Source organism: Actinoplanes lobatus (assembly GCF_014205215.1).
Taxonomy (GTDB): Bacteria; Actinomycetota; Actinomycetes; order Mycobacteriales; family Micromonosporaceae; genus Actinoplanes; species Actinoplanes lobatus.
Map to the genome: position 1 here is coordinate 5,070,925 of NZ_JACHNC010000001.1, position 56,998 is coordinate 5,127,922.

Here is a 56,998-nt window from a genome sequence, read left to right on the forward strand (position 1 = left end):
ACTACGGCGCCCAGTACGGCGGCTCCACCACCGCCATCCTGATCAACCTGCCCGGTGAGTCGTCGGCCGCGGTCACCGCCCTCGACGGCCACGAGATGGCCCGCCAGGGCCGCGCCGGACCGGCCCTCGCGGCCGCCGCGATCGGCTCCTTCGTGGCCGGCACGGTCGCCACCGTCATCCTGGCCGTCGCCGCCCCGCCGCTGGCCGCCGTCGCCCTCGAATTCGGCCCGGCCGACTACTTCGCGCTCGTCCTCTTCGGCCTCATCGTGTCGATCACCCTGGCCCGCGGCTCGCCACTGAAAGCCCTCGCGATGATCGCGCTCGGCATCCTGCTCGGCACGGTCGGCCAGGACATCTACACCGGTACGCCGAGATTCGTCCTCGGTCAGCGCGAACTCTACGGCGGCATCGACTTCGTGTCCGTCGCCGTCGGCATGTTCGGCATCGCCGAGATCCTGCGCAACCTGGAGAACGAACGCGACCGCCCCGCACTCCTCGGCCAGGTCACCCATCTGTGGCCCACCCGGGAGGACCGCCGCCGCATCGTCGGCCCGATCCTGCGCGGCACCGCCCTCGGCGCCGCCCTCGGGGTGCTGCCCGGCGGCGGCCACGTGCTGTCGTCGTTCACGTCGTACGCCGTCGAGAAGCGCGTCTCGAAACGGCGGGCCGAATTCGGTCACGGCGCCATCGAGGGCGTGGCCGGCCCCGAGTCGGCCAACAACGCCGCCGCACAGACCTCGTTCATCCCCCTGCTCACCCTGGGACTGCCCGCCCACCCGGTGATGGCGCTGATGGTCGGCGCGTTCATCGTGCACGGCATCACCCCCGGCCCCAACGTGATCAACGACGAGCCGGAGCTGGTCTGGGGCCTGATCGCGTCCATGTGGATCGGCAACGTGCTGCTCGTCCTGCTGAACCTGCCGCTGATCGGCATGTGGGTGCGGCTGCTGCGCATCCCGTACCAGGTGCTCTTCCCGATGATCGTGCTGTTCGCCGTGATCGGCACCTACTCGCTGGGCTTCAACTCCTACGACGTCTACGCGATCGCCTTCTTCGGCCTGCTCGGCTACGTCCTGATCAAATGCGGCTGCGAACCGGCCCCACTGCTGCTCGGCTTCGTCCTCGGCCCGCTGCTGGAGGAGAACCTGCGCCGTGCCCTGATCATCTCCCGCGGCGACCCCACCGTCTTCCTGTCCCGCCCGATCTCGGCCGGTCTCCTGCTCCTGACCGTCGCGGCCCTGATCGTGGTCGCCCTGCCCGCCATCCGCCGCAGCCGCGAAACCGTGTTCACCGAGGAGGACTGACCGCCTCACCGTGAAGCACGGTTGATGATCCACCCGCCGGGAGGTGCGGAGAAGACTTTCGATACAGTCGCCTCCCAGGTGAGGGAAAGGCTGATCGAGGAACATGGCTGAGGACGGGACGGGCTCCGAGCCTTCGGAAGAGGCCGGCGCGGCCACCCCGGAGCCGATGCGGGCCGACACCGAGCCGGACGGCCCCTCGGCCAGTGACACCGACAAGACCGAGCACGCGCCCCTCGCCCAGTGGGCGAGCCGGGCCGGCGGGCGCGCCCAGCCGGCGGCCGGATCGGCGGAGCTCCAGGCGCCGACCGACCCGTGGCCGGAACCGATCCAGGGCCTGGGAGCACCGGCTGACCAGGCGGCGGTCGATCACCTGGAGACACTCAGTTACATTCCGCCGCCGGCCCTGCCCGCGACCCTGGCCGCCGCCCCGGAGAGGCTCTCCGCCCGCGGTCTGATCGCCATCCTGGCGGTCACCGCGTTCGTCCTCCTGGTCGCCGCGGCCGGACTCGTCGGGGCGGTGCTGGCGGAGACCGGGAAGCGCCGGGACACGCCCGCCGCCTCCCGGTCGTCCGCGTCCGGCGCCGCGACCCGGGTGTCCTCCCCGGCCGACGGCACCGGGCCCACCCCGTCGACCGCCGTCACGGACGCCCTGGAGGAGCCGATCCCGGCCGGGCCGTTGGCGCAGGGCGTCCCGCCGGCGAGCGTCTTCGACATGGACGAGATCTGCAGGGGCGAGACCTACTGGCCGATGCTCCCGAAGCGGACCGGCAAGGCGCCGCACCCGACGCTCGTCTACGGCGACACGGGCGACCAGGGCCGGCTGCCGTACACGATGTTCAACACCTGGTTCCTGAAGTCGAAGGACAAGGAAACCGCCTGGTCCTACGACAAGCCCCCGACGACGATCCAGCTGGTCGCCTGCGTGGACCGGGTGGCGACCGGCGCCAAGGTCCGCACCTGCACCGACCCCGAGCGCTACGAGGGGACCGGGGTGCTGCATCGCGCCACCTACCGCGTGCACCTCCACGAGACGGCCACCGGCAAGAAGCTGTTCGACAAGAAGATGGAGGCGAAGGACACCTCCTGCCCCCAGGTGGCCCGCCTCGAGCCGGACAAGAAGCTCTACATGGAGCTCGGCGAGCCCGCCCTGGTCGCGGCCCTGGGCAAATTCGTCGAGAATTAGCGCCGGTCAGATCCGGCCGCCCCGGCGGGACTGCCCGCGAGCAGCAGCCCGAGCAGCGCCCCGGCCACGCAGAGAACGGCCGTGGCCAGGAAGATCTCGCGGTACTCGGTCTGCAGGGCGGCCTTGACCGCCGCCTCGTAGACGGCGAGCCGGGCCTGGTACTCGGCCGGGTCGACGCCGAACGGCAGCGGGGTGTCGAGTGTCGCGGTCAACGTCTGGAAGCGGTGCAGCCCCCACGCGGTCAGCGTGGCGACACCGAGCAGCATGCCGACCATCCGGGCCACGACCGCGGCCGCGGAGGCCACACCGTGCCGGTCCGGCGGAGTGACACGCAGCACGGCCGCGGCGAGCGGCGCGATCACCAGGCCGAGACCGAACCCCGCGACGACGAGGTCGGTGTCCAGGCGGGGCAGGACGCCGGCGTAGCGCACGGCGAGCACATCGGTCGGCCAGTGCGCGATCAGCGCGTACCCGAAAGCCGCCGTGAGCAGCCCGGTCAGGGTGACCAGCCGCTCGCCCAGGCGGGCGAGCAGCACGCCGCCGAGCAGGGCCCCGACGGGCAGGGCGACCAGGAACCGGGTGAGCAGCAGCGTGCCGCCGAACGCGTCCCTGCCGAGCAGCGTCTGCGCGATCAACTGGACGTCGACGAGGGTCACCATCAGGGCGGCGCCGGTGCAGAAACTCGCGCCGAGCGCGGCGAGAAAAGGCGCCATGCGCACGCCCGCGGGATCGAACAGCTTCGTTCGGGTCCGGCTCTCCCACCAGACGAAGATCAGGAGTACGGCCACCGCCGCGCCGATCGCGACGGGACCCCAGTCCGGCAGCACCGAGTTCCGCGGATCCGGGTTGTAGAGCCCGGCGACGAGCAGGGCCAGCCCGGCGGCGAGCAGGATGCCGCCGACCACGTCGACGGCGGGGCGTTCCCGGCCGGCGGCGCTCTCGCGGGGCAGCGCGATCAGCACCGCGACGATGGCCATGATCGCCAGCGGGATGTTGATCCAGAAGATGCCCCGCCAGCCGATCAGCGCCGCGACCGCGCCACCGTAGATCGGGCCGAGCACACTGCCCAGCTCCTGCGCGGCGCCGACCGTGCCGAGAGCGACCGCGCGACGCCGCTGCTCCGTCCACAGGTCACCGGCGAGGGCCATCGTCACCGGCAGCAGCGCGCCACCGGCCAGCCCCTGTAGCACCCGGCCGGTCACCAGCCAGTACAGCGACTCGCCGGACCCGGCGGTGACCGCCGAGCCCACCGCGAATCCGGCCAGGCACGCGACGATGACCGCGCGGCGGCCGAACCGGTCGGAGAACGAGCCGAGCAGCGGCATCCCGGCCACGTACCCGAGCAGGTAGCCGGTGACGATCGGGGTGGCGCGTTCCAGCCGGTTGAGCGGGATGTGCAGGTCGCCGAGGATGTCGGTGAGGACGGTGACCACGACGTACGCGTCGAGGGCCCCCAACAGCACGGCGGCGCCACCGACGCCGATCGCCAGCCGCCGCCGCGCCACCGGCACGGTGGCCGTGGCGTCAGGGTGCACTGATCACCGCCGGCACGTCGTACTCCTCGAACGTCACCGTGACCGACCCGCCCGGCAGCGTGAAGGCTGCCTTGAGCAGGCGCTTGTCGGCGTCGGCGATCCACAGTTTCGTCGGGATGGTGCCGGTGAGGCCGGGGATGAGCCCGGCCAGCCCGGTGCCGGTCGTGTTGGCCGCGACCCGCCAGGCGTCCTTGCCGCCGACCGCCTCGGCGGCCTCGGTCTCGGGGCTGGTCACGGATTCGAGCATCGTGACGACGCCGCGCTCGGGGTCGAGGATGGCCGACGGGTCGTAGACGGTGGCCGCCAGGGTGAGCGGCAGCGTCTGGTAGCCGCCGGTCGGCCCCTTCAGGTAGAGCTTGTCGCCGACGATCACGAACTCCAGCTCGACGGTCGAGCCGGACTGCTCGATCTGCGCCGTGCCCTTCGCGTTGCCCTCCCTGGTCAGGGTGCCCTCGGCCCGTCGCAGGCTGAGCCCGGCGATCTCACCGTCGGCGACGATCAGGAAGCGCGTGGTCTTGACCTCGCGCATCGCCGCCGCGCACTCGTCCACCAGTGTGGCGCCGTTCGGCAGGCTGTCCACGTCCTCCTTCTTGTCGCGAGTGCACGCGACCAGCGAGGACATGACGACGACCAGGGCAAGCAGGGCACGGAGTCGGACCATAGAGCGAATGCTAGACCGCTCGGCGATCCCTGTCGCTCGTCCGCACACACCGTGGCGGCCGTTGATCACAGCCCGTCCCGCCAGACGCCGTCACCGTCCCGGACCAGACCGGAGGCCAGGAGCCGGTGCAGGGCCCGGCGCGCCTCCGCCGCTGGGACGCCGGCCCGTGCCGCGATGGTGTCCTCGAGCGCCGCGCCCAGTACGACAGCCGCGTGGACCCGGCGGCACACCGGATCGGTCAGCACCGCGCCCTCCGAGGTGAGCACGGGCGGCCGTACCCTCTCGTCCTCTCCCAGCGCGGCCAGTTCGCTTCCGAAGGACGCTCCTCTGTCCCGTTCCCAGCCGGCCAGCTTACGCAGCAGGGTCAGTCCCGCCTGGCGGAACTTGTGCGGTTCGGCGAGCGTCAGCATCTCGAAACCGGACCCAGGGCCGGTCTGCCGGCGGAGGGCCTGAATCAGCGGTGTCGGCACTGTCCGCAGAACCGGCCGGGAATGGCTCGCGCTCCGCACCACGGCGGCCGAGACCGGTTCGTGTACGGCCACCAGCCCGCCTGGGCGCAACCGGGGCCACAGCGCGGTGAGGAAGCGGGCGTCGTCGGCTTGACCACCGGCGTCCAGCCAGACGAGGTCGAAGGGGCCGTGCGCGTCCAGCGCCGCGGCGTCGATGGTGAAGAAGTCCTGTTCCAGGAACTCCAGGAGGTGGGCGAGCCCCAGTTTCGCCGCGGCGGCCACCACGTCGGCGGCGGTCGTCCCCGCTACCGACAGATCGTCGACGACGAGCAGCCGTGGCTCGTACCGGGCGGACAGCGCTCCCGGATGCAGCACGGCGGCCCGGGCCTCGTCGGTCTCCTCACCCGCCACGATCCGGCGGTCGCGTTCGGTGGCATCCACCGCGTCGGCGAGGCCGGAGAGCAGATGCAGGGTGGTGGAGCCGGCGCCCACCTCGAGAATCCGTTCGGGGCGGGTCATCCGTACCAGGCCGGCCAGCAGCGGCCCGGTGTTCTCGGTGCCCATCCCGGGATGGGTGAGGTCGGCGAGGAACGTGTTCAGGTCCGCGGTCATGCGGTGACCAGCCGGAGGATGCCCTGCCGGGCCAGGTCGTCGACCGCGGACCGGATCTTCGGCGGGAGCCCGGCCAGGGGAAGGCCGTCGCCGCGCCCGGCGGCGCTCCAGAGGGCCAGCAGGGCCGGTGTGGCCCGGACCGAGGTGCCGACGGCGGCATTGATCAGGGTCTCCGGTGCGGCGACTGTCCAGTTCTCCTGGATCGCGTGCGCACCCTCGCCGACGGTCGCCGCCGGGCTCACCTCGATGATTCCCAGGCGGAGAAGACCGACGAGACCGGTCGTGCCGTCCCCACTCCAGCCGGCGGCGACCTCCTGTGCCGTGCCGCCCGCCCGTATCGCCTCCGCGACCGGCGTCGGCACCTCCACCAGCACCGGTCCGGACGCCCGGAAGAGGGCGGTCACCCGGTCCGGTTGGTCCAGCCCTCGTAGGAACGGCGGGCCTTCCGGGTGGACGGTGACGCCGGAACCGAGCCGTATCCGCCGCCGTGGGCCGAGAGCCCGGGGCCAGACGTCGCGGTCCAGAACGGGGCCCGGACGTACCGCCACGAGCCGGACCTCGGCTTCCGTGGTCGGCTCACCCCAGGCGTACTCCCACGCCATCGGCACGGTGGCGCCGGTGTGTGCGCAGAACCGGGGCTGCACCGCGTCCACCCTCACTCGGCGGCCACCTCGGCGGGTTCCGCCACCGGAGCGTCGGCCGGCCGGCGGCTCAGCAGCAGCAGGCCGATCGACCCGGCGAGCACGGCGATCGCGCCACCGACGAGGAGGACGCCGCGCGCCCAGTCCGCGGGGAAGAGTGCGGCGGAAGCGAACCCGGTGGCCACCGCGGTCTGCAGGGTCGCGCCGTAGGCGGCGCCGACCCGCCCTCGCTTGTGGTCCGGGCAGTCGGCCATCACCGCGGTACGCAGCGACACGTTCTGCATCGCGTTGGCCATGCCACCGATCACGTTGAACACCAGCAGCGCGAGCAGTACCGGCACCAGGCCGGTGACGAGGTAGGCCGCGCCGATCGTGGTCGCCGACCCGACGGCGAGCACCGCCATCCGGCCGGTACGGGCCAGCCGCATCAGCAGCATCGGCCCGATCACCAGCCCGACGCTCCAGCAGGCCAGCAGGACGCCGTAGGCCGCGCCCTCACGATCGAAACGCTGGGTGAAGAACGGCAGCATGACGTTGCCGACCGAGGTGGTGGCGATGGTGACGAAGACGACCGACAGGGTGATGCGCGGGGTGCCGTTGCGCCACAGCCACGACAAGCCGTCCCGCAGCGCTCCGGCGGGCCGGTCCTCAGCCGGGGACTCCGGCGGAGCCGGTTCCGGCGGAGCCAGGGACGCGGTGATCAGCGGCATGGCGGCGAGGGCGATCACGAAGGTGGCCGCATCGGCCAGCAGGGCCAGTCGGGTGCCACCGAGCGCGACGAGGCCACCGGCCAGCAGCGGCCCGGCCACATAGCCCGCGTTGCGGGTGCTCTCCAGAATCGAGTTGGCCCGTACCAGCGCCGGGCCGGGGAAGAGCCGGGGAACCAGCACCATGACGCACGTCTGCGCGATCGCACCGAGGGCGCCGAGCAGGACCGTCGCCCCGATGAGGAGATAGGACCGGTCGGCACCGGACGCCGCTACGGCGATCACTGCCTCGCCGGCCAGCGCGGCGGCGAGAAGCCCGTCCGAACGGTACCGCTCGGCGAGCCGGCCGATCCACGACGCGAACAGGATGCCGGGCAGCAACGAGGCGACGAACTGGGCCGACACGACGACCGTGGTCTGCGTCGCCGTGGCGCCGCGCAGCGCCAGTGCGACGGTGGCGATCTCGTCGCCGACGGTGCTGATCAGCAGAGCCACGAGGACGGCCGGCAACCGCCAGCCCCGCAGGCCCGGTACGACGGTCATGCGGTCACGTCCAGCGCCGCCCAGGACTGGAGCCGCACCAGAACGGCCAGCAGCACCGCCGGCGCCGCGCCGTCCAGGTCGACGGCCGCACCGCTGTCGAGTCGCCGCAGAGCCACCTCGATGGCGGGATCGTCGGCGACCCGCAGGACATGGCCCTGGGACGAGATCGCGAGACGGCCGTCGGCGAGTCTGCGGGACCGTAGGACGGCGCGGGTACGAAGCCGTACGGAAGCGCCCGCCGGGATCGCCCTGGGCTGGTCGGCGGGCCGGCCGACGTCGAGACCGGAGGAGGTGATGGACCGTGACCACTGATCCCACAGCAGATCCTCGGCCCGGGCCACGTCCGAACCGAGGACGGAGGTGAGCAGCCGTGCCGCGTCCGGCGGCACGGCCGGCGCGTCCGGCAGCGGGGCGAGACCGGCGCCGCCGGCGCCGTCCGCCAGCAGCCGGTCGACGACGGCCGCGACCCGGGACCGCACGTCCGAACGGGTGAAGAACGCGATGTTGACGTTCACCGAGACGTCGTCGGGCGACTCACCGACGTGCAACTGCGGCGAGGGGAAGTACGTCAGACCACCGGGTACGCCCACGAGCACCTCGGCGCTGTCGCGCGCGGCCGAGTAGTCGAGGGTCTTCTGCGGCACCTGGCCGGCGGCCTCGGCCGGCCAGGTGAGCAGCGTCTTACGTCCGCGCAACGTGAACCCGAAGTTGCCGGCGTGGTCGACGTGGACGCCGACGTTGGTCGAGGCGTACCGGCCGATGAAGGTGTCGATGTCGACGCGGCCGGCCGGCCGGCTCCCGGTGTGTTCGTAGACGTCGTCGGCGAGCGCCTTGGCACGGTCCCACAACGGCGCCGAGACCGCGTGCAGCCCGGAGACCGCCACGTTCCAGTCATGATCGCGCCAGCGCCCGTCGAGGCGGGAGAGGTACTCGTCGAGGGTTCGCTCCCCGTCGCGGGGCAGGAAGTCGAGCGTGTCGACCGGCTGCATGCGGCCGTCGATGTTGGCGACGAACCGGGGGAGCCCTCCGCTGGTCCGGCCGGTCCGGACCTGCTCGGCGGTGCGCAGCAGGGCGGAGAAGAGCTGATCCTCGGTCAACCCCAGGCGCAGCGCGGAAGTCTCCTGTGACAGGGGGCGGCGCTCCCAGTGGTCGGCCGCGAACGCCGTCCAGAAGGACGCGAGGTCCGCCGGCGCGGTGGCGGGTGCTGAGGTCACAGGTTACTCCTCGGGGGGATCTCGATGGTGTCTGAGGCCACGGTCAGGTCGCGGCCGGCACGCCGGCCAGGGCGGGCGCGAGCACCGCCGGGATGAGCACGTGATGAGCGACCAGCTCATGCAGGACGGTCTCCAGACGGGCGCCGGGAAGCCGGGTACGCCGACCCAGTTCCGCCTCGGTCGCGCCGTTGCGGGCGAGCATCCAGAGGGCGCGTCCCGCGGCGCCGACCCGTGCGGCCCGGCCGCGTTCCGGGGAGACCAGCACGCAGCCACCATCCGGCTGCACATCGGTCGTCGTATGCGGATGGGACGTGTACCAACGGACACCGTCCACCGGCGGCTCGCAGGTGGACGTGGTGAGAACCCCGCAGTCGAGCAGGCGCAGCAGCGCCGGGAGGACCGGAACGAGCCCGGGGTCCGCGGTCAGTTCGGCCACCGTGACGGGCGCCCGCAGGTGTTGCGCCCAGAGAGCCGGCAACGTCAGAACCGCGTCGGCGGCCGGCGCGTACACGTGGACGGTGGCGCCGTCGCCGGGCCGCACACCGATTCCGGTCGCCGGCGTGACGAGCGTGTCCGGGGTCAGTGACCAGGTTCGTGGCCGTGGCAGCGGCAGGGTGCGCTCGGGCATGGGAGCCTCACGCGCCGCCCAGAGAAAGGACCACTCCTCGGCGTCACCGATCCAGGTGGCCCGGTGCAGGGCGGTGCCGGGCGCCGGCCCGGCCCCGCCGGAGGTGAGTTCGCGTGCGCGCTGCTGGCCGATCCCGTCGGTGACCGTGTAGTCGACCTCGAACGCGAGATCGTCCTCGGGCGGCGGTGCGATCAGGGTGACACCGAACAGGTCTGGCCGCTCGCCGACCGGCGAGAGCAGATCCAGGATGAAGGGGCCGTTCGCCGCGGTGGAATAGGGCACGGCGAACTCCTCGGTGGACCGGCGCAGCGCCTCCGCGCTGAACTCGGCGGTGGCCGCCGCCTCGGACTCCGTCTCGCCGGGGAAGCCGGTCATGCAGAACAGATGCACGGGTACGCGGTTGCGCAGCAGAGCCTCCATGGAGGGCTCGATGTCCGCCTGTTTGACCCCCTTGCGCATGAGGTCGAGCACCCGCTGGTTGTACGACTCCAGTCCCAGGTCGAGCCGACGGCATCCGGAGGCCCGCAACAGACCGGCCAGTTCGTCGTCGAGGCCGCGGCTGAAGCGCGTCTCCCCGTACCAGAAGAGTTGGTTCTCGTTCTGGACCAGGGATTTCGCCACCCCGCGCAAGGAGGTGAGGGTGAGGATCTCGTCGACGAACATGAAGGTGTCCCCACCGTGCCGCCGCGACAGCTCCGCCATGTCGCGGACCACGTCGTCGGGCCGGCGGATCCGGAACTTGTTGCTGGCGAACGGGATCGAACAGAACGCGCAGTCCCAGGCGCAGCTGCGCGACGCCTGTAGCGGCAGCACCGGTCCCGGCGCGAAGTAGCGGTCCAGCGGCAGCCCGGTGAAGTCGGGCGTGGGCAGTGCGGAGATGTCCACCATCTCCGGTCCGGTGCGGAGCAGGCCGCCGCGCCCGTCCGCCTGGAGCAGCCCGGGGACGGGCCGATCGTCGGCGCCGGTGATCCGGTCACAGAGGGCGGGCAGGGCGTCCTCGCCCTCGTAGGAGATGAACGAATCCACGTACGCGAAGAACGGGTGCTCCTGCTTCCACCGGCCGACCATCCGGGTCGTGAAGTTGCCACCCATCACGACGTGCACGTCAGGACGCCGGCGCTTCACCTCACGGGCGACCGTGACGGCCGCGATCAGCTGGGTGTCGGCCGAGACGGAGATCCCGACGACCGCGAGCTCCGGGTCGTCGAGACCTCGCAACGGGCGGCGCGCCAACGTCCAGGCATAGACGCTGCGGTCGGCGTCGGCCGCGGCGGTCAGGACGTCCGAGGTCCGCCGTGGCGAGAACATCGAGAAATTGCCGCGCAGGTCGAAGGTGAGACCGGGGAAGCCGGCCGAGACACAGGCGAGAGCGTTGCGGACCACCGTGGCCGCTTCCGTGAAGCCGACCGGGTCGGTGGCGACGTCCGGCCGCATCAACCGGGTACGCGCCTCGTCGATCGCCCGAATGGTGGCGGGAAAGGCAGCGAGGATCTGCTCGTGCGCCTCTCGGGCATCGCCGTGCAGATGCCCGGCACGGCGCTCGGCGAGGTGATGAAGGTCGGTGAGGCCTTCCGCGGAGACCAGCCAGTCGGTCTGCTCGATGCTCAGATCCACCGACGTCACGTTCCATCCGTGCCGGCGCATCACCGCGGCGAGCAGCGGCACCGCCAGATGGGGCGCGTACACATTCCAGATCGGTGGGTTGACGAGCATGATGTGTGGCTTGGGCATCGGCACTTCCAGGCACGGGGAATCGCGGCAGAACGGCTTACGGATTCAGGCGACGGCCAAATGGCCCGATCGGTGTGGTGCCGGGAAGGTCAGCCCTGCGGCGGGGTCGGCAGCAGCGCGTACTTGGAGTTGATCCGGTTCGGAGCGATGGGCTCCACCTGGAGGTCCTCATCGACGGAGACGAGCTTGAGCAGCTCGTCGAGCTCGGAGTCCTCGGTGCCGTTGTAAGCGATGGCGTCGTGCATCGGTGAATCCTTTCGGTTGTAGCAGCAGGCTTCGTGAGCAGCGCGAATTGCAGGATGCGCTTCGTTCTGCCGCGATCCCCGTCGCCTGACGTGGTGGAAACCTATCACAGATGATCTATGTATCAGCTGTGAGAATGTCCGGATTCGTCGATGAGCCCGCCCTACCCGGTCATGGAATTTCAGCGGGGCAGGGTCACGGTGAACGTGGTGCCGCCGTTGGGTGCCGGCCGGGCGGTGATGGTGCCGTCGTGTGCGTCGACGATGGCTTTGGTGACGGCGAGGCCGAGGCCGGTGCCTTTGATCTTGCGGTCGGTCGCGGTGCTGGCGCGGAAGAAGCGGGTGAAGAGTTTGGGGTATTGGTCGGCGGGGATACCGATGCCGGTGTCGCTGATGCTGATCGTGATGGTGGTGTCGTCGGCGTGTGCGGTCACGGCGGCGGTGCCGCCGGCGGGTGTGTATTTGATGGCGTTGGAGAGCAGATTGTCGACGACCTGCCGGAGCCGGGGGGCGTCGCCGGGTACCACCGGCAGGGGGCCGATGTCGGTGGTGAGGGCGACCGATTGGGTTTCGGCCTGGGGTCGGTGGTCGTCCACGGCTTGGCGCAGCAGCCGGTCCAGGCGCAGTGGTTTGAGGTCGATGGTGGTTCGCCCACTGTCGAAGCGGGCGAGGTCCAGCAGGTCTTCGACGAGGTGGTTGAGGTGGTCGCTGGTACGCGCGATGACGGCGAGTTCGGGTTGGTCGGCCAGGCCGGGTTCCTCGCGCAGTGCCTCGGTGTAGGCGGCGATGATGGCGATCGGGTTGCGCAGCTCGTGGCTGACGACGGCGACCAGCTCGTCTTTCATCCGGTCGAGTTCTTGCAGGCGGCGTACCTGGTGCTGTTCCTGGGCGAGTAGCCGTTCCCGTTGGTCGGCGAGTTCCCGGCGTTCGGTGATGTTCGTGGCGACCCCGTCGATGTAGAGGTGGCCGTTCGCGCGGCGGGGGACGGCGCGCATCCACACCCAGCGGGTGACGCCGTCGAAGCCGACCATCCGGCATTCGCATTCGGCCGGCTCGCCCGTCGCCGTCTGCTCGTGGTATCGCTGGAATATCTCCCGGTCGTCCGGATGCACGAGCCCTGTGATGGTGGTTGCCATATCCGCGTCGGTGGGCAGCGTGCCGCCGAAGATGCCTTTTCCGCCGACGCTGGAGTAGTGCGAGCGGACCTCGCCGGACGGGGTGATCTCGACGGTCCAGAAGGAGTCGTTGACCTGCTCGATGACCCGGTTGAAGTCGCGGCGGGCGGCGGCCAGCGCGAGGGTGAGGTCCTCGGCGCGGCGTCGTTCCACGAAACGGCCGACCTGTCCGGCGATGTCGCGCAACACGGCGAGGATCTCGTCGTCGCGATCGATCTCGGTATCGGTGAAGAACACGAGCGCGCCGGCCACTTCGTGACCGCGGTGCACCGGTACACCGATCCCCGTCCGCAGCCCGGCCCGGTACCCGGCCCGCACCCGGCCCCGGTGGGGGAAGGCGAGGTCGCGGATCAGGTCGGTGCTCCAGATCTCGATGCCGCGTTCCCAGACGGAACCGGCCAAGGCGTGGCCGCGGGTGACGGCCCGCGTACCTTCGTCGCGGAAGGCCGTCAGGTCGGTGCCGGGCCGGCTCCAGCAACTGTTCCGGACGATCAGGTTCCGTTCCTCGTCGACCTCCCAGTATTCGGCGCAGGCCCATTGCAACTCCGCGGCGACAGCCGCGGCGGCCGCGGCCGCCGCCTCCTGCGCTGAGGTGGCTTCGGAGAGCGCGCTCGCCACGGCGTACCGGCAACGGCGCAGCAGTTCGGCGCGGCGGGTCTCAGTGACCTCGTGCATCGCCTCCACGGCGCCGAGGTGCCGCCCGTCCGCGGTTTCCACCGGCCGGGAGTTGCTGAGGAAGTAGCGTGGTGGCCGGCCCGGGACGACGATCGCCTTCTCCTGGCGCCGCACGATCTCACCCCGGTGGGCGCGGGCCAGCCCGACATCCTCCGGCCGCATCGGGGTATGCCCGTCCGGCTCGAACAGATGGTAGGTCCGCGGCCACGACTCCGGCCCGAGCGGCCGCATCTCCTGGCCGTGGATCTCCTGCATGGCCGGGTTGAACAGGGTCAGGACGCCCCGGCTGTCGCAGGCCGCCACCCCGACGTCCAGGCTGTTCAGCACCGCCTGGAGGAAGGCCCGTTCGCTCTCCAGCTCGGTGCGCGCCACGGTCCGCTCGGTGATGTCGTGCATGAACATGCTGAACACCGGCCGGCCGTGGTCGTCGTTCATGTACAGGGATATCTCGACCGGGATCTCCCGGCCCCGCTTGTCCAGCAAGGCCAGTTCCAGCCACCGCCCGGCCAGCTCGGAGGCTCCGGTACGCCGGGCCTCGGCCAGCCGCTGTTCGTGCCGGTCCCGGTTTCTCGGCGGCACGAGCAGGTCGGTGGTGCGCTTCCCCAGGACTTCGGCGGCGGACCAGCCGAACAGTTGCTCGGAGGACCTGTTCCACCCGATGATCCGCCCGTCGGCATCCATCGACAGGTAGGCCTCGATCGCGCCGTCCAGCATGCTCTGCAGCTGTCCCGCGGACTGCCGTGCGGCATCGTACGCGGTGAACAGCGCGATCTCCGACTCGGCGGTCTCGGCCAGATCGAGCAGGTTCTGCAGGTCGTCGTCGGTCCACTGCCGCGGCACGACATCGGCCACGAAGAACACACCGGGCGGCTCCCCGTCCGGCCCTCGCAGCGGATACCCGGCGTAGGCGACGGTCTCGTGTCTCCGGACCGCCGGGTCCTGGCTCAGCCGCGGGTCGGCGTCGCAGCGGACGACGATCAGCGGGTTGCCCTCGCCGGCCACGTACCGGTTGCACGGATGCGAGTCGTTCGGGTCCGTGCCGGGCCGGGACACTCCCGCGATCGGGGCGTGCAGCTGCCGCGCGGCCATCCGGGCCAGCCGGTCCAACCCCGGCGCCGGGTCCTGCGCGCGCACCCTCACCTTCAGGGGATCGGCGGGATCGCGCTCCTGCTGAGCGCGTGCGGCGCATCCGAAACATCAGACGATCCCGGGCGACGGTGAACGAAAGCGGGCCGCGGTGGGACAGACGAGAGGACAGCCCTACGAAAAGGAGTGAACGCCGTCATGCGCATCTCTTCGCATCTCCACCGGCTCGGCACAGCCGTGTTGCTCGGACTCGTCCTACTGTTGGCCGGCACCTCCGGCGCCGCGTCGGCGGCCGCCGGGCCGCCGTCCCTCGCGGCCCGCGCCGCCTGTGAGGGCGCGGTGGTCCACTCCGTCGACGCCGCGCAGCCCGGCACACTGCCGCCCCTGTGCATCGCGGTCGGCGGGGTCGTGCGTGTCGTCAACACCGGACCCGGGTCGCTGCTCGCGCGGCCCGCCACCATGGTCGACTGTTTCTACGCGGCGGGCACCCACCAGTGCCGCCTGATCCGCACCGGCACCGTGCGCCTCACGCTGGCCGGGGATGCCCGGGAGCTGCTCGTCCGGGTGCCCGCGGCGGTACCCGGACAGCCGTCGACGGCCTGCTCGCCGGCCGGCAGCGTGGTCGATCTCGACACCACCGAGGAGTTGCGCTGGTGGTCGCCGTGCCTGCGGATCGGCGCGACGCTGCGGGTGGTCAACCTCGGGCCCGGCCTGCTGACGGTCACCCCTGCCGACGCCGTGAACTGCCACTACGAGGCCGGCATCCACGCCTGCCAGTTCCGCCGGCCGGCCAGTGTCGTCCTCACCGCCGCGGTGGACGCGGCGACACGCTCCGTGACGGCCGTCGCGGTCCGTTAACCGTCTGGCGATCGGCGTCTATGGTCGAGCCGTGACGGGCGAAGTCGCACCATCATGACCGGACCACGGCAGATCGGCGGGTACCGGATCGAACGGTTGCTCGGCGCCGGGTCGTTCGCCACCGTGTGGCTCGGCCACGACCCGGCGCTGGACGCACACGTGGCGATCAAGGTGCTGGCCGAGAACTGGGCCCACGACCTGCGGGTCCGGGAACGCTTTCAGCAGGAGGCCCGGCTGCTCTGGCGGCTCGCCGACGAACGGGTGGTGCGGGTGTACGCCGTCGGCGAGTTGCCGGACGGCCGCCCGTACTCGGTCATGGAATTCGCCGAGGGCGGCAGCCTGCGCGACCGGCTCGAACAGGGTGAGCTGGCGCCCACCGTGGCCTTGCGGGTACTGCGGGAGATCGCCGCGGGCGTCGCGGTGCTGCACCGGCACCGGATCGTGCATCGCGATCTCACACCCGGCAACATCCTGTTCCGGACAGCGTCACCAGGACCGGAGCGGGTACTGATCGCCGACCTCGGCCTGGCGAAGGCGCTGGCCGCCGCATCGGGACTGACCGCGCGCGCCGGCACCCCCGGCTACATGGCTCCGGAACAGGACGACCCCCTGGCCGCGGTGGACACCAGTGCCGACGTCTACGGGCTGGGACGGCTCGGCACCCGGCTGCTGAGCGCGCGGCAGAGCACCGGGCGGCCACGGATGCCTCCGGGCGTACCCGCCGGGGTCGCGGCCCTCCTGCACCGGGCGACGGCGCGTAACCCCCGGGATCGACCTCCGGACGCCGCCGCATTCGCGGCGGCGCTCGACCGGGCCGCCGGGAACAGCGCTGGTGGCGCCTTCACGCCGTTCGGGCGCGCGGCGACCCTCATCGCGGCCGTCGTGGTCCTGGCCGGCGTCCCGTCCGAGGCCGCCCTCCCCGAGGGCACCCGCACGGCACGTGACGGTACGGGGCAGCTGACAGTGGCGTTGCCCGCCGGATGGCGTGCCGCGGGGTCCGGCTGGGCCGGTCGCCTCGACGGGGACGGCAGGCTGGAACCCGCTCTGGTGATCTCCCCGGATCCGGTGCGCTGGCGTACCGATCCGGGCGTGCCCGGCGCGTTCATCGGACTGTCCCGCAGCGCCGGGGCACGCACGACGGCGGCCGGTTTCGTCGCGGAGCATCCGCACGCACGCTGCGCCGCGGCACCGGTCCGGCACACCCGGCAGTCCGGCGCCGAATGGGTGGTGGCGCGCTTCACCTGCACCGGTCCCAAGCCGGTGATCATCGAGGCGGTCCGGCCGGACACCCGATCGACGGCCCTGGTGTACGTGCAGATCGCCCTCGAACCGGAGGCGAGCGACGAGGAGGTCGACGCGCTGCTCGGCGGCGTCGGCACGACCTAGCTAGCGGATCACCACCGTGATGTCGTAGGCCCTGTCACCCTGTGGGATCGTCACGACGACAGTGCCCTTACGCACGAAACGCACCTCGACGACGCCGGCCTCGTAGTGCTGCGCGACCAGTTCCGGCGAATCGGTGGTGACCTCGCCGGGCCCGATGTTCTCGATCCGCAGCACCGCACCGGCCGCCAGGCACATCGCGGGAACCAGAGCCAGCTCGTCCGCGGCCACGTCGATGGTGTGGACGACCGCGCCTTCACAGGACGGCGACGCCGGAGGCCGGGTGGGCGTCCGGCTCGGGCTCGGGGTGACGACCGGGGGGCGGCGCGACGGCGACGAAGTGGACGCGAGGGAGGGCCGGGGCGGCGACACACTCGGGGCTCCACTCGCCGGGTCGGCGGCCACCGACCGTACCGGTGCCGTTCTGGTGGCGGCCTCCGTCGGTAGCGGTGAGACCGGCGACTCGGCCGCGCATCCCGCCATGGCCAGCGACGCGGCGAGCACACCGGCGGTCAACCGGCCGCGCATCCGGATCCCCCGGGCGGCGCCAGCCGCAGCCGCAGCTGTGAACGGCCGTGGTGAATGCGGGATCGCACGGTGCCCTCCGGCACCGCGATCAGCGTGGCGATGTCGGCGTAGCTGAGGTCGAGCAGATCCCGCAGGACGACCGCCTCGGCAAGATCGGGTCTTAGCCGCTCCAGCGCGTCGAGCAGATCCAGGCGGGTCCCCGCCACCACGCTGGTCCTGCGCGGGTCGGGACGATCGGGCAGCGGCACTCCACCCGACTCGGCCAGGAAGCGGCCGCGCAGCCTCTGGTAGGTCGACCTCGCACGGTTGGCGGTCAGTCGGTAGAGCCAGGTACGGAACGACGAGCGGCCCTCGAAGCCGCCGATCGACCTGGTGAGCGCGAACAGCGCGTCCTGGCACGCGTCCTCGGCGTCTTCACGGTTTGGCAGGAACCGGGCACAGATCCGGAGCATGTCAGGTCGCAGCACGGTCAGCAGGGCATGCAGCGCGGTGGCGTCGCCGGCGGCGGCCGCGTTTGCCAGCTCTTCGATCTCGGCGGCTCGGCTGTCCACCAGCTCAGCCTAGACACGCCACACCAGGGGGCATCCTTATTGCAGTAAACCTATGGGCTCAATAGGATACGTCTGCGCTTCGCCTGCCTGGCGATCCACGACGCGGCTGGGAGAGATCATGACGGTCACCGATGAACTGCTGGTCAACGCCGGACGCTATGCCGCGGCGTTCGACCGGGGCGAGCTGCCCCTGCCACCGGCCCGGAAGGTCGCGGTGGTCGCCTGCATGGATGCGCGCCTGAATCCGTACGGGCTGCTCGGCCTCACCGAAGGCGACGCGCACGTGATCCGCAACGCCGGCGGGGCGGTCACCGGCGACGTGCTGCGGAGCCTGGCCATCAGCCAGCGGCTGCTCGGCACCACGGAGATCATCCTCATCCACCACACCGACTGCGGCATGCTGACGTTCACCGACGACGGGTTCAAGGCCGCCGTCGAACGCGAGACCGGGCTGCGGCCGCCGTGGGCGGCCGAGGCCTTCACCGACCTCGACGACGACGTCCGCCAGTCGGTCCGGCGCATCCAGGCCGACCCGTTCGTGCCGGTCAAGGAGTCGGTCCGCGGCTTCGTGTACGACGTGACCACCGGCACGCTGCGCGAGGTCCGGTGACCGTCACTGAAGTCGGCACGATGCGCGCGATCCAGGTCAGCCGCTTCGGCGGCCCGGAAGCACTGAAACTCGCCGAGCTGCCCGATCCGGTCCCCGGTCCCGGGCAACTGCTGATCCAGGTGACCGGGGCCGGGGTCAACTTCGCCGACACGAGCCGGGTCGCCGGGTCCTACCAGCCCGCCCCCGCGCTGCCGTTCGTGCCCGGCACCGAGGTCGTCGGCACCACCGCCGACGGCCGCCGTGTGCTCGCGCTGAACTTCGCCGGCGGCGGATACGCCGAACGGGCCGTCGTCGACGCGGCCACCACCGTCGAGGTGCCCGCCCAGGTCGGCGACGCCACCGCGCTCGCCCTGCTGGTGCAGGGCCTGACCGCCTGGCATGTGCTGCGCGGCAGCGCCCGGCTGCGCGACGGTGAGACCGTGGTGATCGGTGCCGCGGCCGGCGGCGTCGGCTCGCTCGCGGTACGCCTGGCCCGGCACTTCGGCGCCGGCCTGGTCATCGCCGCCGCCTCGACACCGGAGAAGCGGGAGAAGGCGCTACGGCTGGGCGCGGACGTGGCACTGGACAGCGCGCCCGACGGCTTCGCCGAACGCGTCCGCGACGCCACCGGTGGACGGGGCGCCGACGTCGTACTCGAATCGACCGGCGGCGCCGCGTTCACCGCCGGCCTGGACGCGCTCGCGCCGTTCGGCAGGCTGGTCACCTTCGGCAACGCTTCACGGCAAGGACGGCCGCCGGTCGACCCGGGCGAGCTGTCCGACCGCAACCTGGCGGTGGCCGGATTCTGGCTGCGCCCCGTCGTCACCCTGCCGGGCCACTTCCGGGAACCGCTGACCGAACTGTTCGCGCTCGCCGTGGACGGCCGGCTCACCCTGCCGCCCGGCCCGGCCTACCCGCTGGACGAGGCCCACCGCGCCCACCGGGACCTGATCGGCCGCCGTACCACCGGCAAGGTGATCCTGCGCCCCTAGGGGTTCACCGGGTCCTCCTCGCATCCTCCTCGTTCCAGACGGAGACGATGCCTTCCCCGTGCCTTTCAACGGCCAGGGCACGCGCCTCATCGAGCGAGCTCGCGAGCACTCGAAAGTGGATCTTCGGTTGACCTTGGATCTTCACCGTCCCGACGTATTCCCGCACGAGCGCACTCTCCTTCTCGTGGTTGGGAAGCGAGTACAGCAGTGAGTCCCGCCAGGCGCCGTTGGTGAAGACGTGGTTTCGGATGCGGCCGTCCGGGGTGAAACCGAGGCGGGCGAGGAGCCGCTGCGAGATGTGGTTGTCGGGGCCACAGGCGGCTCGGACGCGGTGCAGCCGGAGGGTCTTGAAGCCGAAGTCGATCATGAGGGTGGCGGCTTCGGTGGCGTAGCCCTTGCGCCAGTCCGCACGGCGGATGGCGTAGCCGATGTCACCGCTGCGGTCCCGGCCCGGCCCGATGCGGCCGAAACCGACGAGAGTGTCGCTGCTGTCGGCGATGGCCAGGTAGTAGTCGGGCCGTGGAGTGGCCTGCGCCCGGGCGATGTCCCGGGCGAGCTGTGCGGCCTGGGTGTCGCGGTCGCGGACGTCGAAGCTGAGCGTGCGGACGACCTCCTCGTCCCCGACGACCGCCATGGAGGCGTCGAGGTCGTCCGGGCGGAATTCACGCAGGGTGAGCCGTGGACCGGTGAGGGTGACGGGATGCATGGCTCGACCTTAGGTGCTGATCCTCCGGGGCGTCACCGTCGCACGGTGCAGGAGGTCACCGCGGTCGCGCCCGGGTCGCTCTCCGACCTGACCTCGACCGTCACCGCCGGCACACCCTTGACGTAGACCTCGGCCGAGGCCGACTGACGGCCCGCTACCCCGACGACCGCCCGGGACAGTACCGCCCCCGGCGCGGAGATCCGGAAGACGTCGGCGTCCCGGCCGGTGTTGCGGATCGGAATCGTGCACCGAGCCCAGCCGGACGGCCCGGGGCGGGCGGTGGCCGGCGACGCCTTCACACCGCGGACCGACGGCCCGGCGCCGTCGAGGGAGCGGACCGCGACCTCGTACGAGAGCACGCCGTTCCGGTCCCGCTTTCGGTCCAGGACGTAGAAGTGCAGCCGGTTGGCCGTGTCCGCGTACTCGAAGAGGCTGCCCGATCCGGTGCCGGAGTGGAACAGCGCGTCGGAGAGCTGCCGGTAGTCGCCGATGGTCATCTTCTGCGGCGTGCCGTCCGGCAGTACGAAGTCGACCTTGTCGATGTCCTGCGGGTTGGCGTCGATGGTCCAGATGAACGGCGCGGCGTCCGCGTTCTTCGTCTTGGCCAGCAGCACGCCGGAGTCCGGGGTGAACGAGTCGAAGCCCATCCGGTCGACGACTTCGAGGGTGTAGTTGTCGTATCCGCCGCCGTCGCAGTACGGGTCCGTCGCGGTGTTGCAGGCGGGGCTGCGGTCGCCGCCGTCCAGGGTGACGTTGATGCCGGCCAGCCGGCGAGGGCCGGGATCGACCGCGCGTGCCGTCACCCGGGTCACCACGACGCCGGACTCGGCCAGGCCTGAGCGGGAGAGCTTCAGCACCGCGGTGTCGTCGACGATGCCGAGCTTCATCTTGTTGCGCAGCATGTGCTGTGCGCCCATCGACGAGCCCCCGGTTCCCGGGATCAGCCACCGGCTGTGCGGTCCGCCGGGGCCGTTGAACGTGCCGCGGCTCAGCATCTCCCACGGTCCGCTGTAGTCGCGGCGCGCCGGCACGGAGTACGGGTTGTTGTAGTTGTCGCCGATGCCGAGGATGTGGCTGAACTCGTGCGCGTACGTCGACATGCCCGAACTCTCCGCCTGGAGTGAGCTGCCCTGGGTGGCGTTCGGCCAGATGTTCGCCGAGGCCTGCCAGGAGGTCCACTCGACGTAACGGGTCGCGTTCCAGTTCGGCAGCGACTCGTCCGGCGGGCCGAACTCCTCGCTCACGTCCTCCTTGGTAGTGAACTTCATCGGGCCGAACTCCTGCCAGGTGGCCGACTCGTCCTGGCCGGCCGAGAGGAAGAAGACGAAATCGTACGAGGCCGCCTCCTGCTCGCCGACCGCCGCGATCCAGGCTGCGCGCGCGTCGGCACGCAGGTCACGCCCGCATACGTCGTCGGCCGGGCAACCCAGTCCGCGCTGCATGGAGTTCTCGATGCCGTATTCGTGGCTCGCGTGCGGCATCTGGTAGACACCGAACGCGCTCAGGTCGATGCCGAGGCGCCCGTTCGAGTCCTCCATCCAATATTCGTGGATGGTGTGGCCCCGGTTGAGCGTCCCCGGCTTGTTCAGAAAGTCCCGGTAGAACGCCGGCACTTCGGAGCGGTCCAGATTCTGTACGCCGGACGGGTTCCCGTAGATCGTCGAGTTCGCCGGTTGCGTGACCACGAACGGCTGGTTCGGGTAGTCGACCAGCACCAGCGCCCCGTTGAAGGTGCGTTCCGAGCCGCGCACCGCCGGGTCGGCCCAGTCGGTGCCCGGCACAGCCCGGTAGTCGTCCCAGGTCATCGTGTCCGGCAGCTCGTACCGCTGGGGGTCGATCGGCTGCGGCGCGCCGGCCGGGCCGCCCAGGGTGACCGCCTCGTCGAGCTGCCAGGGCTGGGTCTGCGGCCAGTGCCGCATGCGCCACGGCGTGTCCGGATCCCCGGCCGGCGGCGCGGCCGTCGCCGGCGCGGCGTTGAAGGCGCCGGCCACCACCAGCGCCGCTACGGACAGTGCCGAGAACAACCGTCGCCCCGTCGTCATGGCGTCATCCTGGCAAATTTATCGACACCTCTCAATGGGCGTGATCCTGCACGCCGGCGCGCTAGCGTCAGGGGCGGCACAGATGATGTTCGATGTTTGGAGGTCGGATGAGTTTACGCAGACGGGCAGCAGCCGCGGCCGGAGCGCTGATCACGGTTGCCGCTCTCGCGGTAGGTGGCCCGGCGGCCGCCGCCGCTGTCTCCCCACCGGGCGTCACCCACGAGGAGAACCCCCGCGTACCGGAGGGTGCGGTGTGGACGGAAGCCTACTTCCCGTCCGCCGACAACAGCGGCGTCGAGCTCCACGCCGACGTCCTGCGGCCGGCGCACCTGCCGTCGCGCGCCCGGACGCCGGTGATCCTCGCCGTCAGCTCGTACTTCAGCCACGCGGGCCAGACCGGACCGGAGGGGTGGACCCGTACCGGCCCGTCCAGCCGGTTCGCGGACTTCACCAGCGGCACCGGCCTCTTCGCCCGCGGCTACACCTACGTCATGGTCGACCTGCGCGGCTTCGGCGGAAGCACCGGCTGCCTCGACTGGGTGGGCCCGGGTGAGCAGGCCGACGTCGAGGCCGCGATCCAGTGGGCGGCGACTCAACCGTGGTCGACGGGCAAGGTGGGCATGTACGGCAAGTCGTACGACGCCGTCACCGGGCTCGTCGGCAACAATCTGCGCCTGCCGGCACTGAAAGCCGTCGTGGCTCAGGAGCCGGTGTGGGACATGTACAACTACCTGTTCAGCAACGGGGTTCCCCGTCCCAACGTGACCGGCACCCCGAACGCCTACAACGGCATCGCCACGATGGCGCCGCTGCCCGATGACACCGCCCGCTACCAGGCCAACGCGGCGTACGAGCAGAGCCACCCCGAGTGCCTCGCCGACAACCTCACGAACAACAACAATCCCGATCTCGACTCGCCCTACTGGCGCGCCCGCAACCTCGCCGCCCAGGCCAGGGGCACGAACACCCCGCTCTTCGTCACGCAGGGCTTCATCGAGAACAACACCAAGCCCGAGGACATGCAGGAATTCCTCGACAACCACCACGGCGTCGAGCGGGGCTGGCTGGGGCAGTGGGAGCACGTCCGCGGCAACGAGACGAACAATCAGGGCCAACTGCTCATGGGCCGCGCCGGGTTCTTCGACGAGGTCATGCGCTTCTACGACCGCTACCTGTTGGGCATCCGCCCGGCGGTGCACGACCCGGCCTACGCCGTCGAGGACAACACCGGCGCGTGGCGCGCCCAGCCGACCTGGCCGACGCCGTCCTCCCACACCAGCGCGGCCCTGGTCGACGGGCAGTACGTCGATGACGGAATCGCCTCGGCACTGGCCGCGCCCGCCGGTCAGGAGTGGGACATGGAGCACTACACGGATCCCGCTCCGCCCGCCGCCAAGGGTCTCGCGCCGACGTCGAACTATTTCACCTGGTCCACGCCGGTCGAGTCCCGGCTGAGGATCACTGCCACACCGCAGATCACGCTGCACGCGAGCGCGCTGGGCAATGTCATGGTGCGGCTGTGGGACGTCGCCCCGGACGGGACCGCGGTGATGTTCGACGAGAACGTGGCGCTGATCGAACGAGCGGGCCGGGTGGCGTTCGACCTGAAGTCCACGGACTGGACCTTCGAGGCAGGCCACCAGCTGGGTGTGCAGATCGGAACGATCGGCAGCGGTAACTGGCGCGACACCCCGAGCGGCAACACGATCGAGATCACCCGCGCGCGGCTGAACCTAGCGCTGCAGAACCCGCGGCTCGACGTGCCGACCCAGGGTGACCGATCGCCGTTCCTCGACACCTACCTGAGGCAGTACACCCGCACACTCACCGGCGTCGGCGAGGGAACCTTCCCGCTCACCCTGCGCCACCGGCCCTGACGAGCCGCCACCGCGTGGACTGCCCGGCCGCCCGACCGGCCGGGCAGGCGAGTCCAGGCCGGAGACAGGTCTCCGCGACCTGACAGCCACCGACCTCCGAGAGCGGCGATGATTTCCGAACTGACAAATCTCGCTAAACCTGACAACCCTGTCCGTCGCCTCGTACCCAATGATATCAAATCGGACACGTGCCTCCAATATCTGGTATGGACGGTCACGAATGCCGGGTGAGAAATGACACATTCCGCGCCTATCCGGGTGTACGCGGCCACTGAGGAATCCCGGCTGCGCCGCCGCTGTTTCGGATCAGGCTCACAGCACTTATCCAGCAACTCGATAGGGGTTGAGGTCAGAATGCGGGCCGGGATGTCGATCGGGATGAGTGATCGGACATTTTGCCCCCGAGAATGAGAGACGTGCCATGCCTCGAATTCTGAAGTCCCTCACGATGAACCGGGTCCTGACCACGCTGCCCATCCGGCGTTCGATGCGCCTGGGCTTCTCCGTGGTGGTGGCGTTGCTGGTCTTGCCGGCCGTGGTGACCGCGGTCAGCCTCGGGCAGTCGACCGGGCGGGTCGGTTCGCTCGCCGACGCCTCGGTGCCGGGTGAGCAGATCGTCGGCCGCATCAATGCGCTGATGTACGAATACCGCAAGGAGCAGTGGCAGTACCTGGCGCTGCCCGCCGGTGACGAGGCGCGCGCCGACACGCTGACCTCCATGCAGGAGGAGGACGCGGAGATGAAGGAGCTCTTCGCGGACTACCGGAAGCTGCCGGTCGAGGACACGAGCACGAAGGCACTGGCGACGTTCGAGGAGCACTGGAACGGGTACGTGAAAGCCACCGCCGGTGAGGCGGCGCTGGCTGACAAGGGCGACGACGAGGCCGCGCGGGACACGTTCGACGACGGTCAGGGCGAGGAGCTGTGGGACGCCCTCAAGGACGACGTGAAGTCCTGGCGCACCACCGCCACGGAGATCGCCAACGCGGACCGGGACGCCTCCCAGCTTTCCGCGATCGTCGCGTTCAGCCTGCTCGGGGTGCTACTGACGATCGCCGTGGCGGTCGCGTTCCTGGTCTGGCGGACGCTGTCACGGCGGATCACCGACGGGCTCGACACCCTGACAGAGGCAGCGGAGGGCATCGCCCGCGGTGATCTGGAGCAACGGGTGGAGACCACGACCGACGACGAGATCGCCCAGGTCGCCGCCGCCTTCGACCGGATGGTGGAGTACCTGACCGGGATAGCCGACGTGTCGCAGCGGATGGCCGAGGGCCAGTTGGCCGTCAACGCGCGGCCGAAGTCGGAGCAGGACCGTCTCGGGCAGGCGTTCGCGGCAATGGTGGCGAACCTGAACGACTCGATCGGGCAGGTTCACTCCGCCGTAGATGCCCTGGACGAAGCCTCCCAGGACCTGACCGAGGTCTCCGACGGGGTACGCGGCGCCTCCAGCGAGGTCGTCGACAACGCCGGACGGCAGGTCACCCTCGTCCAGGAAGCGCAACACGCGGCCGAGCAGACCGTCGATCTGGTCACCGGCGGCATGGCGACCGTGCAGCAGCTGGACGATGTGATGCGTGTGCTCGACATCAAGTCCAAGGAAATCGGTGGGATCGTCGAGGCGATCACCCGAATCGCCGCGCAGACGAACCTGCTCGCGCTCAACGCCTCCATCGAGGCCGCCCGCGCGGGTGTGCACGGCTCCGGCTTCGCGGTAGTGGCCGGCGAGGTCCGCACGCTCGCCGAGGAGAGCGGCGCCTCAGCACAGTCCATTGCGGACCTGGTCGCCGAGATCCAGCGGACCAGCGGCGACGCCGTACGGATGGTGGACGACCACGCCCGCGGCGCCTTCGAGCGGATCGCCGCCGGCACCTCCTCGCTGCGGGTCGCACTGGACGAGGTCGGTGCGTTCGCCAGCGCGAACGTGCAGTCCACCGAGCGGATGGCCGCCGCGACCGCGGCGACCGCCGACTCCGTACGGAAGCTCGGGTCGACCGCCGACCAACTCCGCGGGGTAGCCGGCAGATTCTCGGTCCAGCCCTGACGGGCGGCCGGCGTGCCGCCGGGGTGACCGTCACCGCAATGGAACCGGTGGCTGTCACCCCGGTCGGCACGCCGGCACATTCCCGGACGCCTTCGGAGCCGGCAAGCCCTCCCTGACTGACGAGCCGAGCCCTGGCCGGAGTGGATTCGCACTCAGCTGATCAAGGATTGCGGCTGTGCCATTCGGCATTTGCGCGGGCCGACTCGTCCGTCTGGCGCCTCCAGTCGAGCCGGGCTGTGACGGCCGCGGGGTCCTCCAGGTCGGTGATGGCGGCGAAGACGTCCGGCCGGGCCGTCTCCAGCCAGGCCGTGATCGGTTCGCCGGTGCGTTCCAAGGTCGCGTCCAGACGGGCACCGACAGCGATCAGGGCGCGGATCAACGCGATGTCGCCCATCCCGTAGGCGGCGGCGACCAGCGGGGTCACCCCGGCCACGTCGGCGCCTTCGACGTCGAGGCCTTCGGCGAGAAGCCGTTCCAGCAGGGTGAGATCACGTAGGTGCGCCATGAAGTGGAGCAGGGTGCGGCCCCGATGGTCGCGCGTGTGTGCGGAGACGCCGGCGTCGAGCAGCGACACCACGCCTTCGGTGTCCCCGTGCAGCGCGAGCCGCATCAGTTCGCGGCGTTGCTCGTGCAGGCGGCGTGGTAGTTGGGCTTGGCGGGCAGGTCTGGGCGGGGGCGAGGGCGGGGGGACGATCCTCGCCACGGGTGTGGGCGCCCATGGATCCGGGAAGTCGGTGCGGCCCAAGCGCTGACGGGGCAGTCCGGCGGGACCGTTCTCCATGGCGGTTTTGGCGGCGAAGCAGCCGCTTCGGCTGCCGCCGAGCGCGACCAGCGTGGTCTCGTGCTGTTCCTCCTGCTCGCTGTGCGGAATGTGGACTCGCCCGTCCTGCCAGCGGACCTCGTGCCAGGCGCCGCCGCACTGCACCCGTACCGGGTCCGTCGCCGGGTGGCCGGGACGCGGCGGCCCGGCCGGAGACTCGGTCGCGGACGGGAACAGGGCCGAGTGGATCAGGGGGTGCAGATGGTTCGGGTCCAGGAGCCCGAGCTGGATCAGGAGGGCGTCGAGCGGCAGGCCGAGACGTTCGAGCGGGATGTACGCGTCGTGCGGGGTGTAGGTGTAGAAGTCCATGGCGCTGCGATCCTTTCCTCCGAGTCCAGGTGTCCTTGCCCGTTGACAGGGCTGCTCTCGGGCTCCGGCGGTGCGCCCGGTCAAGCGGTGCGGGGGCGCAGGACGTTCCAGGTCACGGAGGCGCTCGCGGCCGTCGCGATGGCCAGGCTGCCGAGAACGGCCCAGGTCAGGGTGCCGCTGTCGAGGTGCATCGACACCGGTGTGGCGGTCTCCGCGCCGAGGCCTGACGCGACGCCAGCCAACGGCGGTAGGGTGGCGAGCAGGCCGAGCGCCGATCCAATGAGCACCAGCAGCCCGGTCTCGCCGATCACGAAGCGCAGCAGCTGCCGCCGGGTGCCGCCGGTCGACCTCATCACCGCGAAGTCGTTGCGCCGCCCGTATCCCGCCATGGCCATGCTGTTGGCCACGGCCAGGCCGCTGTAGCCGACCGCCAGCACTGTGAGCATCATGGCCAGGCTGTCCGTCAGCTCGGCGTCGGTGTTGTACTCCTCCAGCGCGAACTGCTCGGCGTTCTGCAATCGGGCTCCCGCGCTCAGGGTTGCCGGCATCTGGTCGGCGGTCATGAAGATGTTGTCGGTCAGGGCCGTCGGGTCGTGCTCGCGGATCGTCTCCCGGGACAGGACGAAGGAACCACGGGCCTGGTCGGGCGGTAGCACCTCGGCAACCCGCAATTGCGCGCCGAGGCCGTCGGCGAACCGTACGGTGACCGTCGAGCCGGCCTGAACCTTCAGGAATTCCGCCATTACTGTGTCCAGTACTGCTTCGCCCGGCTTCGACCAGCGGGGATCTCGCGAGCCGACCCCGTCGATGACGGTCCCGTTGTCCTCCCGGGCCAGGAACAACCGGGTCGGCAGCGAGGCTCTGCCGTCCGGGTTCTCCCGGACCACCGCGTCATTGAGCCCGGGCGCGTTGCCGGGGTCGATGAGTACCTGCCCGGCCAGCTGCTGGGTGATCTCGGCGGGGTACGCCTGCCGCATGGTGTCGACCAGCCCGCTGATCAGAACGGCGAAGCCGATGGCCACGATGACCGGTGCGGCGGTGGACGCGGCCCGCCGGGTCGCGTTGAGCAGCTCGGCTCGGATGAGCATCGAGCCCGCGCCGGAGGACCGCCGGGCGAACGGCGCTGTCACCAGGCGGACGGCCGGTCCGATGATGATCGGTGCGAGCAGCGCCGCGGCGGCGATCAGGCACATCGAGGTCGCGATCGCCAGATTGACGCGGCGGTCCGCAGCGCCGACTGCGGTGACGAAGGCCAGCACCACACCCAGCCCGAAGGTCATCAGCCCGCCGATCCGCCGGCCCCGGCCCATCGGGCGCTGTTCGGTCTGGGCGTCGAGCAGAGCTTCGATCGGCGCCACCCGAGAGGCGGAGCGGCTGGCCGCCCAGGCGCCCAGCACGGCGGTCCCGGTGCCGACCACGGTGGCGGTCAGCAGCGGCCACGCCGAGATGATGACCCGGGAGCCGGGCGGTACGACGTCGAGCCGGTAGAGAATCGCCAGAACGGCCGGGGCGGCGAGACAGCCGGCCAGGCAGCCGGCGATCGAGCCGAGCAGGCCGACGATGACCGCCTCGCCGAGCACCATGCGACGGATCTGGCGCGGGTCGGCGCCGATCGTGCGCAGCAGGCCGATTTCGCGGCGGCGCTGCGCGGTGGCCAGGGCCAGGGTAGCGGCGACTACGAAGATCGTGGTGAACAGCGCCATGATGGCCATGGCGCTGATCAGTTGGGCACCCAGGAACCGCTTGTGCGTGACGAACGCCGGTTCCACGACACCGCGAGCGTCGCCGGCCAGGGCGGAGCCGCCGTCACCGACGATGCTGCCGGCCCGGTCAGTGATGCTTTCGATCGAGGCGCCCGCCGACGCCAGCAGTCCGATCGTGGTGACCCCGGTGTCCCTTCGGGCGGCCTCGGCGTCGGTGAAGTAGAAGCCGTGGCCTTCGATGGTCCCGGTCACCGTATAGATGTGCACGTCGTCGGTGAGACCGACCGCGAGAGGGGTTCCGGTGGCCTTCCCCTGATCGGTGCCGACCACGACCTCGGTGTCGGATCGCGGCGGCCGCCCTGAGGTCAGCTCGTACGGCGCCAGCCGGGTGCTGGACCAGCCGTGCCCGGCTTCCATCGTGGCCTCGTCGGGCACCGGCTCGTCGTTCTCGAAGGCCTGGGCGTAGAAGTTGCGGTCGATGATCGCGGCCTCGACGCCGGAGATGGCGCCCAACCGCTGGACCAGGTCGCGGGCCTCGTCCTCGCTCCACGGGACGCGGTCCCTCAGGATGCCGTTCTGGTCGCGTGCCTGATCAGACACCACCAGCACCGGAGCTCCGGCCACCCGTGGTTGGGGCCGGGGGCGGCCCGAGTCGTAGAGGAGGATGGTGGCGGCGATCAGTCCGACGCCGACGACGACGGCGAGGAAGGTGGCGAGGAAGGAACGCCAGTGCTCGCGAATGTTGGCGGCGGCCAGCATCATGCCTCCAGCCGGGCCATCTGGGCGGCGATCCGGCCCGGCCTCGTCCGGTCGGCCGGTTCGAGCTCCAGGCGGTCGGCGATCCGGCCGTCCTTCAGGAAGACCACCATGTCGGCGTACGACGCGGCGACCGGATCGTGGGTGACCATGAGGGTGGTCTGCGCCTGCTGGTCCACCAGCCGGCGCAGCATCGCGAGCATCTCGCGTGCGGATGTGGTGTCGAGTGCGCCGGTCGGCTCGTCGGCGAACAACACATCTGGTCGGGTGATCAGCGCGCGGGCCAGCGCTACCCGCTGCTGCTGACCGCCGGAGAGCTCGCTCGGCCGGTGTCCGGTGCGTTCGCCCAGGCCAACCGCGGACAGCGCAAGGTCCACCTCGGCGCGGTCGGGGCGGCGACCGGCGAAGCGCAGCGGCAACTCCACGTTCTGTGCCGCGGTCAGGGAGGCGACCAGGTTGAACGCCTGAAACACGAAGCCGATCCGCTCCCGGCGCAGGGCGGTGCGCGCGCGCTCGTCCATGCGGCCGATGTCCTCACCGGAGACGAGGATCCGTCCTGCGGTGGGCTCGGCCAGCCCGGCGGCGCATTGCAGCAATGTCGACTTGCCGGAACCGGAGGGGCCCATGATCGCGGTGAAGGTACCCGCCGGAAAGCCGATGGACACACCGTTGAGCGCCCGGACCTCCTGGGTGCCCCGCCGATGGACCTTGTGTACGGCGTGGAGTTCCACCGCTGTCAGCACGGACGAGTCTCGCGTCGCAGTCATACCTCAATCCGACCGCATCACCGGTCGGCACACATTGATCCTGGGAATAGTCTTTTAGGTAGAGTGCGCACTACCGTGCCTGGCTCGGTCGATGACCTACCGTGGCGGGATGCGAAGCAGCGGCGGGTTGCGCAGTCGGACCGCCTGGCAGGCGATGGCCCTGCAACCGGTCGGATTCCTCACCTCGGCCTGGCCATGGCGAGCCTTGCTCTACCTGATCTCGGGCGTCCTCGCCGGCGCCGTGGCCATGTTCCTGTTCGTCGCGGTGGTCACCATCGGCATCCTCACGGTCGTCGTAGGCGTCGGCGCTGTGCTTCTGCTGGCCGCCGCGTTGATGGGACTGCCCTTCGCCCGCCTGGAACGGTGGCGGTTGCGGCTGGTGGACCTGGACGGGCTCCAGGAACCACACCGGCCACCGCAACAGCCGGGACTGCGCGCCTGGTTACGCTGCCGGCTGGCGGAGCCGGCGACCTGGCGTGAGCTGATCCTGATGGTGATTTCCCTGACCGCGCTCTGGTGGGTCGACATCGCCGTCCTGGGCTTGGCCTTCGTGGTGCCGGCACTGTGCATCGGCGCGCCGATCGACGACCCGCCGGCCTGGCCTTGGGCGGTGCTCGGTGTGCTGTTGCTGCTTGCCGCACCCTATTCACTGACAGCCTGGACGGGTGCTCGCGCGACGCTGTGCCGGATCGTTCTCGCGCCACGAGATGCCGAGGTAGACCCGAACTTGAAGGAGATCAGCGAGTCGCGGGCGCGGCTACTCGACGGATTCGAGGCTGAACGGGTTCGTATCGAGCGCGACCTGCACGACGGCGCCCAGCAGCGGCTCGTCTCGCTCAGCGTGATGCTGGGCCTGATGATGCTGGACGTGCCCGAGGACTCCCCGCTGCATCGGGAGATCGAGTCAGCGCAGGAACAGCTCACCCTGGCGCTGGCCGACCTGCGCCACCTGGTCCGGGGTTTGAATCCGCTGGTGTTCACCGACAATGGGCTGGTGGCGGCGATCGAGGAGGCGGCAAGCCGGTTCCCGGTGCCGGTCTCGCTCGACCTGCGGCTCACCGGGCGGCTGCCGCAGCCGGTCGAGACGGCAGCCTATTATGCCGTCACTGAGGCACTGGCCAATGTGGCCAAGCACAGCCTCGCTACCCGGGTCGACCTGATCGGGCGGCACCACGCCGACATCCTGGTCCTGGAGGTCAGGGATAATGGTGTGGGCGGCGCGGACGTCTCCGGCGGCACCGGGCTGACCGGCCTGGCCGACCGGCTGGCAGTGCTGGACGGAAGCCTGCGCATATCCAGCCCGCCGGGTGGCCCGACTCTTGTACTGATGGAGATCCCATGCCCCTTCGGGTGACCCTGGCCGAGGACTCCGCCCTGCTCAGGGAGGGTCTGGTGAGCATTCTCGCCCGGTTCGGGCACGAGGTCATCGACGCGGTGGCGGACGCCGTCGCGCTGACCGCGACCGTCGAGGCTCGGCGCCCGGACATCGTCATCACCGACGTCCGGATGCCGCCGGGTAACGCCAACGACGGGCTGCGGGCTGCCGTACGCCTGCGCCAGTCCTTCCCCGGCCTGCCCGTGCTGGTCCTCAGCCAGTACGTGGACCAGTCGTACGCGGCGCAGTTGTTGGACTCCGACGACGGCCAGGGCGTCGGTTACCTTCTGAAAGACCGGGTCGGCGCGGTCGTGGAGTTCAACGCCGCAGTGGAACAGGTCGCAGCCGGGGCGACGGTCGTCGATCCCGACGTGGTTCGCCAGTTGATCAGCCGTCGCCCGGACCCGAGGCAGCGGCTGACCGCCCGCGAACTCGAGGTCCTCGCGCTGATGGCCCAGGGCCGCTCCAACGACACAATCGGCAAGCGGCTGCACGTCACGGACGCGGCGGTCAACAAGCACGTCGGCAACATTTTCAGCAAGCTCGACCTGCCGGTCACGACCAACGGCCACCGGCGGGTGCTCGCGGTCCTGGCCTACCTGCGGAGTTGAGCCGCGGTCACCGGCTCGGTCACCCCCGTTCCGTCGATGTATAGCGGCCGCCATGTCCCCGATCGATGGACCTGAGAGGGCGAGTTGGCCAGGGTCATGGGCTCGGAACTTGTTCTCCAGGACCTGGCAAAATCGCGGTATGGGTGGTCCTGAGCTGGTCCTGGTGCTGCGCTACCGCAAAGCGGTGACGTATGGCTTTCACGCGCTTCTGGGGGCGCTCGGTCAGCACGAGACCGCTACCCGCTACGAGGTGCGTTTCGGGGAGGATGTCGAGAGTGCGGCGGCCCAGATCCGGGATGCCGTCGCCAGCGGGGCGCGGGTTTACGTGCTGTGGTCGTTCTATTCGCCGGACGCGGCCGCGCTTGCGGAGGAGTTGAAGCAGATTCGGGCGCTGGCCGACGCTCCGAACGTCACCCATCTGGCCGGGGGAGTGCACGCGACGGCGGAGCCGGTGCAGACGCTGGACGCGGGCTGGGACATGGCGGCGATCGGCGAGGGCGAGTCGACCCTGCTGAGCCTGGTCGATGCGAAAGGTGACCCGACGGGCATCACCGGCCTGGCCTACCGGGACGCCACCGGCAACCTGATCAGGACCGGCAAGGCCAAACAGCGCGACCTCAACGACTTCCCGGGCTTCGCCCTCAAGTGGGACAAGTTCAACGCCCTCGAAATCACCCGTGGCTGCATCTACGCCTGCAGATTCTGCCAAACCCCGTTCATGTTCTCGGCGAAGTTCCGGCATCGGAGCATCGAGAACGTTCGTTGGCACGTCGATCAGATGCGGGCTCGTGGGCTGCGCGACGTCCGGTTCATCACGCCGACCGCGTTGAGTTACGGGAGTCAGACGGACGAGCCGAATCTCGACGCCGTTGAGGAACTGCTGGCGTCCTGCAGGGAGGGGATCGGGCCGAACGGGCGGGTCTTCTTCGGGTCGTTCCCGAGTGAGATCCGGCCCGAGCACGTCAGCCGGGAGGCGCTGCGGCTGGTGAAGAAGTACTGCGACAACAACAACATCATCGTGGGCGCCCAATCCGGCTCCGACCGGGTCCTTGACGCGGCCAAGCGTGGCCACAGCGTCGAGGAAGTGATGCGAGCCGCCCGGCTCGGGATCGAGGAGGGCTTCCGGATCAACGTCGACATGATCTTCGGCATGCCGGGCGAGAACCAGGACGACGTCGACGACTCGCTCACGCTCGCACGGGAGCTGGCCGACCTCGGCGCCCGTATCCACGCGCATACCTTCATGCCGCTGCCGGGGACCCCGTGGCGCGACGCGCCGCCCGGTGACGTCGATCCGGAGACGATCCGTGAGGTGGACCGGCTGTCGCGGCGCGGCGCCCTCTACGGCCACTGGCAGAAGCAGCGTGACCACGCGGCCCGGCTGGCGGCCGCCGCGGAGGCGTATCCGCGCCCGGGCCGCAGCCGCACGATTCTTCCGACGGTGCCGGCCGCGGCGAAACCCACCGACGGCTGCGCGACCTGCTGAGACCCGCCGTCCCAAAGAGCTGAAACCCGGCGTTCAGAGGGGGCGGGCCAGTGAGGCGGCGCGGGCCAGGTGGTCGGCCTTCAGTGACGCCCACCCGGCGGGGTCGCTTTCGGCCAGGACCGACCCGCCCAGGACGACGAAGTCGGACGAGGACGCCCGCGCGCCGATGCGGTCGGTGACCATGGTGGTCCGCATGGCCTGGTGGACACCGGATTTCTCCAGTTCGGCGACGGGGTGTCCGGCGGTGCAGAGCACGACCGCCCGCCGCGCCACCCGCCCCCACCCGGGCTTGTACGCCCATCCGGCCGTCCACACCCGGTCGAACCAGCCTTTCAGCATGGCCGGGCAGTCCGCCCACCACACCGGGTAGACGAACGCCCACACCTCGGCCGCGTCGAGCAGCTCCTGCTCCGCGGCCACGTCACAGGGCACGGGAGCGGAGGCCAGCCGCGCGTATTCGGCGGCGCTCAGGACGGGCTGGAAGCCGGACCCATAAAGATCCGAGACGGTGTACGACGACAGCCCGCCCACGAACGCGTCCAGCACCTCCCGGGTGAAGCTTTCCGGGCCGGGATGGGCGTAGACGACGTGAACCTGGCTCACATCGTGGATTCTGACAGGACCGCCGGCTCCGGCCGGGGCTCGGGCGTTCCGCCGTCGGTCCGGCTGGACCAGACGGCCGCGTTGACGGCGGCCCAGGCGACTCCGAGGACCACCGCTGCCACGGTCACGCTGGTGTCGCTCCAGTTCAGGTACACCCACGAACCGGCGCAGACCAGGGTGTACCCGGTGGCGAGCGTCCAGACGGTGACCCGCCACTTCCACGGCAGCCCCCGTACGGCCAGCCAGGCGAGCAGCCCGGCCGCGGCCGCCACCTGTGCGGTCTGCCCGGCCGGCATGCTGTGTACGGCGATCACCTGGGCGTCCAGGGGCAGTGATCCGTCGAGTTCGCCGGCCGGCGGGAACGGGATGTCGCCGGTGGTCCGCCGGCCGGGGTCGGCGGTGGCCGCCAGCACGACGGCGAGGACGACGGCGGGCAGGATCGGGCCGAGCACCTCGGGGAAGAAGGCGCGCAGGTCGAATCCGCGCCAGCACCACCGGGCCAGGGCGATGATCAGGGCCAGGATCACCAGGATCTCCGGGACCAGGGAGGTGGCGATCTGGAGGGCGGCGAAGTAGCCGTCGGAGGTCCACTGTGAACGCGTCCAGGCGGCCACCGTCTCGTCGACCGCGGACAGCCCGCTGAACCGCACCACCGGCGGGATCACCGCGATCAGCAGGACCGCCAGCGCGACGAGCAGGACGAGGCTCACCACGGTGGCGGTGCCGGCCGGCAGCGGCTTGGGACGGAAACGGCGCGCGATCGCGCGTACCGGATCGGGGTGTCGTCCGAACCAGCGGCCCGCCAGCGTCAGACCGAGAACGAGCACCGTCAGGGCGGCGAGCGCGCCCGCGGCGCGCCCGGCGCGCGCGGCAAGGACGTCGTAGGAGGCGCCGGCCGCGTAGCTCGCGCCGACCATCCACAGGGCCCAGAGAATCGCCGCCGGCGTGTGCCAGGCCATGAAGACCTTTCGGGGTACGCCGTTGCGCGCGGCCAGTCGCGGCATCAGCGTGCGTGCCCCCACCACCCACTGGCCCAGGAAGACGGCCCGTCCGCCGTGCCGCTGGAAGAGTTTCTCGGCCCGGTCCCAGGCGCGCTGTCTGCCGGTGGCCGGCGCGGTTCCGGCCCGCCAGTAGGCGATGTTGCCGCCGATGACCGCGGCCGCGACCGCGGTGAGCAGGGCCGGGCCGACCGGTACGACCCCGGCGTTGGCGAGCAGGCCCATCGCGACGAGGGCGGTGGCGGCCGGCAGCACCAGTCCGGCGAGCAGTGCCGTCTCAGCCGTGACCAGCACGCCGACGACGAGACAGACGAGCGCCCACGGCAAGCCGCCGAGCAGGTCGTTGAGCCACCGCATCGATCGAATCCCCCAGATGTAGCCGACAATGTGGACACTAAGGCTACGGCCGCAGCGGGGGAACGGTGATGCCCCTTAGGGATCCATCGATATCTCTTGCGGGGTGGGGTGCGGCGAACTAATCCGTTCAGCTGATTCCCACTGATCTATCAAGCGAGAAGCGTCGATGTCATGACTCAGGTTGTGCCCAAGTGGCGTGCAGTTTTACTCGATTTTCTGGAGCGGGCCGGCTGGTCCGCCGGACAGGTGTTCATCGCGACGCTGCTGGCCGGAGGTGTCAGCTCGGTCACCGAGCTGCCATGGAAGTACTCGGTCACCATCGCGATCGGCGCGTTCATCTCCTCGATGGTCCTCACCGGAGTGCAGTACCTGTCGAAGATGACCAACCTGGCCTTCTGGCCCGACCTGCTGGTCCGGCTCGCGAAGACGTTCCTGTCGTCGCTGGCCGGCTCGATGACGGCGGGCGTCTTCGACGTCACCGCCTTCGACTGGAACGCCGCTCTGAACGTGGCGTTCCTGGCCACCGTGGCGTCACTGGCCAAGGGCCTGCTGGCCCGGGAGCCGGCCGCGCCGAACGGGCAAGTCCCGCCCGACGCCAGCCCGTCCACCCTGCCGACCGGCACCTACCGGGAGGCCGTCGACCACGCTCCGCCGCCGCCGACCATCGCGGCCACCGATCCGCCGGAGGGCGGGTCAGTACCCGATGGGAAGCCCGGCGTAGTTCTCGGCGAGGCCGGTGGCTCCGGCCCGGCTGCCGGCGACCCAGCGTAGTTGCGAGAGCTGTAGCTCGGCGTCGAACGGGTCGCCGGAGGTGTGCAGCATCGTCGTCATCCACCAGGAGAAGTGGGTGCACCGCCAGACCCGGCGCTGCGCGTCGTCCGAGTAACGGTCGGCAAGCGCCGGGTTCTTCTCCTTCAGTGACGCGATGAGTGCCTTACCGAGCATTGCCACGTCGGCGATCGCCAGGTTGAGGCCCTTGGCGCCGGTCGGCGGGACGATGTGTGCCGCGTCGCCGGCCAGGAACAGGTTGCCGTGCCGCATCGGCGTCTGCACGTAGCTGCGCATCGGCAGGACGCTCTTGTCGGTGATCGGGCCGGGGTTGAGTTTCCAGCCGTTCTGCCCGTGCCCGAGCCGGGTGGACAGCTCCTCCCAGATCCGGTCGTCGGACCAGGACCGCGGGTCGGTGCCGTTGGGGACCTGGAGGTAGAGGCGGCTGACGCTGTCCGAGCGCATCGAGTGCAGGGCGAAGCCGTTCGGGTGCCAGGCGTAGATCAGCTCGTCGGTGGACGGGGCGACGTCGGCGAGGATCCCGAACCAGGAGTACGGGTAGACCTTTTCATACGCCTTCGCGGCGGGCACGGCCTGCCGGCTGGGCCCGAACGAGCCGTCGCAACCGGCCACGAAAGCGGCATCAAGGCGCTGCATCTGTCCAGATTTATCGGTAAATATCACATATGGCCGGTCGGAAGTCACGTCATGCAGCTCGACCCCCGACACCTCGTAGTGGATCTCCTGACCGTCGGCATGGCGGGCCGCGATCAGATCCTTCTGCACCTCGGTCTGCCCGTAGACCCACACGCTGCGCCCGGTCAGGTCGACGAAGTCCAGGTGGTGCCGTTCGCCCGGCCACTGGAGGTAGATGCCCCGGTGCTGGTCACCCTCGGCCCGCAGCCGGGACCCGAGCCCCACCGACTCCAGCAGCTCGACGCTGGAGTGCTCCAGGATGCCGGCCCGGATCCGGGCCGCGACGTACTCCTCGGAGCGGGTCTCCAGGACCACCGAGGAGACCCCGCCCTGGGCGAGGAGGTGGGAGAGCAGAAGTCCGGCCGGGCCGGCGCCGATGATGGCGACCTGGGTACGCATGCCCCCAGCGTTCAGTCCCGAACCGCCGGGACACAAGACCCTATTTCCACTGAATGGAAGGATCACCGGTGAGGGTCCGGCCGATGCCGTGCGCCGCCACCTGGAGGGCGGAGACCAGCCGGGGCAGTTGCCGGCGCAGGTCGGGCACCACCATGCCGAGGGCCGCCACCACGGTGTCGCCGCTGCGCACCGGCACCGCCACCGAGCAGGCGCCCAGGCTCATCTCCTCGCCGGTGGTGGAGTACCCCTCGGCGCGGACCCGGCGCAACTGTTCCAGCAGGCGGGCGGGCTGGGTGACGGTGTAGGCGGTGATCCGGGTGAGGTTCTGGAGCACCTCCATGCGGACCTCCTCCGGGGCGTAGGCGAGCAGCACCTTGCCGACCCCGGTGGCGTGCATCGGCAGGCGGGACCCGACCCGGCTCACCACCGGCACCGAGACGTGGCCGGCCAGGCGTTCCACGTACAGGACCTGGAGACCGTCACGGACGGCCAGGTGCACGGTCGCGAGGGTGGTTCCGTACAGATCATGCAAAAATGGGGACGCGGCCTGGCGCAGGCCGCTCTGCACCGGCGCGAGCAGCCCGAGTTGCCAGATCCGCCGGCCGATCACGTACTCGCCGTTCGGCTCGCGCGCCAGCGCACCCCACCGCTGCAACTCACCGACCAGGCGATGCGCGGTCGCCAGCGGCAGATCGGCACGGCGCGCCAGATCGGTCAGGGAGAGGCTGCGGTGCTCGCCGTCGAAGGCGCCGAGGATGGCCAGCGCGCGGGACGTGACAGTGGCCCCCACGGATCCTCCTTCCGTTCAGTGGAAGAAGAGTATCGCCGCGGGCCGCGTTTCCGCCTAGCGTCCGGAGCGTGAACATGGAGTCGTCACAAGCTGACATCAACAGGGAGATCGAGGCGGCGGCCCAGCAATCGGGCGGGCCCCAGCCGAAGATCGACTACGCCCCGTACCGGAGCAGCATCCTCCGGCACCCCAAGCAGCCGGCACACCTGATCGACCCGGAGGCGGTCGAGCTGTGGGCCCCGGCCTTCGGTCACCGTGACGTCGCCGACGACGAGGCCGACCTGACCATCCAGCACGCCGGCACCCCGCTGGGCGAGCGGATCGTGGTCACCGGCCGGGTCCTCGACGGCGACGGCCGCCCGGTCGCCGGCCAGCTCGTCGAGGTGTGGCAGGCCAACGCCGCGGGCCGCTACCGGCACCAGCGCGACCAGCACCCGGCGCCGCACGACCCGAACTTCACCGGAGTGGGCCGGATGCTCACCGGGCCGGACGGGACCTACCGGTTCCAGACCATCAAGCCGGGACCGTACCCGTGGCGCAACCACATCAACGCGTGGCGGCCCGCCCACATCCACTTCTCGATCTTCGGCACCGACTTCACCCAGCGCCTGGTCACCCAGATGTACTTCCCGGGCGACCCGCTGTTCCCGCTCGACCCGATCTACCAGTCGATCACCGACCCCAAGGCGCGGGAACTGCTGATCGCCCAGTACGACCACGACGTGACCACCCCGGAGTGGAGCACCGGCTACCGCTGGGACATCGTTCTCACCGGCACCCACCGCACTCCGCTGGAGTCCGACACCGAGGAAGAAGTCAAATGAGCGCGGTTCCCGGGCAGACCGTCGGCCCCTTCTTCCACCTGGGGCTGGAGTACGACGGCATGAACGAGCTGGTCCCCCCGGGCCACCCGCGGGCGCTGCGCCTGCACGGCCACGTCTACGACGGCGCCGGTGACCCGGTCCCGGACGCGGTCATCGAGATCTGGCAGGCCGACCCGCAGGGCCACATCCTGCGCCAGCCCGGCTCGCTGCGCCGCGACGGCTGGACCTTCACCGGCTGGGGCCGCGCCGCCACCGGCCCGGACGGGCACTACCAGTTCACCACCCTGGAACCGGGCGCCACCGAGCCCGGAAAGGCGCCGTTCTTCGCCGTCACGGTCTTCGCCCGCGGCCTGCTCGACCGCCTGTTCACCCGGGCCTACCTGCCGGACGACCCGGACGTCCTGGCCAACGACACCCTGCTGGAGTCGGTCGCGCCGGACCGCCGCGCCACGCTGATCGCGCGCCGCGATCCGGACGGCGCCGTCTTCGACATCCGCCTCCAGGGCGACGACGAGACGATCTTCCTCACCTACCCGCGCCTTCGCGACGCATGGGCCTGACGCACGGTTCGTGCCGCGCGTTCCGGGCATCCGGTGGTGAGGCGAAGAGCATGAGGGGTACGCGGTGAGCGATCTGTTGTGGCCCGGTGACGAGCGGGCCGGTGACCTCTTCACGGACGCGGCCGTGTGTGCGGCCATGGTCCGTGCCGAGGCCGCCTGGCTGGCCGCGCTCGTGCTGCACGGCGTCGCCGCCCCGGACGCCCGGGACGACCTGAACGGGCTGATCGGCCCGGACGACGTGGCGGCGGTGGCGGCCGGCGCCGAGTCCGGCGGCAACCCGCTCATCCCGCTGCTCAAGCTCCTCCGCAAACGGCTCGGAGCGCGTAACCCGGCCGCCGCGTCCTGGCTGCACCGGGGCCTCACCAGCCAGGACGTGGTGGACACCGGGCTGGCGCTGTGCCTGCGCGACGCCGCCGACCGGATCGGCGACGACCTGGCCGCCCAGGCCACGACCCTGGCCCGGCTCGCCGAGGAGCACCGGGACACCCCGATGGCCGGACGCACGCTGACCCAGCACGCCGTACCGATCACCTTCGGTCTCAAAGCCGCCGGCTGGCTGACCGGCGTGCTGGACGCCCGGGACCGCCTGGCCGCCGTCTCGGACCTGCCGTTGCAGGTCGGCGGCGCGGCCGGCAGCCTGGCCGCGCCGGTCGCCCTGTCCGGCTCCGCGGTGGTGGTCGGCGACCTGATCGAGACCACCGCGGAGACCCTCGGCCTGCCGGTGCGCGACCCCTGGCACACCGCCCGGGCGCCGCTCACCGGCCTCGCCGACGCCATGGTGACCTGCACCGACGCGTGGGGGCGGATCGCCAACGACGTGCTCGTCGCCGCCCGGCCGGAGATCCACGAGCTGTCCGAGGGCACGGTCGCCGGGCGCGGCGGCTCGTCGGCCATGCCGAACAAGCAGAACCCGGTGCTGTCCGTCCTGGTCAAGCGGGCCGCGCTGGCCGCCCCGTTCCTGGCCGCGACCGTGCACGCGGGCGCGGCCGCCGCCGTCGACGAGCGGCCGGACGGCGGCTGGCACGTCGAATGGGCCACCCTGCGCACGCTGGCCCGCCGCACCGTGACGGCCGGCTCGCAGACCGCCGAGCTGCTGGCCGGGCTCCAGGTGGAGACCGCCTGGATGACCGCCAACCTGACCGCGGCCCGGCCCGGGATCGACGCCGAACAGCGGTCGATCAACCCGGGCGCGGCCTCCGGCGAGCCCTACCCGGGCACCACCGACCGGATCATCGACGCCGCCATCGCCCGTGCGAAGGAGCACCGCTGATGACCGGCCGCCGGTACGCCGTACCCCTGAAAAAGCTCGCGCCGAGGCGCGGAGAGGGACCAGATTGCTGACCGCGACCACCTTCACCGACGCCCCCGGCCGGCCGTTGCTGCTGCTCGGGCCGTCGGTGGGGACCACCGCCGAGACGCTGTGGGCACGCTGCGCCGCCCGCCTCTACGGCCGTTACCACGTGGTGGGCTGGGATCTGCCCGGCCATGGCCGCAGCGCCCCGGCGACCGGCCCGTACACCATCGCCGACCTGGCCCGGGAGGTGCTCGCGCTGGCCGGGCGGATCCGGCCGGGGGAGGCCTTCGGCTACGCCGGCGACTCGATCGGCGGCGCCGTCGGCCTGCAACTCCTGCTGGACGCGCCCGAGCGGGTGACCGCGGCCGCGCTGCTCTGCACCGGCGCGCGGATCGGCGAGGCGCCGATGTGGCACGACCGGGCGAAACTGGTCCGGGCCGAGGGCATGGAGCCGGTGGTCGCCGGATCCCGGGAGCGCTGGTTCGCGCCCGGATTCACCGGCGCCGAGCCGCTGATCGCGGCGCTGCGGGCCACCGACACGGAGAGCTACGCGCGGGCGTGCGAGGCGCTGGCCGAGTTCGACGTCCGCGACCGGCTCGCCGAGATCGCCGCCCCGGTGCTGGCGGTGGCCGGCGGGCACGACAAGCCGACCCCGGTGGACAGCCTGGCCGCCATCGCGGACGGCGTCCTGCACGGCCGCCTGGTGGTCCTCGACGACGTCGCCCACCTGGCCCCGGCCGAGGCCCCGGAGGTCGTCGCCACCCTGCTCGACCAGCACTTCGACGAGCTGCGCGCGACCGGCATCAGCGTCCGCCGGGAGGTGCTCGGGCCGGCGCACGTGGACCGGGCCACCGCCGGGACCACCGCGTTCACCCGCGACTTCCAGGACATGATCACCCGGTACGCGTGGGCCGAGATCTGGACCCGCCCCGGCCTGGAACGGCGGGACCGCTCGCTGATCACCCTGACCGCCCTGATCGCTCTCGGACACCACGAGGAGCTGGCCATGCACGTACGGGCGGCCCGCACCAACGGCCTGTCCGACGACGAGATCAAGGAACTGATCCTCCAGACCGCGATCTACTGTGGCGTTCCCGCCGCCAACACCGCCTTCCGGATCGCCCAGCGCGTCCTGACCGAGCTCGACGAGGAGCAGCACCAGTGACCGATTCGTTCGTCTACGCCGCCGCCCGTACCCCGTTCGGCCGCTACTCCGGCGCCCTCGCCGACGTGCGCCCCGACGACCTGGCCGCCACCGCCCTGACCGGCCTGCTCGCCAAGGCCCCGGACCTGGACCCCGGCCGCATCGACGACGTCTACTGGGGCAACGCCAACGGCGCCGGCGAGGACAACCGCAACGTCGGCCGGATGGCCGTGCTGCTCGCCGGCCTGCCCACCAGCGTCCCGGCGTCGACCGTGAACCGGCTCTGCGGCTCCAGCCTGGACGCCGCCATCATCGGCTCCCGGGCGATCGCCGCCGGGGACGCCGAGATCGTGGTGATCGGCGGCGTCGAGTCGATGACCCGGGCCCCGTGGGTGCTGCCGAAACCGTCCCGCGCCTTCCCGGCCGGCAACCTGGAGGCGGTCTCCACCACGCTCGGCTGGCGCCTGGTCAACCCGCGGATGCCGGCCGAGTGGACGATCTCGCTGGGTGAGTGCAACGAGCAGCTGGGGGAGAAGTACGGCATCTCCCGGGACCGGCAGGACGCGTTCGCGGCCCGTTCCCACCAGCTCGCCGACAAGGCCTGGAACGACGGCTTCTACGACTCCCTGACCGTGCCGGCCGGTGACCTGACCAGGGACGAGGGCATCCGGCCCGACAGCAGCGCCGAGAAGCTCGCCAAACTCAAGCCGTCCTTCCGCAGGGAGGGGACGATCACCGCCGGCAACGCCTCCCCGCTCAACGACGGCGCCGGGGCCGTGCTGCTCGGCACCGCGGCCGCCGCCTTCCACATCGGCTTCGACCCGATCGCCCGGATCGCCGGCCGCGGCGCGCACGCCCTCGACCCGCAGGACTTCGGGTTCGCCCCGGTCCAGGCCGCCGAGAAGGCGCTGCGGCAGGCCGGCATCGGCTGGTCCGACGTCGGCGCGGTCGAACTCAACGAGGCGTTCGCCGTACAGTCGCTGGCCTGCGTCGACGCCTGGGGCATCGACCCGGGGATCGTCAACACCCGCGGCGGCGCCATCGCCATCGGCCACCCGCTCGGCGCGTCCGGCGCCCGGATCCTCGGCACCCTCGCCCACGTGCTGCGCGAACGCAACCAGCGCTGGGGTGTCGCGGCCATCTGTATCGGCGTGGGCCAGGCCCTCGCCGTCGTCCTGGAGAACTGCACTCAGTGAAGACACGCACAACCGACGCGCTGACCGCGGTCAAGGAGATCAACGACGGGGACACGGTCCTCGTCGGCGGGTTCGGCATGGCCGGGATGCCGGTCGAGCTGATCGACGCGCTGATCGAGCACGGCGCCGGCGACCTCACCATCGTCAGCAACAACGCCGGGAACGGGGACACCGGCCTGGCCGCGCTGATCGCCGCGGGACGCGTACGAAAAATGGTCTGCTCCTTTCCGCGCCAAGCGGACTCCTGGCACTTCGACGGCATGTACCGGGCCGGAAAGATCGAGCTGGAGCTGGTCCCGCAGGGCAACCTGGCCGAGCGGATGCGCGCGGCCGGCGCCGGGATCGGCGCCTTCTACTGCCCGACCGGCGTCGGCACCCCGATCGCCGAGGGGCGGGAGACGAGGGTCATCGACGGCCGCGAGTACGTCCTGGAGTACCCGATCCACGGCGACGTCGCCCTGATCCGCGCGCACGTCGCCGACCGGCTCGGCAACCTCGTCTACCGCAAGACGGCCCGCAACTTCGGCCCGGTCATGGCGACCGCCGCCAAGCTAACGATCGCCCAGGTGTCGAGGATCGTCGAGATCGGCGAACTCGACCCGGAGAACATCGTGACCCCCTCCATCTACGTGAACCGGCTCGTGGAGGTCCCGCGATGAAGACCGCCGAACTCGCCCAGCTCATCGCCGCGGACATCCCCGAGGGCGCCTACGTCAACCTCGGCATCGGCCAGCCCACGTCGATCGCCCGATACTTGAAACCGGACAGCGGCGTCATCCTGCACACCGAGAACGGCATGCTCGGCATGGGCGAGGTGGTGCCCGACGAGGAGGCCGACCGGGACCTCACCAACGCCGGAAAACAGCCGGTCACCGAACTGCCCGGCGCCGCCTACTTCCACCACGCCGACAGCTTCGCCATGATGCGCGGCGGCCACCTCGACGTCTGCGTGATGGGCGCCTTCCAGGTGTCCGCCGACGGCGACCTGGCCAACTGGCACACCGGCGCACCGGACGCCATCCCCGCGGTCGGCGGCGCCATGGACCTCGCGGTCGGCGCCAAGGAGGTCTGGGTGATGATGACCCTCTTCACCAAGACCGGCGAGCCGAAACTCGTTCCGGCCTGCACCTACCCGTTGACCGGCAAGGCGTGCGTGACCCGCGTCTACACCGACGTGGCCACCTTCCTGATCACCCCCGACGGCGTCCAGGTCCGCGACACCCACGGGATCACCGTCGACGACCTGACCGCCCGCCTCGACGTGCCCCTGCTGGCCCCCTGAACCCCACCGGCGGGCAGCGGGCTCAACGTCGCGCCTCCCGCCCGCCGGTTGGTCAAAACCCAGATTTCGTACGACAGAGCCGCGATCCCCTGCCCACGCCCGCCTGTGCCGCGCCCGCCGGGCTGAGATCGGTGGTCCCTCAGCGCAGGACGAACTCGACGGCAGACTCGGGCGTGTCCACGTGGTGGATGCCCGGCACCGGGGTGCCGTCGGCGTGCGTGATCCGCCAGCCGCCCAGGGCGACCACCGGCAGGTCGCCGCGGCGCATGCCGAGGGCGATCTCGCTGAGCGTGCCCCACGAGCCGCCGACGCTGATCAGGGCGTCCGCGCTCCGGACGAGGATCGCGTTCCGGGCCTGACCCATCCCGGTGACCACGGTCGCCGACAGATCCGGCGACGCCCCGGCCCGGCTGTCCCCGGACCACACCCCGACGACCAGCCCGCCCCGGGACCGCGCGCCGGCCGCGACCGCGGTCATCACCCCGGCCCCGCCGCCGCAGAGCACCACCGCGCCCGCCCCGGCGAGCAGCTCACCGACCCGCCGTGCCCGCTCGGTCTCCTCCACGGTGCATTCCGCGGGCCCGCAAACCGCGATCTGAACAGATGCCATGACGGCATTCTGGTCACCCGGCGTGGTGCGATCGTGCGCCAGGTGGCTCTCCGTGCGGAAACGGCGCCCTCCACTCCCGCGCCGCTTGAATCGCGGCGGGATGGGCGAACACCCGCCGTCGAGCGGTTTCAACGGCAGGTGGGCGCACGCGGTCGCGTTGTCGTGTGTGTCGGCGTGCCCTATGGGGTCGGTGGTTGCCTGCGCGCCGCGTCTTGTGTGCGGCCACCCGCTTGGGTGCGGGATTCGGGGAAGCGCAGCAGCGGCACCGGGACGCCGTCTGGCGTCCCGGTGCCGCTGCCGGTGAACTGCCGCGGTGGGGTGACCGCGGCGGGAGTGCCCGCCGCTTCGGGCCGGAGGAACCGGCGGCCTGGCGGCGGTGACGGGAGCGGGTGGGGCGCCCGCGCTTCCCGTCGTGGAGTCACAGCACGTGCGTGGACGGAGCCGAGCCACGCGGATGTTGCCTGGCCTCCGTTTCTGGGGGATGGGGGACGGCTAGATCTCTGGGAGCGCTCCCATTAATCGCACTGTAACAAAGATGAACGCCGATGCGAAAGGGTCAGGTGGTGGCCGCGCAGGTGAGCGTCGGCGCGACCGCCGTGCCCGAGCCGAGGAAGCCGAAGGTCGTGCTCGCGCCGGCCGCAAGGCTGCCGTTGTACGACGCGTTCGTCGCCACGGCCGTACTGCCGTTGGTGGTGAGGCTCGCGTTCCAGACCTGCTGGATCGGTGACGTGCCCGGGTAGGTCAGCGTCACGGTCCAGCCCTTCACCGCCGCGGAGCCCGCGGTCACCTTGACCTCACCCTGGTAGCCGCCCGACCACTGCGACGTCACCGAGTGGGTCGCGGCACAGGAGCCGGTCACCGGCGGCGTGGACGTGCTGGGCGACACCGACGGCGACACCGACGGGGAGGTCGACGGCGATGACGAGGGCGAGGTGGACGGGGACGACGACGGCGAACTGGTGGCGCCGCCGAAGTTCACGTCACTGCAGAAGTAGTACGACTGGTCCAGGTGGCTGGCCTGCCAGATGGTGTAGAGCATGGCCCGCCCGGACCGGCCGGACACGCTGACCGGGATGTCCATCTGCACGCCGTTGGTCAGCTGCTGGGTCCACTGTGCCGCCGGTGTGTTCGGCACCGTGGTCAGCAGTTGCAGATCGGACCACTTGAGAGCGGTGGTCACCGGATTGAAGCCGGGCTTGGTCACGTAGACCCGGATGTAGTCGGCGCCGTGCCGCGCCCCGTCGAAGAGGTGCACCGTGAACGAGTTGCCGATCGACGTGGCCTTCCAGTCGCCGATCGCGTCCATGGCGTTGTAGCGTCCGCTCTCGGTGTGCCCGGCGCTGCACAGCTGACCGTCCGGGATGACGGTCTCGTGCTGGCCGGCCACACCCTCACGGAACAGGCCGTTCCAGTTCCACATGGCGTTCGGGTTGGCCTGCCATGCCTGCCAGCACATCGGATCCTCGGTGGCCATGATCGGGTTCTGGAAGTCCGAGCCCCATCGCTCGAAACAGCCGTAGTTGCGGGATGCCGGGCCGGTGACGTTGCCGTGCGCGGCGGCCGGGCCGCTCTGCACGGCGAGCACGGTGAGCGACGCGGCCAAGGCCGCTACCACGGCACTGATCAAAAACTTGATGCGTACGGATGTAAGCATGTGAACTCAGCACTCCTGAGCTCGGGACCGTCACTCGGCGCGACAGGTCCGCCTGCGGTGGACTGGCGGAAGCTGCCCATGCCTCCGCGCCGCGTGGCTCCGGCGGCGTGCTGTGGCCACAGCCTCGCCCAGTGATCGAGAGAAGTCAATGAGAAATTCGGGTGCCGTCGGTTCCGGGGGTGCCTACGGTGTGGGGATGTCCGTACCCGCCGCGCACGCCTCCGGGCTCCTCATGCTGCTGTCCCATCCCGCCCGGTTGCGGGCCTTCGCCGAACTGGTCCGGCACGGCCGGGACGGCTGCACCATCGCCGAGATGTCCATCCACCTGGATCTGCCGAAACCGGAGGTGGGCGAACTGCTCGGCCGGCTGGTCGGCGCGGGCGTCGCCACCGGCACCGGCGACGGCGTCTACCGCGCCGTGGCCGACGTGCTGCGCGAGGCCGCCCAGGCGCTCGACCGGGTCCAGCCGATCGCCCCGCTCCTCCGGGAGTACCCGCAGCTCAGACCGTTCTTCTCGCACGGCCGGCTGACCAGCCTGCCACCCACCATGAGCGACCGCTACCAGCAGGCCGCCGAGCTGTTCGCCCGCTTCCTCGCGGTCGACGGCGTCCTGACCGAGCCCGAGGTGAACGACCGCATCGCAGCGGCCGCCGACGACGTGGCCGCGGTCCGCCGCATGCTGGTCGAGTCGGGCTGGCTGGAGCGCGACCGGGCCGGCACCTCCTACGGATCCGGCCGCGTCCTCCCCACCCTGAGCAACGCCTGACCGGCTGGAGGTCCGCGTTCCGCTTCCGGCTCCCTTTCTGATACGCGGGTCCTCGTCCCGCCTTTTCCGGGTCGTCCCGTCCGGTCGGCGCGATCTCGCTGCCTACCGCGGCCTTTGCCGCGCCGGCCGGGCGTAGATCGGTGCCCGGGCAGGCCGGCCCGGTCGCCGCCACCGGATCTGCCGCCGCGCCGGGTGGAAACGGGGCTTTCGCCGGGAACAGATGCCCGCTTCGTCGCTTTGCATGCCGACGCTCTGCGATCTTGAACGATTGGACACCCGAGAGAGTCTTCTTCTTGGGTGTTTGCGGTTCTCCGTCAAGCGCCCGGTCGGGCGAACCACCAAATGGGGGCGCCGTCCGCCGCGCTGGGCGGAAATGGGGCTTTCGCCAGAAAAAGGCGCCCGTTTCGCCCTCTTTGCCCGCCGCTGTTGTGCGATCTTGAACGATTTACCACCGCCTCGGGTGGTAAATCGTTCAAGATCGCACCGGGTGACGCGTCCGCAGCGCCACCACCCGCCCGGCGCGATCGGCGTGACGGCCGGGACCACCCCCCGGTTGCCTGGCGAGCACAACCGTGACCACCCGCCTGGCGGGAGCGGCGGGCCTGGCGGGCAGAAAGCGCAACACCCACCCGGAGCGAGCGGCAGCACGTGCGGGAGTGTCCCACCGATCTACGCCCGGCGGGCGCGGCACAGGCTGTAGTGGGCAGCGAGCGCGCGCCGACCGGACGGAACGGCCCCGGCAAGGCGGGACAGCGACACGCGTACCAGAAAAGAAGCGGAAGCGAAACGCGGACCTTGACCACAAAGGCCGGCCGGGGGCCAGTCGTGGGTGACGTTCAAGGGGGCGGCGGAGCGGGGGACGATCGCCGGCGTGGCGACGGCGAGGACGGCGGTCGCGACCCCGAGTACGCCCAGGGCCGGGCGCAGGCCGCCGAAGGCGCCGGACAGGCCGGTGATCAGGACCGGGGAGAGGAATTCGCCGATGAACAGGGTGCCGGTCCACAGGCCGGTGCCCCGGCCGCGTTCGGCGAAGGACAGCCCGTTGGTGGCCCAGGTGAGCAGCACCGGCAGTAGCAGGCCGGTGCCCGGAGGGCTCCGTCGCCGCGCAACGATGTTCCACCTGGGGGCGGTGGGGCGCGGACGACGTACGCGGAACCATGAACTTCCTGACCCCCGGCAAGCGCAGGGAGGCCGCCGCGCTGATCCGCCGCGGCGTCTCCTTCTCGCTGTCGCAGTCGTTCGACGCGAACGGGCCGCAGAAAGGCTGGCGGCGGCGCACCAACCCGGTGCACACCATGCTCGACACCGGCACCCTGCACCACACCGAGATCGCGGCGATCGCCACCGACACGTGGGGCTTCGAGGTGCGGCCCAACGAGTTCGACGACGCCTTTCAGCCGCTGCATCAGGTGTCCATCCCGCACATCGGCCTGTTCATCGCCGAGATGTGGGACCTGGACGCGCTCGCTCTCGACTGCGCGTCCGACGGGGTCTACGAGTTCTGGCTGACCGCGGCGCCGCTGCCGATCACCGGGGCGGTCGGCTCACCGGTGAACCCGATAGCCGTCAAATAGGTCGCGGGGCGGGCCCGCGGACTCAGGCGGTGGCGGCCACCGAGTCCGCGGGGGCCTCTCGGCGCCGGGCCACCCAGCGCTCGAAGATCAGTGTGGTGAGCGGCGGAATCGACGCCGCCAGGCCGAACAGGGTGCGCCACGGCGACCACCGCTCGGCGCGCGCCACCCACAGCGTGGCCACCAGGTAGGCGACGAACAGCGCCCCGTGCAGCCGGCCGAACAGCCACACACCCGCCTCGGTGGTCTCGGTGACGTGCTTCAGATACATCCCGACGAGCAGGCCCGTCCACGAGAACGCCTCGGCGATCGCGGTGATCCTGAAGATCCGGAACGGCTGCACGTGTGACTCCTCTTCCCCGTCGGCCCACGGAGACTACGGCCGCGAAGATGAGCGTTTGCTGTGGGGATGACCCGTCCCTTTCCGGGTATCTCGCCAGGCGTTCCATCCAACCTTTCCACCGAGGGGGCCAGCCGTGCCGGACATCGTGGAGATCATCAAACAGCAGCACCGGCAGGTCGAGGATCTGCTCACCCGGGCCGAAGAGGGAGGCGCCGACCGGGCCGAACTGATGCAGGCGGTGGCCCGGATGCTCCTGCCACACTCCGAGGCCGAGGAGGACTTCGTCTACCCGGCCATCCGCGACCTGGCCGCCGACGAGGGCGAAGAGGTCAAGGACGGCACCACCGAACACCACCAGGTCGAGGAGATGCTGCAGAACCTCCTCCGCGGCGACCCCGGCGACCCCGGGTACGGCGGCACGATCGCGGCCATCGCGGGCGAGTTGCGCCACCACGTACAGGAAGAGGAGGAGGACCTGCTCCCGGTCCTGGAGCAGCGGCTGGCCGACGACGAGCGCGAGGAGATGGGCCGCCGCTTCGCCGAGGCCACGATGAGCTCCCTCCCGGACGGCGGCGACCACCATGCCGCCACCCGTAGAGAGCTGTACGAGAAGGCGAAGGAGCAGCACATCACGGGCCGCTCCCGGATGAGCAAGCAGGAACTGGCCGAAGCCGTCGGCGAATCCTGATTCCCCGGGGTGGGCCGGTCGCATCGTCCCGCCCCAAAACGATCGTTAATCGTGCGCCCTGCAAATTCACTCATCCATTCGGAGTGGCAAATTCCCGCCATCCGCTGCCACCATGTGCACAAGGTGGGGTGGGGGAGAGGCGGTCCCGGCGATGAAAGAAGGCGGAGAGGCCCCGGAAAGGATGATCACGGCCGTTCGGCTGTTCTGGTGGATGGCGGCGGTCGCGCTGGGCACCGTGCTGACGCTCGCCGCCGGGGTCGGCGTGGCCGTTCTGCTGGGCCGGCAGGGTGATGCGGCGGACTGGGCGAAGTGGAGCAACGTCGGTCAGACCTTCGGCGTGCTGAGCTCGATCATCAGCGGCCTGGCGCTGGTGGTCCTGGTCGGCACCGGGCGGATGCAGTTCCAGGAGATGCGCGAGCAACGGCGCGAGCTCGAACAGCAGCGGCATTTGCACGTGCAGCAGGGTTCGGAATTGCAGCGATCCGCTGAGGCGAATCTCGGGCTGCTCCACTTCGAGATCATCAAATTGGCCATAAACGACCGCTCACTGGCCGCGGTGTGGCCAGAATTCGGCCCGGACGTCTCGCCTGAGAAGAACCGTCAACTGCTCTACGCCAACCTCATCTATCAGCTCCAGCGGATCTCGCTCGTGGTCACCGAGAACAGCCGTCAGGAAATGCTGGAGATGATGCGGTACCTGTTCACCAGCCCGCTGATGCGGGAGTACTGGCGGCTCGGCGAGTACGCCCGCTCCCAGGGCGATTGCGTAGTCCGAAGGAGGACGTCTGAACTGGGGTTTCATGAGATGAGTGGCCTCTGTGGAGGCGAAGGTGGCGGGTGAGATCACATCGGTGATCATGAAGTTCTCTACGCCGCACGAAGCTCCGAGGACCTCACCCGCCGATGGCATCATCTCTCATCACCGCACTGACCGTCACGACACCCCACGCCATCGGCGCACCCGCACTGATCACCGACGGTGAACACAACGGGTTGCTGCACGCGCTCGCAAAGGTTCCGGATCCACGTGACCCACGAGGAATCCGCTACCCGCTGGCCGCGGTACTGGCAGTCGCGGTCTGCGCGGTCATAGCCGGCGCATCATCATTCGCGGCGATCACCGACTGGCTCCATGACCTCGACGAACACGCCCGCAACCGGCTCGGCTTCGGCAATGCCGTTCCCGCTTCGACAACGATGTGGCGACTACTGATCCGTCTCGACCCGACCCTGCTTGCCGCCGTTCTCGCAGGCTGGCTGCACACCCGAACCGACCCGCCGGGCCCACCACCACGCCGGTACCGCCGGGTGATCGCGATCGACGGCAAGACCCTGCGCGGCGCCCGCCTCGGCGACGGCCGTCAGGTCCACCTGATGTCCGCCCTGGACACCGCCACCGGGATTGTGCTCGCCCAGGTCACCGTGGACACGAAAAGCAACGAGATCACGTCGTTCGCACCGCTGCTCGACGCCGTCGAAACGGTCCTCGGAACCCTCGCCGGAGTCCTGTTCATCGCCGACGCCCTGCACACCCAAACCAGGCACGCCGACGAGGTCACCATCCGCCAGGCACACCTGCTCGTCCAGGTGAAAGGTAACCAGCCGACCCTGTTCAAGCAGCTCAAACGGCTTCCCTGGGCACAGATCCCGGTCGGTGACCGGACCCGCGACCGCGGACACGGCCGCCGCGAGACCCGCACCGTCAAAGCCGTCACCGTCGCCACGCCCGGCGGCATCACCTTCCCCCACGCCCAGCAGGCCGTCCGGATCACCCGGACCCGCATCATCGCAGGCAGGAGCAGCCGAGAAACCGCCTACCTGACCGTGTCCCTACCCGCAGGCCAAGCCCTGCCCCGCGACCTGCAAACCTGGATCCGCCGGCACTGGCACATCGAGAACCGCCTCCATCACGTCCGCGACGTGACGTTCCGTGAAGACCAACACCAAGCCCGGACCGGAACCGGACCCGCCGTCATCGCGACCCTACGTAACACTGCGATCGGCTGGCACCGCACCACCGGCGCCACCAACATCGCCCGCGCCACCCGTCAAGCCAACCGCCGGTCAAACGACCTGATCACCGCAGTGACCAGCAGCTATCCGAGAACGCAATGACCCTGCGCCCGCTCCTCCCTGGCGCCCGGATCGGAGGAGTTCCTGCTGGCGCAGGCGGTGGACCGGTTGTGGCGTGACTACGAGGCGGTCGCCAACGGCGAGCGGCGAACGGAGCACGGCCACCACCGGGTGGCCCGCCCGGTCGTGGCCGTGGAGGATCTGGGTGAACCGGAAGCCGCCTGACCGGCGGCCCCGGCGCGTTCAGGCGTTCGGGATGTCCGCGCGCGCCGCCACGATCGTGGCGCGGGACACCACGACGATCTTCTCGTAGTCCGCGACGCCCGCGTCCGCGGGCAGTTTGTCCCTCAATTCGGCGGTGCGGTCGGTGCCGATGACGGCGAAGTCGCCGTCGGCGAGTTCGAAGATGTCCGGGCAGGTGGCGTTGGACAGGCTGCCGCGCTGCCGTGGAGAGAGACCGAGACGCCGAACGATTTCCACTCTTGTGCTCCTGAGGTCCGGGGGTGTCATTCCCCCTGACCAACTCTATGCCAGAAAATCCGACATGTCGGATAAATGCCACAAGAGATTGGTGGGGCTAGGCTACCAATGCCCGATCGGGTGGGTGACGGCCGTCTCAGTCGAAGTAATCCAGTTCCCGCGTGACGGCGCCGGATCGCCGGATAATCGAGGGGTGGGGGAAGCGAGATCATCGGAGCGGATGCGGCCGTGCCGTCGCTGTGGCCAGCCCACCCGGGTGGACCGCATGATCCAGGGGTACGGGCGCAACTGTGCCGCCATCATGGGCCTGATCGGGAGTTCGGTGGACACCGGGCACTCCGGTCCGGACCTGTTCGACCTCCTGGAGATCGAGCCGGAGGACAGCTGCGACGGCTGGGACCGGCCGGCCGACGCCGGGATCGCTATCTCTCGCCGACGCCGCCCAGGGTCACGAATCGGGCGGGGTCGCTGACCGGCTCGTCGTCCGGGTCGGGCCGCCATTCCGGGCAGTAGACGAGGCCGGGCTCCACCAGCCGCCAGCCCGTGAAGAGCCGTTCCACCTCGCCGGTTCTGCGCGGTGTCAGTGGTGTCTCGGTGCGGTTGTAGAGCGCGGTGAACCGCTCCGTCAGTTCGGCGTGGTCGCTGGGCGTGACGTGTGAGATCGCGAGGATGCTGCCGGGTGCGGCCGCCTCCCGGTACCCGGCCAGCGCCGTGTCCAGGGCCGGCCCGTCCGGCAGGAAGTGCAGGACGTTGCTCAGGAGCACGGCGATCGGCTGGTTCAGGTCCAGCAGATCCCGGACCTCCGGTTCGTCCAGCAGGGCGGCGGGCCGCAGCAGGTCGGCGCGCACGGCCGCGGCCGCCGGGTCGCCGTCGACCTGATGGCGGGCGTACAGGACGGCGGTGGGATCGATGTCGGCGTAGACCACCCGGGCGTCGGGGGCCACCTCCCGGGCCACCTCGTGCACGTTGCACACGCTCGGGATGCCGGCGCCGAGGTCGAGGAACTGCCGGATGCCCCGCCCGGCCGCGTACCGGACCGCGCGGCGCAGGAAGGCCCGGTTGGCGCGGGCGATCGCCGGGGTGTCGGGCAGCAGCTCGATGGCCCGGGCGGCCACGGCACGGTCCGAGGCGAAGTTGTGGGTGCCGCCCAGGAAGGCGTCGGCGATACGGGCCGTGCTGGGCCGGTTCGGGTCGATGGGCGGCTCTGCTGCGGTGCTCACACTGAATACGTTCCCTGATTACCCCAACCTCATGCCCGAAATATCCGGACAGAAGTACCGTGGAGGGCGGGAGGCATCGGTGGAGTCAACCGGGATCCCGGGGCTCCTCATCGACACCGCCCCGGACGCGATCATCGTGAGCCGCTCGGACGGCACCATCACCATGGCCAATCGCCGGGCGCACGAGATGTTCCGCTACACGACCGAGCCGCTCGTCGGCCGTACCCTCGATGATCTGATCCCGGACGATGTGCGCGACCCGCATCCGCTTCCGCTGCGGCGGCTGCCGCTTCGCGGCACGCGCCGCGACGGCACCGTCTTTCCGGTCGAGGTCTCGCTCTCCGCGGTGCGGGCGCCCGACGGGGAGAGGTACGTGACCGCGGTCCTGCGCGACGACACGGTGCAACGGGAGGCGGCCCGCAACCGTTCGCTGCTCGCCTCGATCGTGCAGTCCTCGCACGACGCGATCGTCACCATCGACCTGGACGGCCGCGTGCTGTCCTGGAACCCGGGCGCCGAGGCGCTCTACGGCCATCCGCCGGCCGACATCATCGGCAAATCGATCGACGAGATCATCCCGGCCGACCGGCAGGCCGACGAGAAGCAGGTCCGGCTGCTGGTCCGGCTGGGCGGCCGGGTGGACCGGTACCGCAGCGTCCGGCGTACCGCCAGGGGCGAGATCATCGCGGTGTCGACGCTGGTGTCCCCGCTGCTCGACGAACACGGCACGATCGTCGGCACGACCAGCACCACCCGCGACATCAGCGACCGGGAGCGGGCCGAGGCCCAGGTGCAGGCGATCCTCGACGCGGCGCCGGACGCGGTGCTCGGCGTCGCCGCGTCCGGTGAGATGGTGCTGGTCAACGCCGAGGCCGAGCGGCTGTTCGGCCATACCCGGTACGACCTGCTGCACATGCCGCTGAACCGGCTCCTGCCGGACGGGCTGCCGGCCGCCTCGGCGGTGCTGTGGACCGGCGAGGACACCACCCCGCTGGACTCCGAACGCGCCGCCGACGGCCAGGCCGACCAGCGCTGGGCCGCCCGCCGTGCGATCGGCCGCGACGGCACCGAGATCCCGGTCGACATCGCCTGCAGTGCCCTGCACACCGACAGCGGCGTGGTGACCGTGGCCGTGGTCCGCGACATCACCGACCGCCTGGCCACCGAGGAGGAGCGGCGCCGGCTGCGCGAGGAGGCCGAGAAGCAGCGCCTGGAGGCCCGGATTCAGCAGACCCAGCGGCTGGAGAGCCTCGGGCAGCTGGCCGGCGGCATCGCCCACGACTTCAACAACCTGCTCGCGGTGATCCTCAACTACGCGTCGTTCATCATCGAGGACTCCGCCGGCACCCCACCCGCCTCGGACGCCGAGCAGATCGCCCGGGCCGCCCGCCGGGGCAGCGACCTCACCCACCAGCTGCTCGCCTTCGCCCGGCGGGAGGTGATCCGGCCCCGGCCGCTGAACCTGAACGACGTGGTCACCGAGGTGCACCAGATGCTGAGGCGGTCACTCGGCGAGCACATCACCCTGACCGTGCGGACCCCGGCCGGCCTGCCGTCGGTGATGATGGACCCGGGCCAGATGGAGCAGGTGCTGGTGAACCTGGCGGTGAACGGCCGGGACGCGATGCCGACCGGCGGCCGGCTCACCATCGACACCGCCGCGGTCGAGGTGGACATCGAGCACGTCGCCGCCCAGGCCGGGCTTCCGCCGGGCCGGTACGTGCGCCTGCGCGTCTCCGACACCGGCACCGGCATGCCCCGTGAGGTGATCGACAAGGTGTTCGAGCCGTTCTTCACCACGAAGCCGAGCGGCCAGGGCACCGGCCTCGGCCTGGCCACCGTCTACGGGATCATCACCCAGGCCGGCGGGACCGTGCAGATCTACTCCGAGGAGGGCATCGGCACCACCTTCACGATCCTGCTGCCGGCCACCGACGTGGAACCGCACGAGCAGGTCCCGGAGGATCCCGGCCTCGACCTCACCGGGCACGGCGCGAGCGTGCTGGTGGTCGAGGACGAGGACGCGCTGCGCGACGTGACCTGCCGGATCCTGCGGCGCGCCGGCTACACGGTGCTGGCCGCCGGCGGCGGCGACGAGGCGCTGCGGCTGGCCGCGGAGAACAGCGTCGACGTCCTGCTCACCGACGTCATCATGCCGAACATGCTGGGCAAGGACCTGGCCGACGCGGTCCGCGAACGCTGGCCGGGCACCAGGGTGCTGTTCATGTCCGGGTACGCCCAGCCGGTCCTCACCACGCACGGCACCCTCTCCGCCGAGGTGCACCTGCTGGAGAAGCCGTTCACCGGCGCCGAGCTGATGCGCGCCCTGCACGAGGAGCTGCAGGCCAAACCGTGACCCGGCTCAACCGGTGGCGTCGACGATCCAGCCGATGCACGCGCAGACACCCAGCGTGACCGCGGTTACCAGGAGCGCCCACGCGGCCACCGCCCCCGGGTACCGCTGCGGAGGAGCGCCGAGCGCCCCGTGCAGGAAGGACAGCAGGGGCGCCCGGTACTCCAGCTCGACGGTCCGGCCCGGCAGCGCGAGCACCGTGACGTCGGCGGCGCCGATCCGGGACGGGATCAGGTACGGCACGTGGACGTGCACGTGGTGCTCCCCGGACCCCACCGACTGCACGAACCGTCCCCAGCCGGCCGGCACCGCCTGCCCGTCGATCTCCAGCACCGGGGTGTAGAGCCGCAGCAGGAAGGCGAGCGGCGCGTACCGCAGAGTGACCGCGATCGACGCGCCACCGTTGCGGCGCGGCGGATCGTCCGGCGGGAAGCCGGGGGAGAAGGGCCGATAGGGCGGGGCTTGTACGGCCAACGCTGAACCCTTTCCGAACGTCGCCCGGGCAGGATATGCCGCGATCCGCCGGCGGGGAAACCCGAGACGATC

The 56,998-nt window shown here is 70.8% G+C and carries 53 protein-coding genes (1 of these 53 cut by a window edge); 26 read left to right on the forward strand and 27 right to left on the reverse strand.

Going from position 1 to position 56,998, the window contains the following annotated elements:
• On the forward strand, positions 1 to 1,304 hold the 3' portion of the coding sequence (locus tag BJ964_RS23375; RefSeq protein WP_188122667.1) for a tripartite tricarboxylate transporter permease. Its footprint begins 202 nt before the window's first position; only the last 1,304 of its 1,506 coding nucleotides appear in the window; its start codon lies beyond the left edge, outside the window; the stop codon is at positions 1,302 to 1,304.
• Between the two features lie 103 nt (positions 1,305 to 1,407).
• Entirely contained in the window at positions 1,408 to 2,487 is a 1,080-nt protein-coding gene (locus BJ964_RS23380) for a hypothetical protein (RefSeq protein ID WP_188122668.1), read from the forward strand.
• Here BJ964_RS23380 and BJ964_RS23385 read toward each other — a convergent pair.
• From BJ964_RS23385 to BJ964_RS23425, 9 genes are all read right to left on the reverse strand, one after another.
• The gene (locus BJ964_RS23385; protein WP_229807311.1) at positions 2,484 to 4,022 is read right to left on the reverse strand and encodes an MFS transporter; all 1,539 of its coding nucleotides are present in this window, start codon (positions 4,020 to 4,022) and stop codon (positions 2,484 to 2,486) included. The genes BJ964_RS23380 and BJ964_RS23385 overlap by 4 nt on opposite strands.
• The gene (locus tag BJ964_RS23390; protein ID WP_188122669.1) at positions 4,012 to 4,683 is read right to left on the reverse strand and encodes an LppX_LprAFG lipoprotein; all 672 of its coding nucleotides are present in this window, start codon (positions 4,681 to 4,683) and stop codon (positions 4,012 to 4,014) included. The genes BJ964_RS23385 and BJ964_RS23390 overlap by 11 nt, the downstream gene beginning before the upstream one ends.
• 65 nt (positions 4,684 to 4,748) lie before the next feature.
• The gene (locus BJ964_RS23395) at positions 4,749 to 5,744 is read right to left on the reverse strand and encodes a class I SAM-dependent methyltransferase (RefSeq protein WP_188122670.1); all 996 of its coding nucleotides are present in this window, start codon (positions 5,742 to 5,744) and stop codon (positions 4,749 to 4,751) included.
• The gene (locus BJ964_RS23400) at positions 5,741 to 6,403 is read right to left on the reverse strand and encodes a hypothetical protein (protein WP_188122671.1); all 663 of its coding nucleotides are present in this window, start codon (positions 6,401 to 6,403) and stop codon (positions 5,741 to 5,743) included. Before BJ964_RS23400 ends, BJ964_RS23395 begins: the two co-directional genes overlap by 4 nt.
• Positions 6,400 to 7,635 carry an MFS transporter gene (locus BJ964_RS23405; RefSeq protein WP_188122672.1) on the reverse strand — a complete coding sequence of 412 codons (1,236 nt, stop codon included), beginning with the start codon at positions 7,633 to 7,635 and terminating at the stop codon, positions 6,400 to 6,402. The genes BJ964_RS23400 and BJ964_RS23405 overlap by 4 nt, the downstream gene beginning before the upstream one ends.
• Positions 7,632 to 8,849: a hypothetical protein gene (locus BJ964_RS23410; protein ID WP_188122673.1), complete on the reverse strand. Its 1,218-nt coding sequence runs from the start codon at positions 8,847 to 8,849 to the stop codon at positions 7,632 to 7,634. Before BJ964_RS23410 ends, BJ964_RS23405 begins: the two co-directional genes overlap by 4 nt.
• A gap of 43 nt (positions 8,850 to 8,892) precedes the next feature.
• Positions 8,893 to 11,208: a B12-binding domain-containing radical SAM protein gene (locus BJ964_RS23415; RefSeq protein ID WP_188122674.1), complete on the reverse strand. Its 2,316-nt coding sequence runs from the start codon at positions 11,206 to 11,208 to the stop codon at positions 8,893 to 8,895.
• A gap of 89 nt (positions 11,209 to 11,297) precedes the next feature.
• The gene (locus tag BJ964_RS23420; RefSeq protein WP_188122675.1) at positions 11,298 to 11,453 is read right to left on the reverse strand and encodes a hypothetical protein; all 156 of its coding nucleotides are present in this window, start codon (positions 11,451 to 11,453) and stop codon (positions 11,298 to 11,300) included.
• Between the two features lie 179 nt (positions 11,454 to 11,632).
• Positions 11,633 to 14,434: a PAS domain S-box protein gene (locus BJ964_RS23425; protein WP_188122676.1), complete on the reverse strand. Its 2,802-nt coding sequence runs from the start codon at positions 14,432 to 14,434 to the stop codon at positions 11,633 to 11,635.
• A 150-nt stretch (positions 14,435 to 14,584) separates the two neighbouring features.
• Here BJ964_RS23425 and BJ964_RS23430 point away from each other — a divergent pair, with 150 nt between their 5' ends.
• Together BJ964_RS23430 and BJ964_RS23435 are read left to right on the forward strand one after the other, a co-directional pair.
• Complete coding sequence (locus BJ964_RS23430) at positions 14,585 to 15,244, forward strand: hypothetical protein (protein WP_188122677.1); 660 nt, start codon at positions 14,585 to 14,587, stop codon at positions 15,242 to 15,244.
• Positions 15,245 to 15,298: 54 nt separating this feature from the next.
• Complete coding sequence (locus BJ964_RS23435; protein ID WP_188122678.1) at positions 15,299 to 16,630, forward strand: serine/threonine-protein kinase; 1,332 nt, start codon at positions 15,299 to 15,301, stop codon at positions 16,628 to 16,630.
• Here BJ964_RS23435 and BJ964_RS23440 read toward each other — a convergent pair whose 3' ends face one another.
• Positions 16,631 to 17,155: a superantigen-like protein SSL4 gene (locus BJ964_RS23440; RefSeq protein ID WP_188122679.1), complete on the reverse strand. Its 525-nt coding sequence runs from the start codon at positions 17,153 to 17,155 to the stop codon at positions 16,631 to 16,633.
• A complete protein-coding gene (locus BJ964_RS23445; RefSeq protein WP_229807312.1) occupies positions 17,140 to 17,706 on the reverse strand; it encodes an RNA polymerase sigma factor in 567 nt (188 codons plus the stop codon). Before BJ964_RS23445 ends, BJ964_RS23440 begins: the two co-directional genes overlap by 16 nt.
• A 118-nt stretch (positions 17,707 to 17,824) precedes the next feature.
• Between BJ964_RS23445 and BJ964_RS23450 the strand changes: the two genes are divergently transcribed.
• Together BJ964_RS23450 and BJ964_RS23455 are read left to right on the forward strand one after the other, a co-directional pair.
• Positions 17,825 to 18,316: a beta-class carbonic anhydrase gene (locus BJ964_RS23450; protein ID WP_188122680.1), complete on the forward strand. Its 492-nt coding sequence runs from the start codon at positions 17,825 to 17,827 to the stop codon at positions 18,314 to 18,316.
• Positions 18,313 to 19,287, forward strand: coding sequence for a quinone oxidoreductase family protein (locus BJ964_RS23455; RefSeq protein WP_229807313.1), 975 nt, complete (start codon positions 18,313 to 18,315; stop codon positions 19,285 to 19,287). The genes BJ964_RS23450 and BJ964_RS23455 overlap by 4 nt, the downstream gene beginning before the upstream one ends.
• A 4-nt stretch (positions 19,288 to 19,291) precedes the next feature.
• Here BJ964_RS23455 and BJ964_RS23460 read toward each other — a convergent pair whose 3' ends face one another.
• Positions 19,292 to 19,993, reverse strand: coding sequence for a GNAT family N-acetyltransferase (locus BJ964_RS23460; RefSeq protein WP_188122681.1), 702 nt, complete (start codon positions 19,991 to 19,993; stop codon positions 19,292 to 19,294).
• Positions 19,994 to 20,025: 32 nt separating this feature from the next.
• The gene (locus BJ964_RS23465; RefSeq protein ID WP_188122682.1) at positions 20,026 to 22,035 is read right to left on the reverse strand and encodes a M6 family metalloprotease domain-containing protein; all 2,010 of its coding nucleotides are present in this window, start codon (positions 22,033 to 22,035) and stop codon (positions 20,026 to 20,028) included.
• A 107-nt stretch (positions 22,036 to 22,142) separates the two neighbouring features.
• Between BJ964_RS23465 and BJ964_RS23470 the strand changes: the two genes are divergently transcribed.
• Both BJ964_RS23470 and BJ964_RS23475 read left to right on the forward strand, forming a co-directional pair.
• Positions 22,143 to 23,912: a CocE/NonD family hydrolase gene (locus BJ964_RS23470; protein ID WP_188122683.1), complete on the forward strand. Its 1,770-nt coding sequence runs from the start codon at positions 22,143 to 22,145 to the stop codon at positions 23,910 to 23,912.
• A 421-nt stretch (positions 23,913 to 24,333) separates the two neighbouring features.
• Complete coding sequence (locus BJ964_RS23475; RefSeq protein ID WP_188122684.1) at positions 24,334 to 25,956, forward strand: methyl-accepting chemotaxis protein; 1,623 nt, start codon at positions 24,334 to 24,336, stop codon at positions 25,954 to 25,956.
• Positions 25,957 to 26,116: 160 nt separating this feature from the next.
• On the opposite strand, the gene BJ964_RS23480 is transcribed toward BJ964_RS23475, so the two are convergent.
• The 3 genes from BJ964_RS23480 to BJ964_RS23490 all read right to left on the reverse strand — a co-directional run bounded on the left by BJ964_RS23480 (position 26,117) and on the right by BJ964_RS23490 (position 30,275).
• On the reverse strand, positions 26,117 to 27,085 hold the full coding sequence (locus BJ964_RS23480) for an ankyrin repeat domain-containing protein (protein ID WP_188122685.1): 969 nt from the start codon (positions 27,083 to 27,085) through the stop codon (positions 26,117 to 26,119).
• An 80-nt stretch (positions 27,086 to 27,165) separates the two neighbouring features.
• Positions 27,166 to 29,547, reverse strand: a complete 2,382-nt coding sequence (locus tag BJ964_RS23485; protein ID WP_188127116.1) for an ABC transporter permease — start codon at positions 29,545 to 29,547, stop codon at positions 27,166 to 27,168.
• On the reverse strand, positions 29,547 to 30,275 hold the full coding sequence (locus BJ964_RS23490) for an ABC transporter ATP-binding protein (RefSeq protein ID WP_188127117.1): 729 nt from the start codon (positions 30,273 to 30,275) through the stop codon (positions 29,547 to 29,549). The genes BJ964_RS23485 and BJ964_RS23490 overlap by 1 nt, the downstream gene beginning before the upstream one ends.
• Positions 30,276 to 30,420: 145 nt before the next feature.
• Here BJ964_RS23490 and BJ964_RS23495 point away from each other — a divergent pair, with 145 nt between their 5' ends.
• From BJ964_RS23495 to BJ964_RS23505, 3 genes are all read left to right on the forward strand, one after another.
• Entirely contained in the window at positions 30,421 to 31,665 is a 1,245-nt protein-coding gene (locus BJ964_RS23495; RefSeq protein ID WP_188122686.1) for a sensor histidine kinase, read from the forward strand.
• The gene (locus BJ964_RS23500) at positions 31,662 to 32,297 is read left to right on the forward strand and encodes a response regulator transcription factor (RefSeq protein WP_203832738.1); all 636 of its coding nucleotides are present in this window, start codon (positions 31,662 to 31,664) and stop codon (positions 32,295 to 32,297) included. Before BJ964_RS23495 ends, BJ964_RS23500 begins: the two co-directional genes overlap by 4 nt.
• 139 nt (positions 32,298 to 32,436) lie before the next feature.
• A complete protein-coding gene (locus tag BJ964_RS23505; protein WP_188122688.1) occupies positions 32,437 to 33,783 on the forward strand; it encodes a TIGR04013 family B12-binding domain/radical SAM domain-containing protein in 1,347 nt (448 codons plus the stop codon).
• A gap of 33 nt (positions 33,784 to 33,816) precedes the next feature.
• On the opposite strand, the gene BJ964_RS23510 is transcribed toward BJ964_RS23505, so the two are convergent.
• Together BJ964_RS23510 and BJ964_RS23515 are read right to left on the reverse strand one after the other, a co-directional pair.
• Complete coding sequence (locus BJ964_RS23510; RefSeq protein ID WP_188122689.1) at positions 33,817 to 34,386, reverse strand: NAD(P)H-dependent oxidoreductase; 570 nt, start codon at positions 34,384 to 34,386, stop codon at positions 33,817 to 33,819.
• Positions 34,383 to 35,741 carry a DedA family protein gene (locus tag BJ964_RS23515; protein WP_188122690.1) on the reverse strand — a complete coding sequence of 453 codons (1,359 nt, stop codon included), beginning with the start codon at positions 35,739 to 35,741 and terminating at the stop codon, positions 34,383 to 34,385. The genes BJ964_RS23510 and BJ964_RS23515 overlap by 4 nt, the downstream gene beginning before the upstream one ends.
• 171 nt (positions 35,742 to 35,912) lie before the next feature.
• Here BJ964_RS23515 and BJ964_RS23520 point away from each other — a divergent pair, with 171 nt between their 5' ends.
• Positions 35,913 to 36,512: a holin gene (locus BJ964_RS23520; protein ID WP_188122691.1), complete on the forward strand. Its 600-nt coding sequence runs from the start codon at positions 35,913 to 35,915 to the stop codon at positions 36,510 to 36,512.
• Here the strand turns inward: BJ964_RS23520 and BJ964_RS23525 are convergent.
• Positions 36,435 to 37,604 (reverse strand): 4-hydroxybenzoate 3-monooxygenase, encoded by a 1,170-nt coding sequence (locus tag BJ964_RS23525; RefSeq protein WP_188122692.1) that lies wholly within the window; start codon positions 37,602 to 37,604, stop codon positions 36,435 to 36,437. The genes BJ964_RS23520 and BJ964_RS23525 overlap by 78 nt on opposite strands.
• A 40-nt stretch (positions 37,605 to 37,644) precedes the next feature.
• On the reverse strand, positions 37,645 to 38,394 hold the full coding sequence (locus BJ964_RS23530) for an IclR family transcriptional regulator (protein WP_188122693.1): 750 nt from the start codon (positions 38,392 to 38,394) through the stop codon (positions 37,645 to 37,647).
• 74 nt (positions 38,395 to 38,468) lie between these two features.
• Here BJ964_RS23530 and pcaH point away from each other — a divergent pair, with 74 nt between their 5' ends.
• From pcaH to BJ964_RS23565, 7 genes are all read left to right on the forward strand, one after another.
• Positions 38,469 to 39,218 carry a protocatechuate 3,4-dioxygenase subunit beta gene (pcaH, locus tag BJ964_RS23535; RefSeq protein WP_188127118.1) on the forward strand — a complete coding sequence of 250 codons (750 nt, stop codon included), beginning with the start codon at positions 38,469 to 38,471 and terminating at the stop codon, positions 39,216 to 39,218.
• On the forward strand, positions 39,215 to 39,778 hold the full coding sequence (gene pcaG / locus BJ964_RS23540) for a protocatechuate 3,4-dioxygenase subunit alpha (RefSeq protein WP_188122694.1): 564 nt from the start codon (positions 39,215 to 39,217) through the stop codon (positions 39,776 to 39,778). The genes pcaH and pcaG overlap by 4 nt, the downstream gene beginning before the upstream one ends.
• Positions 39,779 to 39,842: 64 nt before the next feature.
• Positions 39,843 to 41,048 carry a lyase family protein gene (locus BJ964_RS23545; protein ID WP_188122695.1) on the forward strand — a complete coding sequence of 402 codons (1,206 nt, stop codon included), beginning with the start codon at positions 39,843 to 39,845 and terminating at the stop codon, positions 41,046 to 41,048.
• A gap of 64 nt (positions 41,049 to 41,112) precedes the next feature.
• Complete coding sequence (pcaDC, locus tag BJ964_RS49685; protein ID WP_188122696.1) at positions 41,113 to 42,237, forward strand: bifunctional 3-oxoadipate enol-lactonase/4-carboxymuconolactone decarboxylase PcaDC; 1,125 nt, start codon at positions 41,113 to 41,115, stop codon at positions 42,235 to 42,237.
• Complete coding sequence (locus BJ964_RS23555) at positions 42,234 to 43,412, forward strand: thiolase family protein (protein WP_188122697.1); 1,179 nt, start codon at positions 42,234 to 42,236, stop codon at positions 43,410 to 43,412. Before pcaDC ends, BJ964_RS23555 begins: the two co-directional genes overlap by 4 nt.
• On the forward strand, positions 43,409 to 44,071 hold the full coding sequence (locus tag BJ964_RS23560; RefSeq protein ID WP_188122698.1) for a 3-oxoacid CoA-transferase subunit A: 663 nt from the start codon (positions 43,409 to 43,411) through the stop codon (positions 44,069 to 44,071). Before BJ964_RS23555 ends, BJ964_RS23560 begins: the two co-directional genes overlap by 4 nt.
• Positions 44,068 to 44,694, forward strand: coding sequence for a 3-oxoacid CoA-transferase subunit B (locus BJ964_RS23565; RefSeq protein WP_188122699.1), 627 nt, complete (start codon positions 44,068 to 44,070; stop codon positions 44,692 to 44,694). The genes BJ964_RS23560 and BJ964_RS23565 overlap by 4 nt, the downstream gene beginning before the upstream one ends.
• 139 nt (positions 44,695 to 44,833) lie before the next feature.
• On the opposite strand, the gene BJ964_RS23570 is transcribed toward BJ964_RS23565, so the two are convergent.
• Positions 44,834 to 45,304, reverse strand: coding sequence for an SLOG cluster 4 domain-containing protein (locus BJ964_RS23570; RefSeq protein ID WP_188122700.1), 471 nt, complete (start codon positions 45,302 to 45,304; stop codon positions 44,834 to 44,836).
• A 556-nt stretch (positions 45,305 to 45,860) separates the two neighbouring features.
• Positions 45,861 to 46,958, reverse strand: coding sequence for a lytic polysaccharide monooxygenase auxiliary activity family 9 protein (locus BJ964_RS23575; protein ID WP_188122701.1), 1,098 nt, complete (start codon positions 46,956 to 46,958; stop codon positions 45,861 to 45,863).
• A 196-nt stretch (positions 46,959 to 47,154) separates the two neighbouring features.
• Here BJ964_RS23575 and BJ964_RS23580 point away from each other — a divergent pair, with 196 nt between their 5' ends.
• Complete coding sequence (locus tag BJ964_RS23580) at positions 47,155 to 47,724, forward strand: DUF2087 domain-containing protein (RefSeq protein ID WP_188122702.1); 570 nt, start codon at positions 47,155 to 47,157, stop codon at positions 47,722 to 47,724.
• Positions 47,725 to 48,393: 669 nt separating this feature from the next.
• Here BJ964_RS23580 and BJ964_RS23585 read toward each other — a convergent pair.
• Positions 48,394 to 48,789, reverse strand: a complete 396-nt coding sequence (locus BJ964_RS23585; RefSeq protein ID WP_188122703.1) for a hypothetical protein — start codon at positions 48,787 to 48,789, stop codon at positions 48,394 to 48,396.
• 92 nt (positions 48,790 to 48,881) lie between these two features.
• On the opposite strand from BJ964_RS23585, the gene BJ964_RS23590 reads away from it, so the two are divergent.
• Positions 48,882 to 49,298, forward strand: a complete 417-nt coding sequence (locus tag BJ964_RS23590) for a cyclase family protein (RefSeq protein WP_229807314.1) — start codon at positions 48,882 to 48,884, stop codon at positions 49,296 to 49,298.
• 22 nt (positions 49,299 to 49,320) lie between these two features.
• On the opposite strand, the gene BJ964_RS23595 is transcribed toward BJ964_RS23590, so the two are convergent.
• Positions 49,321 to 49,638 (reverse strand): DUF3817 domain-containing protein, encoded by a 318-nt coding sequence (locus BJ964_RS23595; protein ID WP_188122704.1) that lies wholly within the window; start codon positions 49,636 to 49,638, stop codon positions 49,321 to 49,323.
• Positions 49,639 to 49,771: 133 nt separating this feature from the next.
• Between BJ964_RS23595 and BJ964_RS23600 the strand changes: the two genes are divergently transcribed.
• The 4 genes from BJ964_RS23600 (at position 49,772) to BJ964_RS48105 (ending at position 52,624) form a co-directional block, all read left to right on the forward strand.
• Positions 49,772 to 50,326 (forward strand): hemerythrin domain-containing protein, encoded by a 555-nt coding sequence (locus BJ964_RS23600; protein WP_188122705.1) that lies wholly within the window; start codon positions 49,772 to 49,774, stop codon positions 50,324 to 50,326.
• Between the two features lie 181 nt (positions 50,327 to 50,507).
• Positions 50,508 to 51,167, forward strand: a complete 660-nt coding sequence (locus BJ964_RS23605; RefSeq protein ID WP_188122706.1) for a DUF6082 family protein — start codon at positions 50,508 to 50,510, stop codon at positions 51,165 to 51,167.
• A 62-nt stretch (positions 51,168 to 51,229) separates the two neighbouring features.
• A complete protein-coding gene (locus tag BJ964_RS23610) occupies positions 51,230 to 52,441 on the forward strand; it encodes an ISAs1 family transposase (RefSeq protein WP_262479357.1) in 1,212 nt (403 codons plus the stop codon).
• 57 nt (positions 52,442 to 52,498) lie between these two features.
• Positions 52,499 to 52,624 (forward strand): hypothetical protein, encoded by a 126-nt coding sequence (locus BJ964_RS48105; RefSeq protein ID WP_262479358.1) that lies wholly within the window; start codon positions 52,499 to 52,501, stop codon positions 52,622 to 52,624.
• A gap of 18 nt (positions 52,625 to 52,642) precedes the next feature.
• Here BJ964_RS48105 and BJ964_RS23615 read toward each other — a convergent pair whose 3' ends face one another.
• Positions 52,643 to 52,879 (reverse strand): hypothetical protein, encoded by a 237-nt coding sequence (locus BJ964_RS23615; protein WP_188122707.1) that lies wholly within the window; start codon positions 52,877 to 52,879, stop codon positions 52,643 to 52,645.
• A 422-nt stretch (positions 52,880 to 53,301) separates the two neighbouring features.
• The gene (locus tag BJ964_RS23620; RefSeq protein WP_188122708.1) at positions 53,302 to 54,099 is read right to left on the reverse strand and encodes an SAM-dependent methyltransferase; all 798 of its coding nucleotides are present in this window, start codon (positions 54,097 to 54,099) and stop codon (positions 53,302 to 53,304) included.
• A 79-nt stretch (positions 54,100 to 54,178) separates the two neighbouring features.
• On the opposite strand from BJ964_RS23620, the gene BJ964_RS23625 reads away from it, so the two are divergent.
• Entirely contained in the window at positions 54,179 to 56,455 is a 2,277-nt protein-coding gene (locus BJ964_RS23625; RefSeq protein ID WP_188122709.1) for a PAS domain S-box protein, read from the forward strand.
• A gap of 6 nt (positions 56,456 to 56,461) precedes the next feature.
• Here the strand turns inward: BJ964_RS23625 and BJ964_RS23630 are convergent, their stop codons facing one another.
• Positions 56,462 to 56,926: a hypothetical protein gene (locus BJ964_RS23630; RefSeq protein ID WP_188122710.1), complete on the reverse strand. Its 465-nt coding sequence runs from the start codon at positions 56,924 to 56,926 to the stop codon at positions 56,462 to 56,464.
• Between the last annotated feature and the right edge of the window lie 72 nt (positions 56,927 to 56,998).

Bases quoted from the DNA above. Each gene is read 5' to 3' on its own strand.
- BJ964_RS23380 (WP_188122668.1), top strand. From the start codon at position 1,408: ATGGCTGAGGACGGGACGGGCTCCGAGCCTTCGGAAGAGGCCGGCGCG.
- BJ964_RS23390 (WP_188122669.1), bottom strand. From the start codon at position 4,683: ATGGTCCGACTCCGTGCCCTGCTTGCCCTGGTCGTCGTCATGTCCTCG.
- BJ964_RS23395 (WP_188122670.1), bottom strand. From the start codon at position 5,744: ATGACCGCGGACCTGAACACGTTCCTCGCCGACCTCACCCATCCCGGG.
- BJ964_RS23405 (WP_188122672.1), bottom strand. From the start codon at position 7,635: ATGACCGTCGTACCGGGCCTGCGGGGCTGGCGGTTGCCGGCCGTCCTC.
- BJ964_RS23415 (WP_188122674.1), bottom strand. From the start codon at position 11,208: ATGCCCAAGCCACACATCATGCTCGTCAACCCACCGATCTGGAATGTG.
- BJ964_RS23420 (WP_188122675.1), bottom strand. From the start codon at position 11,453: ATGCACGACGCCATCGCTTACAACGGCACCGAGGACTCCGAGCTCGAC.
- BJ964_RS23430 (WP_188122677.1), top strand. From the start codon at position 14,585: ATGCGCATCTCTTCGCATCTCCACCGGCTCGGCACAGCCGTGTTGCTC.
- BJ964_RS23435 (WP_188122678.1), top strand. From the start codon at position 15,299: ATGACCGGACCACGGCAGATCGGCGGGTACCGGATCGAACGGTTGCTC.
- BJ964_RS23440 (WP_188122679.1), bottom strand. From the start codon at position 17,155: ATGCGCGGCCGGTTGACCGCCGGTGTGCTCGCCGCGTCGCTGGCCATG.
- BJ964_RS23450 (WP_188122680.1), top strand. From the start codon at position 17,825: ATGACGGTCACCGATGAACTGCTGGTCAACGCCGGACGCTATGCCGCG.
- BJ964_RS23460 (WP_188122681.1), bottom strand. From the start codon at position 19,993: ATGCATCCCGTCACCCTCACCGGTCCACGGCTCACCCTGCGTGAATTC.
- BJ964_RS23465 (WP_188122682.1), bottom strand. From the start codon at position 22,035: ATGACGACGGGGCGACGGTTGTTCTCGGCACTGTCCGTAGCGGCGCTG.
- BJ964_RS23470 (WP_188122683.1), top strand. From the start codon at position 22,143: ATGAGTTTACGCAGACGGGCAGCAGCCGCGGCCGGAGCGCTGATCACG.
- BJ964_RS23475 (WP_188122684.1), top strand. From the start codon at position 24,334: ATGCCTCGAATTCTGAAGTCCCTCACGATGAACCGGGTCCTGACCACG.
- BJ964_RS23480 (WP_188122685.1), bottom strand. From the start codon at position 27,085: ATGGACTTCTACACCTACACCCCGCACGACGCGTACATCCCGCTCGAA.
- BJ964_RS23485 (WP_188127116.1), bottom strand. From the start codon at position 29,547: ATGCTGGCCGCCGCCAACATTCGCGAGCACTGGCGTTCCTTCCTCGCC.
- BJ964_RS23495 (WP_188122686.1), top strand. From the start codon at position 30,421: ATGCGAAGCAGCGGCGGGTTGCGCAGTCGGACCGCCTGGCAGGCGATG.
- BJ964_RS23505 (WP_188122688.1), top strand. From the start codon at position 32,437: ATGGGTGGTCCTGAGCTGGTCCTGGTGCTGCGCTACCGCAAAGCGGTG.
- BJ964_RS23515 (WP_188122690.1), bottom strand. From the start codon at position 35,741: ATGCGGTGGCTCAACGACCTGCTCGGCGGCTTGCCGTGGGCGCTCGTC.
- BJ964_RS23520 (WP_188122691.1), top strand. From the start codon at position 35,913: ATGACTCAGGTTGTGCCCAAGTGGCGTGCAGTTTTACTCGATTTTCTG.
- BJ964_RS23525 (WP_188122692.1), bottom strand. From the start codon at position 37,604: ATGCGTACCCAGGTCGCCATCATCGGCGCCGGCCCGGCCGGACTTCTG.
- pcaH (WP_188127118.1), top strand. From the start codon at position 38,469: ATGGAGTCGTCACAAGCTGACATCAACAGGGAGATCGAGGCGGCGGCC.
- pcaG (WP_188122694.1), top strand. From the start codon at position 39,215: ATGAGCGCGGTTCCCGGGCAGACCGTCGGCCCCTTCTTCCACCTGGGG.
- BJ964_RS23565 (WP_188122699.1), top strand. From the start codon at position 44,068: ATGAAGACCGCCGAACTCGCCCAGCTCATCGCCGCGGACATCCCCGAG.
- BJ964_RS23570 (WP_188122700.1), bottom strand. From the start codon at position 45,304: ATGGCATCTGTTCAGATCGCGGTTTGCGGGCCCGCGGAATGCACCGTG.
- BJ964_RS23575 (WP_188122701.1), bottom strand. From the start codon at position 46,958: ATGCTTACATCCGTACGCATCAAGTTTTTGATCAGTGCCGTGGTAGCG.
- BJ964_RS23580 (WP_188122702.1), top strand. From the start codon at position 47,155: ATGTCCGTACCCGCCGCGCACGCCTCCGGGCTCCTCATGCTGCTGTCC.
- BJ964_RS23590 (WP_229807314.1), top strand. From the start codon at position 48,882: ATGAACTTCCTGACCCCCGGCAAGCGCAGGGAGGCCGCCGCGCTGATC.
- BJ964_RS23605 (WP_188122706.1), top strand. From the start codon at position 50,508: ATGATCACGGCCGTTCGGCTGTTCTGGTGGATGGCGGCGGTCGCGCTG.
- BJ964_RS23610 (WP_262479357.1), top strand. From the start codon at position 51,230: ATGGCATCATCTCTCATCACCGCACTGACCGTCACGACACCCCACGCC.